This window comes from Ruegeria profundi (assembly GCF_020171505.1).
GTDB classification, from domain to species: Bacteria; Pseudomonadota; Alphaproteobacteria; order Rhodobacterales; family Rhodobacteraceae; genus Ruegeria; species Ruegeria profundi.
On the sequence record NZ_JAIUZS010000003.1, the window covers coordinates 632,066 to 687,671 of the forward strand.

The 55,606-nt window shown below is 56.9% G+C and carries 57 protein-coding genes and 3 tRNA genes (1 of these 60 only partly in view); 30 read left to right on the plus strand and 30 right to left on the minus strand.

Annotated elements, in window-relative coordinates; translation table 11 throughout:
• The 4 genes from LCM21_RS09030 to LCM21_RS09045 form a co-directional block, all read right to left on the minus strand.
• Positions 1-101: the 5' portion of a carbohydrate ABC transporter permease gene (locus LCM21_RS09030; protein ID WP_068334332.1), read on the minus strand. The gene continues 763 nt to the left of window position 1, outside the view; the window shows 101 of its 864 coding nt (coding positions 1-101); it begins with the start codon at positions 99-101; its stop codon lies beyond the left edge, outside the window.
• Positions 98-1,174 carry an ABC transporter ATP-binding protein gene (locus LCM21_RS09035; RefSeq protein ID WP_068334333.1) on the minus strand — a complete coding sequence of 359 codons (1,077 nt, stop codon included), beginning with the start codon at positions 1,172-1,174 and terminating at the stop codon, positions 98-100. Before LCM21_RS09035 ends, LCM21_RS09030 begins: the two co-directional genes overlap by 4 nt.
• 1 nt (position 1,175) lies before the next feature.
• Complete coding sequence (locus LCM21_RS09040) at positions 1,176-2,225, minus strand: ABC transporter ATP-binding protein (protein WP_224890306.1); 1,050 nt, start codon at positions 2,223-2,225, stop codon at positions 1,176-1,178.
• 81 nt (positions 2,226-2,306) lie between these two features.
• Positions 2,307-4,046, minus strand: coding sequence for an ABC transporter substrate-binding protein (locus LCM21_RS09045; protein ID WP_224890307.1), 1,740 nt, complete (start codon positions 4,044-4,046; stop codon positions 2,307-2,309).
• A gap of 242 nt (positions 4,047-4,288) precedes the next feature.
• Between LCM21_RS09045 and LCM21_RS09050 the strand changes: the two genes are divergently transcribed.
• From LCM21_RS09050 to LCM21_RS09080, 7 genes are read left to right on the plus strand one after another with little or no spacing between them, the layout of a single operon-like run.
• Positions 4,289-5,650 carry a V-type ATP synthase subunit B gene (locus LCM21_RS09050; protein WP_224890308.1) on the plus strand — a complete coding sequence of 454 codons (1,362 nt, stop codon included), beginning with the start codon at positions 4,289-4,291 and terminating at the stop codon, positions 5,648-5,650.
• Positions 5,628-6,233 carry a V-type ATP synthase subunit D gene (locus tag LCM21_RS09055; protein WP_068335272.1) on the plus strand — a complete coding sequence of 202 codons (606 nt, stop codon included), beginning with the start codon at positions 5,628-5,630 and terminating at the stop codon, positions 6,231-6,233. Before LCM21_RS09050 ends, LCM21_RS09055 begins: the two co-directional genes overlap by 23 nt.
• Positions 6,230-8,026, plus strand: a complete 1,797-nt coding sequence (locus LCM21_RS09060) for a V-type ATP synthase subunit I (protein WP_224890309.1) — start codon at positions 6,230-6,232, stop codon at positions 8,024-8,026. Before LCM21_RS09055 ends, LCM21_RS09060 begins: the two co-directional genes overlap by 4 nt.
• Positions 8,023-8,466: an ATP synthase subunit C gene (locus tag LCM21_RS09065; protein ID WP_068334345.1), complete on the plus strand. Its 444-nt coding sequence runs from the start codon at positions 8,023-8,025 to the stop codon at positions 8,464-8,466. Before LCM21_RS09060 ends, LCM21_RS09065 begins: the two co-directional genes overlap by 4 nt.
• Entirely contained in the window at positions 8,466-9,143 is a 678-nt protein-coding gene (locus LCM21_RS09070) for a hypothetical protein (RefSeq protein WP_224890310.1), read from the plus strand. The genes LCM21_RS09065 and LCM21_RS09070 overlap by 1 nt, the downstream gene beginning before the upstream one ends.
• A gap of 1 nt (position 9,144) precedes the next feature.
• Positions 9,145-9,837 carry a hypothetical protein gene (locus tag LCM21_RS09075; protein ID WP_224890311.1) on the plus strand — a complete coding sequence of 231 codons (693 nt, stop codon included), beginning with the start codon at positions 9,145-9,147 and terminating at the stop codon, positions 9,835-9,837.
• Positions 9,834-11,675 (plus strand): V-type ATP synthase subunit A, encoded by a 1,842-nt coding sequence (locus LCM21_RS09080; protein ID WP_224890312.1) that lies wholly within the window; start codon positions 9,834-9,836, stop codon positions 11,673-11,675. Before LCM21_RS09075 ends, LCM21_RS09080 begins: the two co-directional genes overlap by 4 nt.
• Before the next feature lie 12 nt (positions 11,676-11,687).
• Here LCM21_RS09080 and LCM21_RS09085 read toward each other — a convergent pair.
• From LCM21_RS09085 to LCM21_RS09110, 6 genes are all read right to left on the minus strand, one after another.
• Positions 11,688-11,762 (minus strand) — tRNA-Glu (locus LCM21_RS09085).
• A gap of 21 nt (positions 11,763-11,783) precedes the next feature.
• Positions 11,784-11,858: transfer RNA gene (locus tag LCM21_RS09090), tRNA-Glu, on the minus strand.
• 98 nt (positions 11,859-11,956) lie between these two features.
• A complete protein-coding gene (recJ, locus tag LCM21_RS09095; RefSeq protein ID WP_224890536.1) occupies positions 11,957-13,699 on the minus strand; it encodes a single-stranded-DNA-specific exonuclease RecJ in 1,743 nt (580 codons plus the stop codon).
• Between the two features lie 91 nt (positions 13,700-13,790).
• Positions 13,791-14,774: a class II fructose-bisphosphatase gene (gene glpX, locus LCM21_RS09100; RefSeq protein WP_224890313.1), complete on the minus strand. Its 984-nt coding sequence runs from the start codon at positions 14,772-14,774 to the stop codon at positions 13,791-13,793.
• Between the two features lie 70 nt (positions 14,775-14,844).
• Positions 14,845-16,131, minus strand: coding sequence for a homoserine dehydrogenase (locus LCM21_RS09105; RefSeq protein WP_224890314.1), 1,287 nt, complete (start codon positions 16,129-16,131; stop codon positions 14,845-14,847).
• 127 nt (positions 16,132-16,258) lie between these two features.
• Positions 16,259-16,522, minus strand: coding sequence for a hypothetical protein (locus LCM21_RS09110; protein WP_224890315.1), 264 nt, complete (start codon positions 16,520-16,522; stop codon positions 16,259-16,261).
• An 84-nt stretch (positions 16,523-16,606) separates the two neighbouring features.
• Between LCM21_RS09110 and LCM21_RS09115 the strand changes: the two genes are divergently transcribed.
• Positions 16,607-17,194 (plus strand): TetR/AcrR family transcriptional regulator, encoded by a 588-nt coding sequence (locus LCM21_RS09115; RefSeq protein ID WP_224890316.1) that lies wholly within the window; start codon positions 16,607-16,609, stop codon positions 17,192-17,194.
• 5 nt (positions 17,195-17,199) lie between these two features.
• On the opposite strand, the gene LCM21_RS09120 is transcribed toward LCM21_RS09115, so the two are convergent.
• The gene (locus LCM21_RS09120) at positions 17,200-18,111 is read right to left on the minus strand and encodes a pirin family protein (RefSeq protein WP_224890317.1); all 912 of its coding nucleotides are present in this window, start codon (positions 18,109-18,111) and stop codon (positions 17,200-17,202) included.
• A 147-nt stretch (positions 18,112-18,258) separates the two neighbouring features.
• Here LCM21_RS09120 and LCM21_RS09125 point away from each other — a divergent pair, with 147 nt between their 5' ends.
• On the plus strand, positions 18,259-18,753 hold the full coding sequence (locus LCM21_RS09125) for a hypothetical protein (protein WP_224890318.1): 495 nt from the start codon (positions 18,259-18,261) through the stop codon (positions 18,751-18,753).
• Here LCM21_RS09125 and LCM21_RS09130 read toward each other — a convergent pair.
• From LCM21_RS09130 to LCM21_RS09140, 3 genes are read right to left on the minus strand one after another with little or no spacing between them, the layout of a single operon-like run.
• On the minus strand, positions 18,713-19,300 hold the full coding sequence (locus tag LCM21_RS09130; protein WP_224890319.1) for a TadE/TadG family type IV pilus assembly protein: 588 nt from the start codon (positions 19,298-19,300) through the stop codon (positions 18,713-18,715). The genes LCM21_RS09125 and LCM21_RS09130 overlap by 41 nt on opposite strands.
• A 1-nt stretch (position 19,301) precedes the next feature.
• Positions 19,302-19,832: a TadE/TadG family type IV pilus assembly protein gene (locus tag LCM21_RS09135; RefSeq protein ID WP_224890320.1), complete on the minus strand. Its 531-nt coding sequence runs from the start codon at positions 19,830-19,832 to the stop codon at positions 19,302-19,304.
• Positions 19,829-21,529 carry a pilus assembly protein gene (locus LCM21_RS09140; RefSeq protein WP_224890321.1) on the minus strand — a complete coding sequence of 567 codons (1,701 nt, stop codon included), beginning with the start codon at positions 21,527-21,529 and terminating at the stop codon, positions 19,829-19,831. The genes LCM21_RS09135 and LCM21_RS09140 overlap by 4 nt, the downstream gene beginning before the upstream one ends.
• 327 nt (positions 21,530-21,856) lie before the next feature.
• Here LCM21_RS09140 and LCM21_RS09145 point away from each other — a divergent pair, with 327 nt between their 5' ends.
• The 4 genes from LCM21_RS09145 to rpoD all read left to right on the plus strand — a co-directional run bounded on the left by LCM21_RS09145 (position 21,857) and on the right by rpoD (position 27,865).
• Complete coding sequence (locus LCM21_RS09145) at positions 21,857-23,287, plus strand: Glu/Leu/Phe/Val family dehydrogenase (protein ID WP_224890322.1); 1,431 nt, start codon at positions 21,857-21,859, stop codon at positions 23,285-23,287.
• A gap of 146 nt (positions 23,288-23,433) precedes the next feature.
• Complete coding sequence (locus LCM21_RS09150) at positions 23,434-23,733, plus strand: hypothetical protein (RefSeq protein ID WP_224890323.1); 300 nt, start codon at positions 23,434-23,436, stop codon at positions 23,731-23,733.
• An 80-nt stretch (positions 23,734-23,813) separates the two neighbouring features.
• A complete protein-coding gene (gene dnaG / locus LCM21_RS09155; protein WP_224890324.1) occupies positions 23,814-25,763 on the plus strand; it encodes a DNA primase in 1,950 nt (649 codons plus the stop codon).
• Between the two features lie 113 nt (positions 25,764-25,876).
• Complete coding sequence (rpoD, locus tag LCM21_RS09160; protein WP_068334388.1) at positions 25,877-27,865, plus strand: RNA polymerase sigma factor RpoD; 1,989 nt, start codon at positions 25,877-25,879, stop codon at positions 27,863-27,865.
• A 182-nt stretch (positions 27,866-28,047) separates the two neighbouring features.
• On the opposite strand, the gene LCM21_RS09165 is transcribed toward rpoD, so the two are convergent.
• On the minus strand, positions 28,048-29,067 hold the full coding sequence (locus tag LCM21_RS09165) for a helix-turn-helix domain-containing protein (RefSeq protein WP_224890325.1): 1,020 nt from the start codon (positions 29,065-29,067) through the stop codon (positions 28,048-28,050).
• Positions 29,068-29,374: 307 nt separating this feature from the next.
• Here LCM21_RS09165 and LCM21_RS09170 point away from each other — a divergent pair, with 307 nt between their 5' ends.
• The 4 genes from LCM21_RS09170 to ribD all read left to right on the plus strand — a co-directional run bounded on the left by LCM21_RS09170 (position 29,375) and on the right by ribD (position 31,895).
• Entirely contained in the window at positions 29,375-29,776 is a 402-nt protein-coding gene (locus LCM21_RS09170) for a hypothetical protein (RefSeq protein WP_224890326.1), read from the plus strand.
• A gap of 17 nt (positions 29,777-29,793) precedes the next feature.
• Entirely contained in the window at positions 29,794-30,207 is a 414-nt protein-coding gene (locus tag LCM21_RS09175; RefSeq protein ID WP_224890327.1) for a secondary thiamine-phosphate synthase enzyme YjbQ, read from the plus strand.
• A 120-nt stretch (positions 30,208-30,327) separates the two neighbouring features.
• A complete protein-coding gene (gene nrdR / locus LCM21_RS09180; protein WP_068334393.1) occupies positions 30,328-30,798 on the plus strand; it encodes a transcriptional regulator NrdR in 471 nt (156 codons plus the stop codon).
• Positions 30,795-31,895: a bifunctional diaminohydroxyphosphoribosylaminopyrimidine deaminase/5-amino-6-(5-phosphoribosylamino)uracil reductase RibD gene (gene ribD, locus LCM21_RS09185; protein WP_224890328.1), complete on the plus strand. Its 1,101-nt coding sequence runs from the start codon at positions 30,795-30,797 to the stop codon at positions 31,893-31,895. Before nrdR ends, ribD begins: the two co-directional genes overlap by 4 nt.
• On the opposite strand, the gene LCM21_RS09190 is transcribed toward ribD, so the two are convergent.
• The 3 genes from LCM21_RS09190 to LCM21_RS09200 all read right to left on the minus strand — a co-directional run bounded on the left by LCM21_RS09190 (position 31,892) and on the right by LCM21_RS09200 (position 36,410).
• On the minus strand, positions 31,892-33,889 hold the full coding sequence (locus LCM21_RS09190) for a capsular polysaccharide biosynthesis protein (RefSeq protein WP_224890329.1): 1,998 nt from the start codon (positions 33,887-33,889) through the stop codon (positions 31,892-31,894). The two genes, ribD and LCM21_RS09190, sit on opposite strands and share 4 nt — an antisense overlap.
• Positions 33,889-35,019, minus strand: a complete 1,131-nt coding sequence (locus LCM21_RS09195) for a polysaccharide biosynthesis/export family protein (protein ID WP_224890330.1) — start codon at positions 35,017-35,019, stop codon at positions 33,889-33,891. Before LCM21_RS09195 ends, LCM21_RS09190 begins: the two co-directional genes overlap by 1 nt.
• Positions 35,020-35,111: 92 nt before the next feature.
• Positions 35,112-36,410 (minus strand): capsule biosynthesis protein, encoded by a 1,299-nt coding sequence (locus tag LCM21_RS09200; protein ID WP_224890331.1) that lies wholly within the window; start codon positions 36,408-36,410, stop codon positions 35,112-35,114.
• 138 nt (positions 36,411-36,548) lie between these two features.
• On the opposite strand from LCM21_RS09200, the gene LCM21_RS09205 reads away from it, so the two are divergent.
• The 6 genes from LCM21_RS09205 to LCM21_RS09230 all read left to right on the plus strand — a co-directional run bounded on the left by LCM21_RS09205 (position 36,549) and on the right by LCM21_RS09230 (position 40,853).
• Complete coding sequence (locus LCM21_RS09205) at positions 36,549-37,136, plus strand: riboflavin synthase (RefSeq protein ID WP_224890332.1); 588 nt, start codon at positions 36,549-36,551, stop codon at positions 37,134-37,136.
• 102 nt (positions 37,137-37,238) lie between these two features.
• Positions 37,239-38,360, plus strand: a complete 1,122-nt coding sequence (ribB, locus tag LCM21_RS09210) for a 3,4-dihydroxy-2-butanone-4-phosphate synthase (protein WP_224890333.1) — start codon at positions 37,239-37,241, stop codon at positions 38,358-38,360.
• A gap of 2 nt (positions 38,361-38,362) precedes the next feature.
• Positions 38,363-38,914, plus strand: coding sequence for a 6,7-dimethyl-8-ribityllumazine synthase (locus LCM21_RS09215; RefSeq protein WP_224890334.1), 552 nt, complete (start codon positions 38,363-38,365; stop codon positions 38,912-38,914).
• Positions 38,911-39,393: a transcription antitermination factor NusB gene (gene nusB / locus LCM21_RS09220; RefSeq protein WP_068334406.1), complete on the plus strand. Its 483-nt coding sequence runs from the start codon at positions 38,911-38,913 to the stop codon at positions 39,391-39,393. The genes LCM21_RS09215 and nusB overlap by 4 nt, the downstream gene beginning before the upstream one ends.
• 59 nt (positions 39,394-39,452) lie before the next feature.
• Complete coding sequence (locus LCM21_RS09225) at positions 39,453-39,749, plus strand: hypothetical protein (RefSeq protein ID WP_224890335.1); 297 nt, start codon at positions 39,453-39,455, stop codon at positions 39,747-39,749.
• 672 nt (positions 39,750-40,421) lie between these two features.
• On the plus strand, positions 40,422-40,853 hold the full coding sequence (locus tag LCM21_RS09230) for an MmcB family DNA repair protein (RefSeq protein ID WP_224890336.1): 432 nt from the start codon (positions 40,422-40,424) through the stop codon (positions 40,851-40,853).
• Positions 40,854-40,856: 3 nt separating this feature from the next.
• Here LCM21_RS09230 and LCM21_RS09235 read toward each other — a convergent pair whose 3' ends face one another.
• Complete coding sequence (locus tag LCM21_RS09235) at positions 40,857-41,045, minus strand: DUF6324 family protein (protein WP_224890337.1); 189 nt, start codon at positions 41,043-41,045, stop codon at positions 40,857-40,859.
• Between the two features lie 77 nt (positions 41,046-41,122).
• Between LCM21_RS09235 and LCM21_RS09240 the strand changes: the two genes are divergently transcribed.
• Both LCM21_RS09240 and LCM21_RS09245 read left to right on the plus strand, forming a co-directional pair.
• Complete coding sequence (locus LCM21_RS09240; RefSeq protein ID WP_224890338.1) at positions 41,123-41,605, plus strand: GNAT family N-acetyltransferase; 483 nt, start codon at positions 41,123-41,125, stop codon at positions 41,603-41,605.
• A gap of 47 nt (positions 41,606-41,652) precedes the next feature.
• Positions 41,653-41,729: transfer RNA gene (locus LCM21_RS09245), tRNA-His, on the plus strand.
• Between the two features lie 104 nt (positions 41,730-41,833).
• Here LCM21_RS09245 and LCM21_RS09250 read toward each other — a convergent pair.
• The 10 genes from LCM21_RS09250 to secG all read right to left on the minus strand — a co-directional run bounded on the left by LCM21_RS09250 (position 41,834) and on the right by secG (position 50,073).
• Positions 41,834-42,640, minus strand: coding sequence for an ABC transporter permease (locus LCM21_RS09250; protein WP_224890339.1), 807 nt, complete (start codon positions 42,638-42,640; stop codon positions 41,834-41,836).
• On the minus strand, positions 42,637-43,524 hold the full coding sequence (locus LCM21_RS09255) for an ABC transporter permease (protein WP_224890537.1): 888 nt from the start codon (positions 43,522-43,524) through the stop codon (positions 42,637-42,639). Before LCM21_RS09255 ends, LCM21_RS09250 begins: the two co-directional genes overlap by 4 nt.
• A gap of 73 nt (positions 43,525-43,597) precedes the next feature.
• On the minus strand, positions 43,598-44,311 hold the full coding sequence (locus LCM21_RS09260; RefSeq protein WP_068334420.1) for a transporter substrate-binding domain-containing protein: 714 nt from the start codon (positions 44,309-44,311) through the stop codon (positions 43,598-43,600).
• 33 nt (positions 44,312-44,344) lie between these two features.
• A complete protein-coding gene (locus LCM21_RS09265; protein WP_068334421.1) occupies positions 44,345-45,121 on the minus strand; it encodes an ABC transporter ATP-binding protein in 777 nt (258 codons plus the stop codon).
• A gap of 147 nt (positions 45,122-45,268) precedes the next feature.
• Positions 45,269-46,000 (minus strand): phosphate/phosphite/phosphonate ABC transporter substrate-binding protein, encoded by a 732-nt coding sequence (locus LCM21_RS09270; protein WP_224890340.1) that lies wholly within the window; start codon positions 45,998-46,000, stop codon positions 45,269-45,271.
• Positions 45,997-46,434, minus strand: a complete 438-nt coding sequence (locus tag LCM21_RS09275) for a tellurite resistance TerB family protein (RefSeq protein WP_224890341.1) — start codon at positions 46,432-46,434, stop codon at positions 45,997-45,999. Before LCM21_RS09275 ends, LCM21_RS09270 begins: the two co-directional genes overlap by 4 nt.
• Positions 46,435-46,454: 20 nt before the next feature.
• Complete coding sequence (locus tag LCM21_RS09280) at positions 46,455-46,904, minus strand: tellurite resistance TerB family protein (RefSeq protein ID WP_068334428.1); 450 nt, start codon at positions 46,902-46,904, stop codon at positions 46,455-46,457.
• A gap of 122 nt (positions 46,905-47,026) precedes the next feature.
• Positions 47,027-47,800 (minus strand): isocitrate lyase/PEP mutase family protein, encoded by a 774-nt coding sequence (locus LCM21_RS09285; protein ID WP_224890342.1) that lies wholly within the window; start codon positions 47,798-47,800, stop codon positions 47,027-47,029.
• A 104-nt stretch (positions 47,801-47,904) separates the two neighbouring features.
• On the minus strand, positions 47,905-49,548 hold the full coding sequence (locus tag LCM21_RS09290) for a CTP synthase (protein ID WP_224890343.1): 1,644 nt from the start codon (positions 49,546-49,548) through the stop codon (positions 47,905-47,907).
• Positions 49,549-49,707: 159 nt separating this feature from the next.
• Positions 49,708-50,073, minus strand: a complete 366-nt coding sequence (gene secG / locus LCM21_RS09295; RefSeq protein WP_224890344.1) for a preprotein translocase subunit SecG — start codon at positions 50,071-50,073, stop codon at positions 49,708-49,710.
• 151 nt (positions 50,074-50,224) lie between these two features.
• Between secG and nthA the strand changes: the two genes are divergently transcribed.
• The 5 genes from nthA to LCM21_RS09320 all read left to right on the plus strand — a co-directional run bounded on the left by nthA (position 50,225) and on the right by LCM21_RS09320 (position 53,542).
• The gene (nthA, locus tag LCM21_RS09300) at positions 50,225-50,839 is read left to right on the plus strand and encodes a nitrile hydratase subunit alpha (protein WP_224890345.1); all 615 of its coding nucleotides are present in this window, start codon (positions 50,225-50,227) and stop codon (positions 50,837-50,839) included.
• Entirely contained in the window at positions 50,836-51,513 is a 678-nt protein-coding gene (gene nthB, locus LCM21_RS09305; protein WP_224890346.1) for a nitrile hydratase subunit beta, read from the plus strand. Before nthA ends, nthB begins: the two co-directional genes overlap by 4 nt.
• Positions 51,510-51,848, plus strand: a complete 339-nt coding sequence (locus tag LCM21_RS09310) for a nitrile hydratase accessory protein (RefSeq protein WP_224890347.1) — start codon at positions 51,510-51,512, stop codon at positions 51,846-51,848. The genes nthB and LCM21_RS09310 overlap by 4 nt, the downstream gene beginning before the upstream one ends.
• A 159-nt stretch (positions 51,849-52,007) precedes the next feature.
• Positions 52,008-53,300 (plus strand): adenylosuccinate synthase, encoded by a 1,293-nt coding sequence (locus LCM21_RS09315; protein ID WP_068334446.1) that lies wholly within the window; start codon positions 52,008-52,010, stop codon positions 53,298-53,300.
• Positions 53,300-53,542 carry a DUF2842 domain-containing protein gene (locus tag LCM21_RS09320; protein WP_224890348.1) on the plus strand — a complete coding sequence of 81 codons (243 nt, stop codon included), beginning with the start codon at positions 53,300-53,302 and terminating at the stop codon, positions 53,540-53,542. Before LCM21_RS09315 ends, LCM21_RS09320 begins: the two co-directional genes overlap by 1 nt.
• Before the next feature lie 273 nt (positions 53,543-53,815).
• Here the strand turns inward: LCM21_RS09320 and LCM21_RS09325 are convergent, their stop codons facing one another.
• The gene (locus tag LCM21_RS09325; RefSeq protein WP_224890349.1) at positions 53,816-55,594 is read right to left on the minus strand and encodes an adenylate/guanylate cyclase domain-containing protein; all 1,779 of its coding nucleotides are present in this window, start codon (positions 55,592-55,594) and stop codon (positions 53,816-53,818) included.
• Positions 55,595-55,606 lie beyond the last annotated feature (12 nt).

Below are 55,606 nucleotides of genomic sequence, written 5' to 3' on the forward strand. Positions count from 1 at the left end.
GAGTAGTTGACCACGGTCATCATCGGCACAAGTGCGTTGAACGCAACCAGTGCAAGGACCGGCAGGACAAAGAACCATGCTTTTTGGTTTTCCGTTCTCATTGCGCCCGCTCCTCGGTTGCGATCCAGCCATCACGATAGACGCGGGATTGTTCAGGTTTGAATTGCAGAAAGACCTGCGAGCCGGGCTCAGGGACTGTGTGTTCTGTCACCGCCTTCAGAGCCGTGTTGCCAACCATCGCACTGACGACGTAGTGGCGGCCGATATCCGAGACTTTGGTCACATGCGCAGGGATGCCAGTATCGCCGAAGCCCACATATTCTGGGCGAATACCCAGATCGGTGCGCCCACCATCGCCATGGGTCGGGCCTTCCAGCACGACTTCATGCCCTTCGAACACCGCCCGGTCGCCTTTGGTTTCACAGGGCAGAACATTCATACCGGGCGAGCCGATGAAGTGGCCGACAAATGTGTGTTGAGGACGCTCAAACAGCTCAACCGGGGTGCCGATCTGCACCACTTCGCCTTCCTGCATGACCACGACCTCATCCGCGAAGGTCAGCGCCTCGGTCTGGTCATGGGTTACGTAGATCATCGTGGCTTTGACGCGCTGGTGCAGTTCTTTCAGCTTCGACCGCAGCTTCCATTTCAGATGCGGGTCGATCACCGTCAGCGGTTCATCAAACATCACCGCATTCACATCGTCGCGGACCAGACCACGGCCCATCGAAATCTTTTGCTTATTGTCGGGACTCAGACCCGAGGCGCGGGTGTTCAGCATATCCGTGACGTCCAGCATCTCGGCGATCTCATCGACGCGGCGCTTTATTGTTGCCGGGTCAACGCCTCGGTTTTTTAGCGGGAAGGCAAGGTTTTCGCCCACGGTCATCGTGTCGTAGATCACCGGAAACTGGAACACCTGCGCGATGTTGCGCTGGTCGGGGGGCAGGGTGGTGACGTCGCGGTCATCGAACAGTATCTGACCCTCGGACGGTGTCAGCAAGCCTGAGATGATGTTCAAAAGCGTGGACTTGCCGCAACCGGACGGCCCAAGCAGCGCATAAGCCCCGCCATCGCGCCAGGTCACGTCGATTTCCTTTAGCGCATAGTCCTCGGGGCCTTGCGGCGCGGGCATATAGCTGTGTCGTAGGTTTGAAAGCTTGATCTGTGCCATGTCAGGCTACCCTTTGGCCGTCTTGGCCGAAATACCGGCAATGGGCCGGGTTCATGTAGAAACTGTGATCCTCGCCAACCTCATAGGGATGGACACCGGCTGCCAGGGACACCCAATCATCCGCCCCGTGACGGAAATGCGCGCTGGAGTCAGAGCCTGAAAGCTCGGTCACAAGCACCCGGCCTGTCAGTTCCACATCCGCGTCTGATGTCCGGTAAGGCGTTACGCGGTGCGGGCGGACAGCAACCATGTATTCGCCATCCTTCATGTCTGTAACAGTCCAGCCGCCACCACCGGCCAGTTGCGCCTGCGCACCAGACACGGTGATACGCGCAACGTTGATCGGCGGGTCAGAGAATACCCGTGCGGCGGCGATGTTTTCGGGGTTGCGATAGATATCTGCAGTGGGTCCGAATTGCGTGACGCGTCCGTCCTCCATCAATGCGGTGTAGCCGCCCAGCAATAGGGCCTCTTCGGGTTCCGAAGTAGCATAGACCACAACGGCACCGCGCCCTGCGAACAGGTCGGGCAGTTGCTCACGCAGTTCCTCGCGCAGTTTATAGTCAAGGTTCGCCAGCGGTTCATCCAGGAACACCGCGCGGCTTTCTTTGGCGATGGCGCGGGCCAGCGCGGTACGTTGCTGCTGCCCGCCAGACAGCTCGTGGGGGCGGCGGTGCAGCATCGGGCGAAGCTGCAGCAGATCGGCAGCTTCTTCGACGCGGCCTTCGATCTCGGATTTCGCCATACCTGCCACGCGCAGGGGTGAGGCGATATTGTCAAAGACGGTCATGTGCGGATAGTTCACGAAAAACTGGTGCACGAGGCTGATCTGCCGCTTTTGCGTATTCAGGCGCGTCACATCCTGCCCGTCCATAAAAACTTTGCCTTGGGCAATCGGGTCCAGCCCGGCCATCATCTTGATCAGAGAGGTCTTGCCCGACCCGGTGGCCCCAAGCAGCACATTAAAGTGACCAGTCTGCAAGGTCAGCGAAGTAGGTTTGATATGGATGACGTTACCGACCCGTTTGGTCGCGTCTTGAAGTTCGATCATGTCCGTGGGTTCCGGTCCTTCAGTGCGCCGCACTGGTATTGGGATGGGGATGCCTGAACGGCACCCCCGGTTCTCGTGGGTTTACTGGGCCTGCCAGCGCGCTACCAGTTCGTCATAGTTGACGGTCTGGCCCTGCGGCTTTTCGTTTTCCAGCTTGGCTTTTGGCGAACCCGGTTGTTCCAGCCAGAAGGTTGGATCCTGCGGTTCGTTCAGACGGGGACCACAGCCACCGTAGATGCCGGCGCTTTCGTCAGCGGCCTGCATCCGGGACATGGTGATGTCCATCTCTTCAGCCAGACGATCCATCGCCTCTTGCGGGGTGAAGGCGCCCGAGTTCACGTCACCGATCTGCTGCCACCAAATTTGGGCCAGCTTCGGATAGTCCGGCACGTTGATGCCGGTCGGCGACCATGCCACACGGTCAGGCGAGCGGTAGAACTCGACCAGACCACCCAGCTTAGGTGCGCGTTCGGTGAACGACTCGTGATTGACCGAGCTGTCGCGAATGAATGTCAGACCCACATGGGACTTCTTCACATCCACGGTCTTGGACGTCACGAACTGGGCATAGAGCCAAGCTGCCTGAGCACGATCCGCAGGGGTCGATTTCAGGAAGGTCCATGACCCCACGTCCTGATAGCCAACCTTCTGGCCTTCTTCCCAATAGGGGCCGTGCGGGCTGGGTGCCATACGCCACAGCGGCGTGCCTTCGTCATCCACAGTGTTGTTGCCTTCGGACTTCGGCTTCACCATGTCGGCGGTAAACGCGGTGTACCAGAAGATCTGTTGGGCCACGTTGCCTTGGCTGAGCGCCGGCAGCGACTGGTAGAAGTCGTAGGACGCCGCACCCGGAGGCGCATAGTTCCGCAGCCATTCATCCCACTTGCGGATCGCGTAGACCGCTGCCGGACCGTTTGCAGCACCACCGCGCGAGACGGACGCACCAACAGGGTTACAGGTGCCCGCTTCCATGCGGATGCCCCATTCGTCAACCGGAACGCCGTTCGGCTCACCAACGTCACCGGCACCAGCCATCGACAGCCAGGCATCGGTCATACGCCAGCCAAGGTCAGGCGCGCGCTTGCCGTAATCCATGTGACCGTAGATCGCGACACCGTCGATTTCCTTCACGTCGTTGGTGAAGAATTCGGCAATGTCTTCGTAAGCGGACCAGTTGACTGGTACGCCGAGATCATAGCCGTATTTCTCTTTGAACGCGGCTTTGTACTCTTCGTTGTCGAACCAGTCCTTGCGGAACCAATAGAGGTTCGCAAACTGCTGGTCAGGCAGCTGATACAGGTTGCCGTCAGGGCCAGTGGTGAACTGAATGCCCATGAAGTCATCCAGATCCAGCGTCGGCGAGGTTGTCGCCGCCCAGTCACCGCCCATCTGCTCGGTCAGGTTATAAGCCAGTTGCAAGCGCGAGTGGGTGCCGATCAGGTCACTATCGTTGACGTAGCCGTCATACAGGTTCCGGCCGGTCTGCATCTGGGTTTGCACGGCCTGAACCACTTCGCCTTCGCCAAGAATCTGGTGGTTGACCTTGATGCCCGTGATTTCCTCGAACGCCTTGGTCAGGACCTCGGATTCATACGAGTGGGTCGGGATGCCTTCGGACAGGACGTTGATTTCCATGCCGGCGTAGGGTTGTGCAGCTTCGATGAACCACTGCATCTCGGCCATCTGTTCGTCTTTCGACAAGGTCGATGGCTGGAATTCGTCGTCAATCCAACGTTGTGCTGCGGCTTCGTCGGCCCAAGCAGGACCGTGACCCGCAATGACGGCTGCTGCCGCCACAGCGGAAAGTAGATGTCTCCGCATCTGTCTCCTCCCAAAGGTTATAGCTTCCGGTCGAAACCGGATGCCGGACAGCATCAGCGATTTTCTGCGCAAGTGTCAAACTAAATTTTTAGTAAGTGCGACATTCGCTGGTTTTGGCCTGCGGTTCCGTCCTCAGTTGCTAATTCGTGAATTCGTTGTAAGGTGCAAATAAGATTGCAAAAAAGACCGCTGCCGCCCGCAGCGCGGAATAGTAAAAACATTTAGACGCATGAGGATAGACCATGTCCCGGAGTCTGTTGAAGTACACGCGCGTACTGGAAATCGTGGGAGACACGATAAAAGTTAGGGTGCCTCTGGATGGCTCTGCGGACGCAGCGGTTCGATTCAATGATCTGGCGGTGATTGAGACGATTGATGGGCGTAAAACCCTTGCGCAGGCGATTTTCATCGACCGGGATGTGGTGACGCTGCAGGTGTTCTCGGGTACCAAGGGGATTTCGACCGAGGCAACGGCGACCTTTCTTGGCCACCCGATGCAAACACCTTATTCAGCGAACATTCTAGGGCGCGTTTTTGACGGTGCCGGGGTGGCGATTGACGGCGGGCCTGACTTGTCTGCCGAGCCCAGAATCGACATTGGCGGTCCTACCGTAAACCCAGCAGAACGCGCGGTTCCCAACAGGATGATTCGCACTGACGTTCCCATGATCGACGTCTTCAATACGCTGGTCGAAAGTCAGAAAATCCCGATCTTTTCGGTCTCGGGCGAGCCGTTCAACGCATTCCTCAGCCGAATTGGAATCCAAGCAGATGCCGATATCGTTGTTTTCGGGGGCTTGGGCCTGATCTTTGACGACTATCACACCTTCCGCACGTCTTTCGAAGATGCGGGCGTGTTCTCGCGGACAGTGATGTTTGTCAATCAGGCGATGGACCCATTGGTGGAACGCCTTCTGGTGCCAGATATGGCGCTGGCCGTGGCGGAAAAGTTCGCTGTGGAAGAAGGCAAGCGCGTGCTGGTCCTGCTGACGGACATGACCGCTTTTGCTGACGCGATGAAAGAGGTTGGAATCAGTCAGGAACGTGTCCCATCGCAGCGCGGGTATATGGGCGATCTCTATTCGCAGTTGGCCCGCCGGTACGAGAAGGCGTGCGATTACGCCAAGGGTGGGTCGGTTACCGTCCTGACTGTGACAACGATGCCGGGCAATGACGTGACCCACCCGGTGCCGGACAACACGGGCTATATCACCGAAGGGCAGTTCTATCTGCATTCCGGTGTGATTGATCCATTCGGAAGCTTGTCGCGCCTAAAACAGAACGTGATTGGCAAAACCACGCGTGAAGATCACGGGCAGATCATGAACACCATGATCCGGTTCTATTCGGAAAGCCGCGATGCCGCGCAAAAGCAGGCGATGGCGTTTGATCTGTCGGATTACGATCACCAGTTGCTGAAATTTGGCGCTCTGTTTCGGGCGCGATTTATGGACATCAACGTCTCGATCCCCTTGGAAGAGGCGCTGGATTTGGGTTGGAAAACCTTGGCCGAGTGTTTTGCGCCAGAACAGTTGCTGATGAAACAAGCCTTGGTCGACAAGTATTTTCCAAAGGATGCAGATGGCGCGGTTGCAGCTGAATAAATCGTCGCTGGCGCGCCAGCAGACGCAGCTGAAAAGCTATGAACGCTTCCTGCCGTCGCTGGATTTGAAGCGTCAGCAGTTGATGGCGGAACGCGCCAAGGCGCGCGATGAGGTGGCGCGCCTTGAAGAAGAAGTAAGTGCGTTGGCCCAACAGGTTGGGGCGAAACTGCCCATGCTGGCGCAACAGGGCGTCGATCTGGACGGGCTGGTCGAGTTGAAGGACTACCGGGTCAAAGAGGTGAACGTCGTCGGTGTCAAAATGCCCGCTTTGGACCGGATTGAAGTTGCCGTGCGGCCCTATTCCCTGCTGGCCAAACCGCATTGGGTCGATGCGGCTGCGCAGTTGCTGCATGACATGATCGAGGCCCGCCTGCGGGTAAAAGTGGCCGAAGAACGCGTAAAAATCTTTGACAAGGCGGTCGCTACGATCACGCAACGTGTGAACCTTTTTGAAAAGGTCCTGATCCCGCGTGCAAAGGCCAACATCAAGAAAATCCGTATCTACCTGAGCGATGAGCAGATGCAGGCGGTTGTACGCTCGAAAATCTCGAAGCGTAAACATGCGCGCGAGGCTCTGTCATGAGTGTCGCACGCCTGAAGAAACTGTCGCTGGTAGGTCGGGCGACCCAGAAAACTGAGACGCTTGAGGCATTGCAAGAGTTGGGATGCATGCATGTCTTGCCCTTGGTCCCTCTGCCCGCTGAGCCGGAAAAGGTTAGTGAGCGCGGTGCAAGAAACGCGTATAAGGCCCTGAGATTTTTAACAGATGTGCCTGAACCCCGTCGTCAAATTCAGCGCGACCGGGACTTTGATATGAACAAGTTCGTCAAGGATGTCCTTGATCTGATGCAGCGGTCGCGGGAGGTGACTGACCGGCGCGACTTTCTGGCCCATCGGATTTCGCAGGTGCGGCCCTGGGGGGATTTGGACTTTCCACCCGATGATGTGCTGGCAGGCAACCGGCTGTGGTTTTATCAACTGCCGCTGAAGCACCGCGGCGCTCTAGAGGCATTGACGCTGCCATGGGCTATTTTGGAACAGGATCACCGGTTTATCTACGCGGTATTGATAGCCCCTGATGAGCCCGACGACGATATTCTGCCCGTACCGCGCACTCATACCGGCTCGTTGCCGATCCATGAGTTGGAGGCGCAACTGGAAGAAGCCGAGATCGCCATTGAAGCCCTTGAGGCTGAGCGTGTTGCGCAAACCCGGTACCTGACACTGATGCGGCGCAATCTTTCCGTCGCAGAAAGTGCAGCAGAACTGGCCCATGCGACCCAGAAAGTGCGCGACGAAGAGGCTATGTTTGCGCTGCAAGGCTGGGTGCCCGAGGATCGTATTGATGCGCTTCTGGACATGGCTGAATCAAAAAACGCGGCCGTGCTGATCGAAGATCCTGGTCCTGATGACACCCCTCCCACGTTGCTTGAGCAGCCGGAAAAACGAAGCGCTGCCGTAGACTTGGCGCTGTTTTATCAAGTTCCGGGCTACAGGGATTGGGACCCAAGCATCATTGTAGCTGCCTCGTTTGCCTTTTTCTTTGCCATGATCGTGGCTGATGCAGGATACGGGGCCGTTATTCTGCTGGGCTTGCTTTTGTTCTGGAAGCGCATGGACGGAACTCCTGCGCTGCAATCGTGGCGCCGGTACGGGTTGATCATCGCGGGAGCGACCATTCTGTACGGCGTTCTGGTCGGAAGCTATTTCGGGGTTGCACCGCGTGAAGGGTCGATACTAGCCGGGCTCAAACTGCTCGATCTGAACAACTTTGCGGCCATGATGATGGTGTCGATCGTCGTGGGTGTTCTGCACTTGGTGTTGGCAAATGCTTTGGCTGCCCGCGCGGCATGGGGGCAGCGCAGGGCCATTGCCAATCTGGGCTGGATCGCGGCGCTGATCGGCGGCTTTGTGTTGTGGCTGAGCTATATGACAGGGGGCGCTGCAACACCGGGCGCGATACTTCTGGGTGCGGGCATTCTGGCTATTCTGTTGTTCTCCAGCGAACGGGAAATGAAACAGCCTATCGACTGGCTATGGCGTCTGATTGATGGTCTGAAAGGGCTGGCCGGGGCGATGGGCGCGTTTGGTGATGTGCTCAGCTATATGCGCCTGTTTGCGCTTGGTTTGGCTTCGGCGTCTCTGGCGATTACGTTCAATGATTTGGCTGTCTCGGTGATGCAGGCACTGAAAGGGCCAGGTATCCTGTTTGCGCTACTGATCCTGATCATCGGTCACATCCTGAACTTCGCCCTCGCGATGATGAGCGGCGTCGTCCACGGGTTACGTCTTAATTACATCGAATTCTTTAAATGGGGTCTGCCGGACGAAGGTATCGTCTTTCGGCCGTTTGCCCGCAAGGAGGTTCAGGAATGAATGAGCTTGTTCTGACATTGGGTTGGCTGGGGATTTATGCGCCGATGGCACTGGGTGCGGCAGCAAGTGCCGTTGGCTGTGCTATTGCGGGCCAAGCCAGTATCGGCGCCATGACCGAGACCGAGGGCGGCTATGGTCGGTTTGTTGGCGTTTCGGCCTTTCCGTCGACGATGGTGATCTATGGCATCGTTATCATGTTCACGCTGAATCGCGATGTGACGCCGGAAAACGCGGGCGGGCTGTTCGGGATCGGTATCCTATCCGGCATCGCGCTTATGTACTGTGGTATCTGGCAGGGAAGGGCATGTGCGGCAGCGATCAATGCGACCAAGGAAAAGCCCGAGATATTTGGCCTATCGCTGGCGCCTGCCGCGATTATCGAAGGGTTCGGCGTTTTTGCCTTTGTCTTCGCCCTTGTCATTAGCGCGGGGATCAGCTGATGGCACAGGATGGAATGATCTCTCACGGTGTCGATGCGCTGATCGACAAACTGCGCAACGATGGCGTGGTTGCGGGGCAGGCAGATGCCGAAAAGCTGCGCGCCGATGCCCGGGCCGAAGCTGCGAAGATATTGGCCGATGCCAAACGCGAGGCGGACGCCTATCAGAAAAAAGCGCGCAGCGAGTCCGACAATTACCGCTCGGCTGGCGAAGAGGCGTTGAACACTGCGATGCGCGACGCTGTACTAACGATGAAGGCGGGTCTGACGGACCGGTTTCGTGAAGATGTTGAGCGTCTGGTCACCAAGGAAATGGCGGACCCGGACCTGCTGAAACAGATGATCCTAGAAGTCGTGGGTCGCGCCGCAGAGGGGGCTAATCTGGACGGAGAGCTTCACGTCATATTGCCAGCCAAAGTCGCCACGCAGCAGGACATCAAGCAGAATGCCGATGACATTCAGTCCGGCAAGCTGACGAAGTTTGTCTTGGGATTGACCGCGGATATGCTGCGCGAACAGGTCGAGTTGCATGCGTCGGACGATGTGCAGGATGGAATAAGAGTACGCGCTGATGATCAAGGCGTTGTTCTCGATCTGACCGACAAGGCAGTTGCGGCGCTGTTGATGGAGCATCTGCAACCCCGCTTTCGCGCCGTGTTAGAAGGCGTAATCCGCTGAGATGTCCGACCGCGACGCCTATATCGCGCTGATCAGCAGTTTGCCGGGCTCGGAGCGGTTGTTCATTGCCAAGCAGCCGCCCCTGTCGCGGCTGCGGTTAGAGCGGCGCCTGACGGCGCTGACGCCAGAGGATGCGCGCGTTTTAAAGGTGCTGGAACACGCTCTGAACTGGAGCGACTATGACATGGACGTCACGGATTCGCAGGCAATTCAACGCTGCAAAGATGCGATGCGTGATATCCCGCAACCGACATTGCGCGACGTATTCACTGAGCGAATGGATCTGCGCACAGCGGTTGCCGCTTTGCGCCTGCGTCATCAGGGTGGAAGTCCACCGTCAGGGTCGTTTGGCCTCGGGCGTTGGAGCCGCCACATTACCGCCAATTGGAGCGATCCGACTTTCAAGCTGGACGGACCGATGCCGTGGATGAAAGAGGCCAAGCAGTTGCTTGATGCCAAAGATCCTTTAGGGCTTGAGCGGTTGCTTTTGTCCGTGAGCCACAGGCAGCTAAAGCGGCATGCCGCCCGCCATTATTTCGATTTCGAAGCAGTGGCGATTTACGTGCTGATCTGGAACATTTTTGACCGCTGGGCGCAAAGCAACGCACAGGACGCGGCCAAGAGATTTGAACATCTGGCGCAGCAGGCGATGGCCGGCGCAGCCGAGATCGACTTTGATGGAGCAACCGCATGACAGCCCCAACGAAATCCACGCAGACCGCCACCGCCCGCGTCGTCTCGGTTCAGGAGGGGTTGGTAGAGATTCAGGCCAATCAAGACGCGTCAGGGCAGCCGGGGCAGCTGGTCAAAAACGAAGTCGTCTACATCCTGCCCACGCGCCCTGGCCCCGGCAACCGGCAAGAGAGGTTGAAAGCCGAGGTCCTGCGCGTGCGCGGTGATACGGCGGATGTGCAGGTATATGAGAGCACAGATGGCGTGGCCGTGGGCGACCCCGTAGAACAGTCAGGGCAATTGCTTTCAGTGGAACTGGGTCCGGGCCTTCTTGGGCAGGTGTTCGACGGGCTGCAATCGCCACTGCCCAAAGTGGCCGCAGAGTTTGGTACGTTCCTGCCGCGCGGGGCGGATGTGGCACCGCTGGACGATCAGGCAAAGTGGTCGTTTACGCCAGCAGTGAAAGTGGGTGACATGGTGACCGCCGGCGACAGTATCGGCACGGTTCCCGAAGGACATTTCAACCACAAGATCATGCTGCCCTTCAACTGGGTCGGCGATTACAAAGTGGTTTGGGTTCAAAAGGGTGCCGCCACGATTCACGATATCGTCGCCCGGCTTGAAGATGAGCAGCGCGGAGAGCACACGTTGACCCTTTCGCAGAAATGGCCGGTGCGGCGGCCTCTGCCGGAAAGCATCCTGAAACGCTCGCTGTCAGAACGGTTGTATCCAACCGAACCGGTCCTGACCTCTCAGCGTTTGATTGACACGTTCTTTCCGATCGCACGCGGGGGAACGGCCTGTATTCCGGGACCGTTCGGGGCGGGAAAGACGGTTCTGCAAAACCTGATCGCGCGGAATGCCAAGGTGGATATCGTGATTGTCGTGGCCTGCGGCGAAAGGGCAGGGGAAGTTGTTGAAACGATATCGGAATTTCCCAAGATGACCGATCCCACCACAGGCGGTAGCCTCATGGACCGGACGATCATCATCTGCAACACGTCATCGATGCCCGTCGCTGCCCGCGAGGCGTCGATCTTCACCGGCATCACGCTGGGCGAATACTACCGTCAGATGGGCTATGACGTGCTGTTGATTGCCGACAGCACAAGCCGATGGGCGCAAGCGATGCGCGAAACCTCGGGCAAGTTAGAAGAGATACCGGGTGAAGAGGGGTTCCCGGCCTATCTGGAAAGCTCGATCAAAGGTCTTTATGAACGCGCCGGCGCGGTGAAAACCAATGACGGTGATTTGGGGAGCCTGACGTTGATTGGCACAGTTTCGCCCGCTGGCGGCAACTTTGACGAACCGGTGACTCAATCGACATTGTCCACGGTCAAATGTTTCCTCGGCCTGTCCTCGGAACGGGCGTACAAACGGTTCTATCCGGCGGTCGATCCGATGCTCAGCTGGTCGCGCTACACGGATCAGTTGTCCGATTGGTACGATAAAAACGCCGAGCCGGGCTGGACCGGAAAGGTCCGCGATCTGCTTGAGCTGATCGAAAAGGGCGAGCAGGTTGACCAGATGATGCAGGTCACTGGCGAAGAAGGCGTCACCACCGAAGATTTTGTAACGCAGCAAAAAGCGCTGTTCGTGGATATGGTTTATCTACAGCAGGATGCCTTCGACAAGGTGGATGCAACCGTCCCGCTTGAGCGCCAGAAAATGACATTCAAGCTGGTGTATGACGTGACGCAATCCACAGCCGCCTTTGCCGACAAGACCGAGGTGCGGCAGGTATTCACGCAGCTCACCGGGTTGATGAAAAACTTCCACTATGCTGCAGAAAACACGCCCGAGTTCAAATCGGTTTGGCAACAGATCCAGGGTCTGTGTGGCGACAAATTCGGCATTTGAGAGGAAATCAAATGGCAGCCCGTAGGGGAATCGAACCCCTCTTTCCAGGTTGAAAACCTGGCGTCCTAACCGATAGACGAACGGGCCACTTGAGTCATTTTAGCCAAATGGCAGCCCGTAGGGGAATCGAACCCCTCTTTCCAGGTTGAAAACCTGGCGTCCTAACCGATAGACGAACGGGCCACGCTGGCTTGTGGAGCGCCTTTTACGGTTTCACCGTGACCCCCGCAAGCCGAAAAACGCAAGGTTGTGAAAGTTTTTTGCCGCGCCGAACAACTTGATCAATGCGCCTGTGCCGCGTCTTCAAGCCGGAGTTGAACCGTCTGCCGCCCGCCCCAGGTATTCACCTCCAGCCGTCCGGCGAAATGGAACCGCGCGCCGCCATGATTTGACAACTTCTCACCCATCGGGCCATCAAATGCACCAAAGGCAATAGCGTCCATTCCGCCGCCGACACCGTCTGATAACGACAGTTTCAGATGAGATTCGCCGACGCGCTTGGCAAACCGAACTTGCAGGTCAGGCAGCGCGTATCGTGGGGCAGGGGCGCTGGCCCCAAACGGCCCGGCCTTTTCAATCTGTTCGATCAGGTCGATTGTGGCTGCGCCCGGCATCAGCGTGCCGTCCAGTTTCAGGTCGGCGGGGCCGCCTTCGCCCGCGCCCTGTTTGGCCAGCAGTTCGCTCAACCGTGCCATAGCGGGTTCCAATTGATCGCGCATCACGGTCAGACCCGCTGCCATCTTGTGACCGCCGCCTTTGACCAGTAACCCCTCGGCCGCCAGACGCTGTATCGAAGCACCTAGATCAACGCCGGAGACGGATCGGCCCGAGCCTTTGCCCTCTTCCCCGTCAAAACCGATGACAATCGCAGGGCGGTTCGCATTCTCCTTGAGGCGCGATGCCACGATGCCAACCACTCCGGGATGCCAGCCATCGCCTGCCGCCCATACCAGCGGCGCATCCAGACCCCGTTCTTCGGCTTGCTCCAAAGCTGCCGCACGCACGGCGGTTTCGATGTCGCGGCGTTCGGTGTTCAATTGATCCAAGCGCTGCGAGAGAGCCTCGGCCTCGTGTATCGAGTCGGTGCTGAGCAACCGCGCGCCCAGATCAGCCTGCCCAATCCGCCCGCCTGCGTTGACACGAGGGCCAAGCAGGAACCCAAGGTGATAGCTGTTGGGCGCTGAATCCATGCGGGCCACATCCGACAGCGCCACCAAACCCGGCCTCTGCCTTTGCGCCATGACTTTCAGCCCCTGCCGTACCAGTGCACGGTTTGCCCCGATCAGAGGGGCCACATCTGCCACGGTTGCAAGTGCTACAAGATCTAACAACCCAAGCAGGTCCGGCCCTTTTGCACCTGCCTCACGCAGCTGGCGCCCCGCCTCAACCAGCATCAGAAAGACGACACTCGCGGCGCAGAGATAGCTCAAATCGCCGCTTTCATCCTGCCGGTTCGGGTTTACCACGGCGACACAGTCCGGCAAGGTCTCACCGCCCAGATGGTGGTCCAGAACGATCACGTCCGCGCCTTTGGCAGCTGCTATCGGTTCGTGGCTCAAGGTGCCGCAATCGACGCAGAGAATGAGATCATGCGCCGTGGCCAATTCCTGCATCGCAGGAACGTTGGGGCCATAACCCTCATCAATCCTGTCTGGCACGTACAGGGTCGCTTGTAGCCCCATCTGACGCAGCCAGACCAGAAGCAAAGCCGCAGAGCTACCGCCATCCACGTCATAATCTGCAAACACCGCGATCCGCTGTTTGGTCCTGACTGCCGCGAGGAAGCGGGTCGCTGCTTTTTCCATGTCCTTCATGGATCGCGGATCGGGCAGCAGCTCCTTCAACTTGGGTTCAAGAAACCCCGGTGCTTCCATGGCGGGAACGCCGCGTCGCGCCAGCACCTGACAGACTGCGCGGGGCAAGCCCGCCTGTTGGATCAGCATTTCAGTGGCCCGCTCGGTTTCTGCCGACGGTCCAACCCAACGCCGTCCGGTCAATGACTGCTCAACCCCTAAAAAGCTCATGCCCTGCCTTTCATGTGCCAAGGCCGGACCCTCTCGGACCCGGCCTCGTTGTGTGTATGGATACCCTCGCGCGCGGTTCAGGCGCAAGCGGTTAGGCGTTGTCGTGCGACCACATCGGTGTGCGGTACGACATGCGACGGACCGAGCCGGTTTTCGACCGCATCAGCAGAGTGGTGGTTTCAACCCAGCCGGGCTCGCGCTTGATGCGCGGCAGCAGCGAACCACCGGTCACGCCGGTTGCGGCAAAGATCACGTCAGCGGTAACCATCTCATCGCGGGCATACACGCGGTCCAGATCGGTGATGCCAGCCTTGGCGGCGCGGCTGCGTTCGTCATCGTTGCGGAACAACAGGCGTCCAAAAATTTGACCGCCCATGCATTTCAGCGCGGCTGCGGCCAACACACCCTCGGGCGCGCCGCCTTGGCCCATGTACATGTCGATACCGGTCACTTCGCTTTCAGCACAGTGCATCACTCCGGCGACGTCTCCGTCGGTGATCAGACGTATTGACGCCCCGGTTTCGCGCACCTCGGCGATCATCGCATCGTGACGTGGGCGTTCCAGGATACAGACGGTAATGTCAGACGGTTTACACCCTTTGGCCTTGGCCAGAGCCTCAACACGTTCACGCGGGGTCATGTCGAGGGTCACGACCCCCTCGGGAAAGCCCGGGCCAATCGCCAGCTTATCCATGTAAACGTCAGGGGCGTGCAGCATCGATCCGCGCGGGCCCATGGCAATGACGGTCAGCGCGTTAGGCATATCCTTGGCGGTCAGGGTTGTGCCTTCAAGCGGGTCCAGCGCGATGTCCACACCGGGGCCATTGCCTGTGCCAACCTCTTCACCGATATAGAGCATCGGTGCCTCGTCACGCTCGCCTTCGCCGATGACCACGACACCCGCGATGTCCAACAGGTTCAACTGTTCGCGCATGGCGTTCACGGCGGCCTGATCCGCCGCTTTTTCATCGCCTCGTCCAACCAGCGAGGCCGAGGCAAGCGCGGCCTGCTCTGCGACACGCGCCAGGCCCAAAGACAGCAGGCGGTCGTTGAAATCAATCTTGGCAGCACTCATTTTTCACTATCCTCAGGTCACTTTCGGTTTTTATCTCGGCATAGCCCGCGTTTTAGGTTTACCGCAAGTGTCAAACCTCTTCGATGCGCAAGGCGACGGGTTCGTCTGCCACCACATCGGCATTGCGGAAGCCTTCCAGCGCGATATCCAACGTCGCCCGTGTGGTTTTGTGGGTGACGATCAGGACCGGGGCTGTGCTCTCGGAATGACCGTACTGGCGCATCCGATCGATTGAGACACCTGCATCCCCCAGAATGGCCGCCACTTTGGCCAGCGCGCCGGGTTTGTCGAACAATGCAAGGCGTACATAATAGGGGGCGGGCAGTCCGGTCACTGCGGCCTGCGCATCCTGCAACGAGGTTGCGGGGCGGCCAAAGGTCGGAATTTGCAATCCGCGCGCCAGATCGCACACATCGCCCATGACGGCGCTGGCGGTGGGTCCTTCACCGGCGCCGGGGCCGCGCAGAACGACCTGTTCGACGGAATCGCCTTCGATCACGACCATATTTGTGCCGCCTTCCAGTTGCCCCAGGGCCGATGTGCTGGGCACCAGACAGGGTTGCATCCGCTGTTCCAGACCGCGGGCCGATCGCTGGGCGACACCCAGCAGCTTGATGCGATATCCCATATCGTCTGCCTGATGGATGTCTTCCAGGCTGATCTGCTGAATGCCTTCGATCTGAATGCCGTCAAAGTTCGGTTTGGTCCCAAACGCGATCGAAGACAGAAGCGCCAGCTTATGCGCCGCATCAATGCCGCCGACGTCAAGGTTTGGGTCAGCCTCAAGGTATCCCAACTCGGCGCATTCTTCGAACAGAGCGTTATAGCCCAGTTCCTGTGACTGCATCCGGGTCAGGATGTAATTGCAGGTTCCGTTCATCACGCCCATGACGCGCTTGATCTCGTTTCCGGCCAGCCCTTCGGTCAGGGATTTGATGACCGGAATGCCCCCTGCAACGGCTGCTTCGAACCGGATCACGCGGCCTGCGGCCTCGGCCTTTTCGGCCAATTCCTGACCGTGGATCGCCAGCAACGCCTTGTTGGCGGTGACTACATCCTTGCCGCTGGCCAGTGCTGCCTCGACCGAGGCTTTGGCCGGGCCATTCTCGCCACCAATCAATTCCACGAAAACGTCGATATCATCGCGTTTGGCAAGCGCTACGGGGTCTGACTCCCACGCATAGTCTGACAGGTTTACACCGCGGTCCTTTTTCGCATCACGTGCGGAAACGGCAGTGATTTCGATAGGCCGACCAGTACGCGCCTGCAGTAGGTCCGCATGGCGGCGGATGATCTTCACGACACCCACGCCAACTGTTCCCAAGCCCGCAATTCCCAGCCGCAGCGCCTGTGTCATCCCGTGGGTTCCTTTCCGCTCGAAAATTTCCGTTGCACCGGGCCTATCGCCCGTTCAGCGCTGCCTTATCGGGTTCGACGCTAGGGTGCAATGCGTCGCGGTCCGAACTGGGGTGAATCCCAAGGGGTCAGTTGATTTCAGTGTTTTGGAGGTCCTGCGACTTTTTCTCAAGCGCTTCGCGCCGCGCCTTCAAATCTTCTTCTACCTCTGCCGCTTCGTTCGCTGGTTCAACCGGGGGTCCAAGTGCCTCTTGCAGGGGAATAAGCTTGGGATAGCGGGCCGATCTGAGCTCGGGTGGTTCGCTTCCTTCCAGCTCGGGGAAATCTGCGCAGCCAGCGCAAATCAACACCAAGATCAGCAACGGCAGACGCTTCATACGGAACCCTTTCAAGGTCGATCCTAACCGTGATGCACCTTTTGTCGCGCTGGTTCAAGCGGGCTTCTATTTGAACATGCGTTCAGATACTGTGAGGTGATGGCACGCACTCAAGGTTCACATTCCGATATTACCGGCCCGCGTATCCGAAAAGCGGCGTTGGGATTGTTCGCCCGCCACGGTTATGCGGCGGTATCCATGCGCCAGATCGCGGCCGAGGTCGGGGTGCAGGCCGGGGCGCTGTACAACTACACGCCGGATAAGCAAAGCCTTCTGTTCCACCTGATGCATGAGCACATGCAAGAGCTTTTGTCAGCTTACGGCGAACTTGCGCAGCCTGAAAATGCCTTTGAGGCGTTACACCAGTTCGTAAGGTTCCACATCCGGTTCCATCTTGAGCGCCCGGATGAAGTATTCATCGCCTATATGGAACTGCGCAATCTCACGCCCGAGAACTTTTCGAAAATCGAAGCCTTGCGCCGTAAATACGAAGACGCGTTGGAGGCCATCCTGCGCCAAGGGCAGGGGGCCGGTCTGTTCGATATTGCGGATACCAAGGTCGCCACCCTTGCCGTTATTGCCATGCTGAACGGGGTGATGACCTGGTATCGCGCCGGTGGTCGTTTGTCTCTGGACGAGGTTGAGCAGAATTATTGGGATATGGTCCGCCGCTCGGTCTCGGCCTGAAAGACCTAGTGTGCCGGCTGGATGAAGGTTCCGTTCCGCAACTCGCGGAAGGCTTTTTCAAGCTCTGCCCGCGTGTTCATGACGATCGGACCGTGCCAGGCGACAGGTTCGGCAATTGGCGCGCCTGAGATCAGCAGGAACCGCACGCCTTCAGGCCCGGCCTGCACGGTTATCTCATCCCCGGTGCCAAACCGGACAAGCGTTCTGTCGCCGGACATGTCACGGATGTTCACCTCTTGCCCCGCAACTTCTTTTTCCAGAAGGACCCCGGTGGGTTGCGAGGCGTCTGCAAAAGCGGCCTGACCTTCAAAGATATAGGCAAAAGCGCGACGATAGGTGTCTATTTGAAAGGTCTTCTTGACGCCCGCCGGAACGCGAACGTCCAGATATTGCGGATCGGCGGCAATCCCGTCGACAGGGCCGGTCTTGCCCCAGAATTCGCCCACAATTACGCGAACAGTTGTTCCGTCATCATCGGTAATTTCGGGGATTTCTTTGCTTTGCACATCCTGATAGCGCGGTGCCGTCATTTTCTGCGCCGAAGGCAAGTTGCCCCACAGCTGGAACCCGTGCATCTGACCGGTGGCGTTACCTGTTGGCATCTCTTGGTGCAGGATTCCGGATCCGGCAGTCATCCATTGAACGTCACCTGCGCCGAGTGTCCCGCTGTTGCCCAGCGAATCCGAATGCTCGACCTCGCCTGCAAGCACATATGTGATCGTCTCAATCCCGCGATGCGGGTGCCAGGGGAAACCGGCCTGATAATCACGCGGCCGCTCGTTCCGAAAGTCGTCAAACAGCAAAAACGGGTCAAGCTCTGACGGGTCATGAAACCCGAAAGCACGGTGCAGCTTGACGCCTGCGCCCTCAAGTGCGGGGGTGGCTTTGCGGGTTTCCAAAACTGGTCGTAGGGACATTGTGGCCTCCAATAGCTTTCGCATGCATGTAAGATAAGCATGATGAGGGTCAATCAGCAGAAATAAACGGTCACTGTGCGGGAATCTGCCCCTCTGTCATTTCCGGATCAAAGCGGCTAAACCCTCGGAAAAATCGCAGGGGTTCACATGCAACAAGACGTACTGGCCACTATTAAACCTTCACCTGCAAGACGCTGGCTGGGTGTTGGCATGCTTAGTATTGTCGGCGGATTGGTCCTGTTCGTGGCCGTTACACGACCGCCTGAGCCGATGTGGCTGATTTTCCTCATTGCAGTAGGGACGGGAACGTTCTGGCTGGCATACCGCATGTGGCAAGCGACCTCTGATTCGATTGAATTGACAGAGACCGAGCTTCGAACCGGGACAGGGCGCCTCATTGCGAAAGTAGAGGATATCGAAGCCGTCGACAGGGGCGTTTTCGCGTTCAAACCGTCAAACGGGTTTCTGCTAAAAACACGAAATAGCGCAGAAAACAGTTGGGATCCTGGCCTGTGGTGGCGTTTGGGGCGCCGTGTTGGCGTCGGCGGAATGACAACGGCCGCCGAAACCAAGTTTGTATCCGAAGTACTGACAGCCCTGATTACGCAGTACAGCCCTGTTCAGAAAGATTATCCGCGGTAATCTGGTCGGCGATGCGCGGTCGGGTGAAGATGAAATTCTCAAATCTATAGTCCGTATTCATCCACGGCGGTTTGATCGTCCACTCATAGTTGTTTACTGTCTCGACAATGATCAAAGGCTCCAGATCTGACAGCGGCGGAAGGCGGTCTCGCAAGGCTTCTATATTAACGTTGGTCCAGGTTTCTGCGAATCCACAGCTTGTCGACCAGTCAACGACCAAACGGTCTTCATCCTCTTTGTACCTAATGAAAGACAGGCGCATTCTCATTTCGGATTCGTTATTCACCATTCGTTGCATCAATAGGTGCATGGAGGATACGTACGTGTCGTTTATTCCATCTTTTTCGCGCGAAATCAGATCACTGACCGTGTAAGCCGCCTTCAGATTTGCTGTGCTTTGGCGAAACCCGTCGTAGAAAGTATAAGTAAGCGAGACGGTGTATACAAACAAAGGGAATATCAACAGAGCTTCCACAGTGAGGGCACCATTTTCACGCCGTAGCCATCTGCCTAGGAATTGACGGGTATTCAAGAAAACACGCAACATATCAAGGCTCCTGAACGAAAGCAGTGGTTGCTGTAAGTGCGATCAGACCGTCATCATTTTGCAAGGCACGGCCCATTGATGACGTCGGAAAAACCGGATCGACGATTGCGCAAGCACGCAGGATCATAAGTTCATTCGGCGGGCCATTCGTGAATTCACGGACGGGTTTAGCCTCTTCCGACCGGTCTGTGCAGTCCGGTTCCGCTGGAAGCGTGACGCCGGTAAATGCGCTCTGACGGATCATCTCTAACTGCAAGTTGTTACTGCAATCATCGATGACCAAAGTCTGTTCACAGATCGCCTCTTTGATTTGGTCATGGGTCGGCCCTGACCCGGTTCCAAGCCGGATATCCCGAACGACCAGGTCAACAGACCGTTCAAGCATCGACTGTTTGACCGTTACCAACGCGTACTCCACCGCACATAAAATGAAGGCTAGATACAATGGGAACAGAATGACGAATTCAACCACCAGACTGCCCTCTTCCGAGCGGCGGAAGCGGAGTATGTTATCCCAAGCTCGGCGTGTCATTGGGTCAACTTCAAACGTTTGATCGATGCCGCGATCGATTCGAACACTTCTTCAAGGGTCAAGTTGTTGGAGCCGAGCGTTCCATCGCTGTTGACCTTGTATACCGTGCTGGGTTTGCTGGCGCAGTCTTCGATCGTGGTCACCCCGACCGGAGGTGCCTCGAACGCGATTCCGTATACGATCACGCCTTTATTCTTGGCAGCGGCGCAAATATCGGATGTCCGTGTGTTTTTGGTCGACGAACCGATAGAGTTATACGCTCGGTTGTAATGATTTCTGATGTTATTGTCTTGCCAAGCATAGTTGTATTCAGCGTTCCAGCGCAGCGAAACGCGGTTGAACAATTGCGGGTAGGTCAGGCGAATGGGATCACCAGCTTGCGAATCCTTGTCGCCGTAGCGGTGGTCTTCGTATTTTCTCTGACGCGTCCAGTAGTAACGCGGCGGGTCGCCCGGATCAGATATCCGTACGCTGTATTCGCCCTTCTTGCCGTCCCAGTGAACGTAGTCAGCGTTGAACCACACATCCGAATTCCCTTCGCGCAAAGAGCTTTTGAGCCTGTACTGTGACGTGTTTTCGCCATCGGTAAAGACGATCAGGATCTTCTGAACATCATCCTCATAGTTCTTGGGGCGATCTTTGAAGGTCGCTGGAACAATTGTTTTTGTCGAAGACGGGCTTACCGTTTCTTTCGACAACTGGTTGATGATGCCCTGGAATTCAGGGTCCAGCAGCGCCATACCCCATTTCACGCCGATATCGATCGAGGTATTGCCGAAAGCAGTCAGGTCGTCGATACGCGCATGCAGATCGGCGACGACGTTTGTATGTGCGGTGATTTCGCTGCCGGGACGTGTCGGGCAAGTGGGATAGCGGTTTTCTTCCCATGGATTTCCACTTGACGGTCTGTAACGATCGAAATGGGCCGTCCGCTGATACGACAACGTCGGATCCAAAGTTGCCTGTCGAAAATCTGACCCGCTGAAATTCACGCAGTGCGAGTAACTATGTTCCGACGTGACGTTGGTAAACTTGCCCAGTATATCCTCACCAGCGTTCACCTGCGTGGCGTAGGGGATGATTGAGATCGAGATTTTGTCAGGGTTTTCCTTCGAATACATCTCGGTCACGAAGGTCTTGGCCGCCTTGCGCAGAACTTCGATCTTGGTTTTCCCTTCGGTGGCTGAGGCCCTGTTCATCGAGCCGGACATGTCCAGAACCAAAGAAATCTCAACAGAACCGACGGATTCCTCGGCCGTACTGGCAACGTTTGCCGTCAGGGTATCAATGCCGGAAAACCGCATGAAGTGCGTTTGGACTACCGTAGAGGCCGTAGCACTTACCTTCCTGGAGCCGATGCCTTCGACGACCACCGGCTCTCCCGTAAGTTTGTCCGTCAGACCTGACTTTTCCATGTAGGCTTTAACCACTGACGCTGGCGGTTGTTGTTGCTTTAGGTTGGCAGACGCAAGAACCGCACGGTCAAGCGTGCCCTGAAGGTTTGCTCTGTCGCGCTCAAAATGCATGATGTCGACACCGATGCCCGTTGTCGCAAACATGACGATCAGCCCGATAATCACGAACAGTGTAAAGACGGCGCCATCTTCCTGCTTGGCGAAGATGCTGGCGAAACGACGCGCTTTTGAGAGGTTATTCTCAACTTTATGTGCGCCACTTTGAAATATGCGCTTTTTCATATTCACGACCTCGCTGAGCAGACATCCGCACTGCTCGGGAAAAAATAACTTTCAGAAAATTATCGCCGAAACGTGGCGGGATTTTGGCGAAAAACCCGCTGACGTGGTCGATTTGCCTGAAAAAGCTGGATAATTTGTGGGCATCCTGCGGATCTGTTTTCGAATGGGCGACAATTATGGCTGCATAGTGCGGGACCGGCGACTCAGGGCCAAGTGGGCTTTTCTTTCCTGATTTTCGGGTTTTATTTCTGCTTAATTATTGATCGTTAACGCATTGGGTGCGACAAGACGTCAGAACGCATGTCGTTCGCTGGCACGGAGGACTCAATGACGGCCGTTAAAGAACCCAGTTTTCGCGAGAGTGTGGACCTTATGTTCAACAGGGCAGCGTCCCTGATGGATTTGCCTCCGGGGTTGGAAGAAAAAATCCGGGTCTGCAACGCCACTTATACCGTTCGGTTCGGTGTGCGCCTGCGTGGACAGATTCACACGTTCACCGGTTATCGCTCGGTTCATTCCGAACATATGGAGCCGGTCAAGGGTGGTATCCGATACGCGATGGCCGTGAACCAGGACGAGGTTGAGGCGCTGGCGGCCCTGATGACCTATAAATGTGCTTTGGTTGAAGCGCCTTTTGGTGGCTCAAAAGGGGGGTTGCGCATTGACCCCAGGCAATACGAAGAGCACGAGTTGGAGCAGATCACGCGGCGGTTTGCCTACGAGCTGGCCAAGCGGGACTTGATCAATCCGTCTCAGAACGTTCCTGCGCCTGATATGGGCACAAGCGAGCGTGAGATGGCCTGGATGGCAGATCAGTATACACGCATGAACACCACTGACATCAACGCGCGGGCCTGTGTGACGGGCAAGCCGTTGAATGCGGGTGGTATCTCGGGCCGGGTTGAGGCGACAGGGCGGGGTATTCAATACGCGCTGCGCGAGTTCTTTCGCCATCCCGAAGATGTGCAGAAGGCAGGTCTGTCGGGAAAACTGGACGGCAAGCGCGTGATCGTTCAAGGCTTGGGGAACGTGGGCTACCACGCCGCCAAATTCCTGAGCGAAGAGGATGGATCAAGAGTTGTCGGCATCATCGAATGGGATGGGGCGCTTTATAACCCCGAAGGGATCGATGTCGAAGCTGTCCGCCAGTGGATTGTGAAACACGGCGGTGTAAAGGACTATCCCGATGCGACACATTCGGTCGATGGAGCCACGGTTCTTGAGGCGGAATGCGATATTCTCATTCCGGCTGCGCTTGAGGGTGTCATCAACCTAACCAACGCTGAGCGGATTAGGGCACCTTTGATCATTGAGGCGGCCAACGGTCCAGTGACGGCAGGCGCAGATGAGATTCTGCGTGACAAGGGCACGGTTATTATCCCCGACATGTATGCGAATGCCGGTGGTGTGACGGTGTCTTATTTCGAGTGGGTCAAGAACCTCAGTCATATCCGGTTTGGCCGCATGCAGCGCCGTCAGGAAGAGGCGCGGCACGAGTTGATTGTCAGCGAATTGGAACGGTTGGACCGTTACCTTGGCGATGCATGGTCGATGTCTCCGGATTTCAAGGCAAAGTATCTCAAGGGCGCGGATGAGCTGGAATTGGTGCGGTCGGGTCTCGACGACACAATGCGCATTGCCTACCAGTCCATGCGCGAGGTTTGGCACGACCGCGACGATGTGGCGGATTTGCGCACGGCGGCGTATATCGTGGCCATTGACCGAGTCTCGAAAAGCTATCGCGCCAAGGGGCTGTGATCCTTTGGACTGTGGCGGTTGGGTGAAAGCCCAACCGACTGCAGTGCTGGTCTGCCACGACCGCGGGTGCGTGACGAAAAGGGTGATAGCAGACGGTCACTCGGGCAGGTAAGCTGCCGGGAAAGAAACGATTCCGGGAGACTCTTATGTTGCGCACCGCCCTAGCTGCCTTTGTGCTGCTGGCCACACCTTTGGCGGCCGAAGAAACGAAAGAACAAAGCTGCCAGTATCAGGCCGATGTCGTTGCGGCGATTCAAAAGGCCCGGCTGGACAGGGTCAAAGAACGCGACGTGCCACAAGCGGTGGCTGAGACGTCGCCTGCGTGGCCAGAAAACTACAATGCTGCGATCCCACTGATTACCCCTTGGGTGTATGAGCAAAAGATGCGTGATGTGCGCAAAAAAGATTTGGGCGCGGCTTGGTTGGAGCTTTGCCTGCAACAATAGTCCACAGGGCGGCGATTTCTCTGTGGACAAGTGCGCGTCGTACTCTTGGCGCGCGTTTACATTTCTGCGAAGCTTGAACCATGTCACTGCCCCCCGGATTTCTTGATGAACTGCGTACCCGGCTCAGCCTGTCTCAGGTCGTTGGGCGCAAGGTTATGTGGGATCAGCGCAAGTCCAACCAGGGCAAGGGCGATATGTGGGCGCCGTGCCCGTTCCACCATGAAAAGACCGCGTCTTTCCATGTCGATGACCAAAAGGGGTTTTACTACTGCTTCGGGTGCCACGCCAAAGGCGACGCGATCAATTTTGTGAAAGAGACCGAGAATGTCTCGTTCATCGAAGCGGTTGAGATTCTGGCGCGCGAGGCAGGAATGCCGATGCCCGCCCGCGACCCGAAGGCGCAGGAAAAGCAGGATCGCCGCTCGCAACTTGCTGACGTGATGGAGCAGGCGGCTCAGTTTTTTCGCTTGCAACTGAAAACTGGGGCAGGGGGTGCCGCGCGCGATTACCTGACCCGCCGCGGGTTGGACGCGCAGGCTTTGGAGCGATGGGAGATTGGGTTTGCGCCGGATGGGTGGCAAGCCCTTTGGGATCATCTTCGCGGCAAGAGCATCGAGGAAGATCTGATCCTTGCCGCAGGGCTGGCGAAAACGTCAAGCAAGGGCAAGAAACCCTACGATACTTTCCGCAACAGGATCATGTTCCCGATCCGCGATCCGCGTGGGCGTTGCATCGCTTTTGGCGGTCGGGCGATGGACCCCAGTGATAACGCCAAGTACCTGAATTCGCCTGAGACCGAGTTGTTCGACAAAGGTCGCAGTCTTTACAATCATGGGCCCGCACGGCAATCGGCTGGCAAAGGGCAGCCCTTGATCGTCGCCGAAGGTTACATGGACGTGATTGCGCTGGCCGAGGCCGGGTTCGGCGCGTCGGTGGCTCCTTTGGGCACCGCGATCACCGAGCATCAGCTGCAATTGCTGTGGCGCATTGCGGATGAGCCGATCATCGCCCTTGACGGTGATACCGCAGGTCTGCGCGCCGCGATGCGCGCTGTTGATCTGGCGCTACCGCTTTTGGAGGCCGGCAAATCTCTGCGCTTTGCCCTCATGCCAGAAGGAAAGGACCCTGATGACCTGCTGCGTGCCGAAGGGGCAGGGGCGGTGCAGGCCGTGTTGGATGGGGCCATTCCGATGGTCAAATTGCTGTGGCAGCGCGAAACCGAAGGCAAGGTGTTTGATAGCCCCGAGCGTAAGGCGGCACTGGATAAGGTACTGCGCGACAAGATAAAGCTGATCCGCGACCCGTCGATAAGGTCTCACTATGGCCAAGAGATCAAGGACCTTCGCTGGAAGCTTTTCCGCCCGCAGCGCCAAACTCAGGGCCGGCAATGGCAGCCGCGTGGTAAATGGCAACCACAGAAACAACCCGCAACACCCGGCGCGCGGGCCTCATTCCTTGCATCGTCCGAAAATGCGGAAATCCAACTACGGGAAGCTGCCATTCTGGCCATTTCCATTTTGAATCCGCAGGTTGTGGTGCAATTCGAGCATCAGTTGGAAGATATGGAATGCCGTGATCCTGATCATGCGGCGCTGCGAAACGCGATCCTGCGCCACGCGATAGATGATCCAGACAACCTTAAAGACCACATCGCTGCATCTTTGGGGCCCGAAGCCCTTGAAAACCTGCTGGCCCTTCGCCATGTCGCAGTGATCCCCTGTGTGTATAAACCGGGCGACGTTGAAAAGGCCGAGATGACGCTGGCCGAAGAACTCGCAAAGATCAAAGCGCTCCGGGGGTTGGATGCAGAGATTGCCGAAGCCGAAGAGGAGCTGTCTGATCTGGCAGATGAGGCGTTGACATATCGTCTGGCGCAAGCCGCCGAAGAGCGCAACCGCGCAAGCCGGAGCCAGAATGAGGACAGGGCCGTTTTTGACGTCGCGGACAATGGTGCGCGCATTAATCGCGACGAAAAAGACGCGTTTGAGGCGATTATGTCGGGAATCAATTTCGAACGAAAACGCCGTTAAGGTGGTGTTTTCGTAAGGCACTGGAAAAGAAAAACAGGTAAACGGGTAGCCGAATCATTTCTACGCGCTAATGATTCGGTCAAACGAATCACCCATCCCTGCAGGAGCATTGAATGGCCGCCAAGGATACGAACGAAGACCGCAAATCCGACGAGCAGGAACAGGAAATCTCGCTGGATATGAGCCAGGCCCAGGTCAAGAAGATGATCGCTGAGGCCCGCGAAAAAGGGTATATCACCTACGACCAGCTCAATCAGGTTCTACCACCGGATCAGGTCAGCTCGGAACAGATCGAAGACGTCATGTCGATGCTGTCCGAAATGGGCATCAACATCATCGAAGATGAAGAAGCCGAAGAAGAAGAAAACAAAGGCTCGACCGAACTTACCACGACCGAAAGCAACCGTGAGGTTGCGTTGGCTGGTGCTGCCACCGAAAAGCTGGACCGCACCGATGACCCCGTCCGCATGTACCTGCGTGAGATGGGTAGCGTCGAACTGCTGAGCCGTGAGGGCGAGATTGCCATCGCCAAACGGATTGAGGCTGGGCGCAACACCATGATCGCAGGGCTGTGCGAAAGCCCGCTGACCTTCCAGGCGATCACCATCTGGCACGACGAACTTCTTTCCGAAGACATTCTGCTGCGCGACGTCATCGATCTTGAGGCCACGTTTGGCAACCAGATGGACGAAGATGGAGATGTCGAAGAGCCTGTCGTTGACACATCTGTCGTTCAGGCCGCAAAGCCTGCAAAGGAAGAAGGCCCAGAACTGGACGCAGACGGCAATCCGATCGCCAGCGATGATGACGATGATGAGGACGATCAGGCCAATATGTCGCTGGCTGCGATGGAAGCCGCGCTGAAAGATCAGGTTCTGACCACGCTTGAGCGTATTTCAACAGACTTCTCGATGCTGTCGGAAATGCAGGATAGCCGGATTTCCGCCACGTTGAACGAAGATGGTTCGTTCAGTGCGAAGGATGAAGCAACCTATCAAAAGTTGCGGGCCGAAATTGTCGAACTGGTGAATGGTCTGCATCTGCATAACAACCGGATTGAGGCGCTGATCGACCAGCTTTATGGCATTAACCGCCGCGTCATGTCGCTGGACAGTGCGATGGTGAAGCTGGCGGATCAGGCGCGCATTAACCGTCGCGAATTCATTGACGCCTATCGCGGCCGCGAACTGGACCCGAACTGGATGGCCGAGATGGCTGAAAAACCGGGCCGGGGCTGGCAGATGTTCATCGAACGCTCGACCGACAAGGTCGAGGAACTGCGTAACGATATGGCCCAGGTCGGTCAGTATGTCGGTCTGGATATCAGCGAATTCCGCCGTATCGTACAGCAGGTTCAGAAGGGTGAGAAGGAGGCTCGGCAGGCCAAGAAAGAAATGGTCGAAGCCAACCTGCGCCTTGTGATCTCGATTGCTAAAAAATACACGAACCGCGGCCTGCAATTCCTGGATCTTATTCAGGAAGGCAACATAGGCTTGATGAAAGCGGTGGATAAGTTCGAATATCGCCGCGGCTACAAATTCTCGACCTACGCGACGTGGTGGATCCGTCAGGCGATTACACGGTCGATTGCGGATCAGGCTCGTACGATCCGTATCCCGGTTCACATGATCGAGACGATCAACAAACTGGTTCGGACTGGTCGCCAGATGCTGCACGAGATCGGTCGCGAGCCTACGCCCGAGGAGCTGGCCGAAAAGCTGCAGATGCCGCTTGAGAAGGTTCGGAAGGTGATGAAGATCGCCAAAGAGCCGATTAGCCTTGAAACACCGATTGGCGACGAGGAAGACAGCCAACTTGGCGATTTCATCGAGGACAAAAATGCGGTTCTGCCTCTGGACAGCGCCATTCAGGAAAACCTCAAGGAAACGACCACACGGGTTCTGGCGTCACTTACTCCGCGTGAGGAACGTGTCCTGCGGATGCGATTTGGCATTGGTATGAATACCGACCATACGCTTGAGGAGGTCGGCCAACAATTTAGCGTGACCCGCGAACGTATTCGCCAGATTGAAGCGAAAGCGCTGCGTAAGTTGAAACACCCCAGCCGGTCGCGTAAGCTGCGGTCCTTCCTGGATCAATAATACCAAAGGCGCCTCATTCGAGGCGCCTTTTTTCGTTCACAGAAGGTCACGTTGACCGCTTTTCCGGTAAAATTGGCGGCAACTCACAAGGCGAAGTCAATACGTCCCTTTATATGTCTGATGTCCACTCACGGGACAGGCCGGGGCGAGGCTGAGTTGCTCATGACCCCCGGTCGCCCGATTCAAGACCCCCCCGTAAAGTTCAGTCGACTGCGGAACGCACTGGGGACTTGACCAGTCCAGCGTTTGAAGGCCGTTGAAAAGGCCGGCTGGTCGGCATAGCCAAGCGCATAGGCGATTTCGGACAAAGGCATGCCATTGGTGATAAATGTTTGCGCCAGATCGCATTTCAGGTCATCGACGATTCCGCGATAACTGGTACCCTCGTGCTTGAGCCGCCGCGCAAAGGTGCGGGGACTCATCCCCAGATCGGCGGCAGCCTCGTCCGCGTTGATGATCTTGCCAGGCATCGACCGTGTGATCAGCCCTTCGACCTGAGCACGAAGCGGCTGCTTGGGAGATTTTCGCTCGGCCAGAACGTGCTCGGCATATTGCAGAAGATGCGCGCGCAGGTTTGAATCGTAGGTGGGAATGGGCAAGTCTAGCGTGGACACGGCCACCACGATTTCCAGCTTTTCTGCGCCAAAGACGATTGGAAATCCTGCAAGTTTTTGAAACCTTTCGCTGTTTCTGCCTACTTCGTGCTGAAACCTGATCTCGATCGGATAGAAATTTGACTGCGTGAGGGTCCGCATACGGGCCAACCCAGCGAAGATCAGGAATTCGGTCCTTCGGTGGTAGCGGGCATAACTGGCATCCTTCCAATCAGCTTCGATGGTGGCGAAGTTCCCGGCCAATCGCAGGGTGAAGGCGATAGCGGGGTCAATGATTTGGTGAAATCGCGACGTGTTCTCGATGACTTGCCGTAAGTCACGTGAATACTTGCTTATATATGCCGTCAGGCTGGACGAGGCTGAAAACTGCAACCCGGCTTGCGCCGCGAACGTGATATCGCCCACTACATCGCACGCATATCGTGCAAACAGGGCCTCTTGGTGGGCGCTGCACATGGACGTAGAGTCAGAGAGTGCGCTGCGGCTCAGCTTGCATTTTTCGAGAATGCGATCCGACGCTTCAGTGCCGTTAGTTTGTTGATCAAGCACGCGGGTCAAGAGTTGAAGGCGGGCGATATCAACTTCCATGACCTTCTCCACTGTGCTTTCAATCTGCTTCCCGCCAATTCGACGGAAAACACGGTGTGATAATAAGTCTAGATCAATTGACTGAAATTCGAATGGTTCTGGCAGTTAAAAACAAGAAAAAATTACATATTCAGGTTGTCATTGCCTTTGGCAAAAAATCTGTTCCGTGTTTGGGTGGGTTTTGGGGCATGCCGATGCAGATTTCGCCCCCTCGTCAGTCCCGGCTGAATTCCTTGTGATTGGGCTTTGTTGGGTTTCAAAGCAAGCTACGTCGTTACGTACCTCGAAACAGCAAAAGAGTATGATTATGAAAAAGCTTATGACTTATGTGGTTTTTGCGGCTGTCGTGCTCGGCACTCCGGCTACAGCATTTAACGGCCGTTTGGGCTTTCAGACGGTTGCGGTGAATGACTCGGTTTTCGAAGTGATCCCGCGCGGCCGAACGGATACGGATGGGTATTGGTGCGCGGCAGCAGACTTTGCCCGCAGAACGTTGGGGGCAGGCTGGCAGCAGCGCATCTATGTAAAGCGCGGCTATGGTCCTAGCGAGGCGACAGGCCGCAGAACGGCGGTACAATTTACGCTGGTCGCACCAGAGGGCGCCCCGCAGCAGTCAAGCGGCGTTTTCTCTTCCGGATTTCAGCCGGGATACAGTATGTCTGTTCAGGCTGCCAATGCCCGATGCAGAGGCCGCCCGTTCATCAATTAACAAAGATCAAACAAAGAATGCAGACCGAGTTCGAGTTATCGACGCAGGGTCCGGGGTTGTACGAATTTACCTCGGACGTGCGTGACTGGCTAAAGCCCATCGCGCGCGATGGGCTTCTGACGCTGTTTGTCCGACATACGTCCTGTTCACTGCTTGTCCAGGAAAACGCCGACCCCGACGTGCAAACAGATTTGCGGGTATTTTTCGAGAGGCTGGTGCCACCGTCCAACCATCCTTCCATGGCTTACCTGCGGCACACGTATGAAGGCCCGGACGATATGCCAGCCCATATCAAGGCCGCGCTGTTGCCTGTTTCGCTTGCGATACCCGTGACGTCTGGGCGGCCTGTTCTTGGCACATGGCAGGGGATTTATTTGTTTGAACACCGTAGCGCACCGCATAATCGAAACGTCGCTGCGCATTTTTCGTGACCCCTTTATTTAGCGGTGAAAAATTCCGACTACCCAAATCCTAGCGGGTGTCCTATAGTTGTGGATAAGTAAGCCGCAGCGCTTACAAAAGAGGCGGAACAAGGGACGAGGAGACGGCGGATGCGCTGCCCGTTTTGCGGAAATATCGACACTCAAGTCAAAGATTCACGCCCGGCAGAGGATCACGTCGCGATCCGCAGGCGTCGGTTTTGTCCCGCTTGCGGGGGGCGCTTTACCACGTATGAACGGGTGCAACTGCGTGACCTTGTGGTTATCAAGACCAACGGTAAGCGCGAGGATTTTGACAGGGACAAGCTGGAACGCTCAATCCGGATTTCTATGCAAAAACGTCCTATCGACCCGGAGCGCATCGACCAGATGATTTCCGGGATCGTGCGTCGTCTGGAAAGCATGGGAGATACGGATATCCCGTCCAGAAAGATCGGTGAGATTGTGATGGAAGCTCTGGCGCGGATCGACACCGTGGCCTATGTTCGCTTTGCGAGTGTATACAAGAATTTCCAGGCGGCCGATGACTTCGAGGAGTTCGTCCACGAACTGCGACCGCCGCAGCCTTCGACGGACGAGTGAGCGAAACAGATAAGCGATATATGGCGCTGGCCTTGTCATTGGGTCAGCGCGGTCAAGGGACGTGCTGGCCGAACCCGGCCGTAGGTTGCGTTATTGTGCGCGATGGCCGGATCGTTGGGCGTGGCTGGACGCAACCCGGTGGTCGGCCACATGGCGAAACACAAGCTTTGGCCCAGGCCGGAGAGGCCGCGCGCGGGGCAACGGCCTATGTCTCGCTTGAACCTTGTGCACATCACGGCAAAACACCCCCGTGTGCCGAGGCGTTGATCAAGGCGGGTGTGGCGCGGGTTGTTTCCGCGATCGAGGACAGCGATCCACGCGTGGCCGGGCAGGGCTTTGCTATGCTGCGCGAAGCGGGGATCGAGGTCACTACCGGTGTTCTGGCCGAACAAGCCGCACGCGATCACGCGGGGTTCTTTCTTAAAACAGAACAAGGTCGGCCATTTGTAACGCTCAAGCTGGCCAGCAGTTTCGATGGCCGGATCGCCACTTCAACCGGGCACAGCCAGTGGATTACCGGGCCCAAGGCGCGGCGGGCTGTGCATGCCATGCGGGCCAGTCATGATGCGGTGATGGTCGGAGCGGGCACCGCCAGGGCCGACGATCCCTCGCTGACGGTTCGCGATCTGGGGATTTCGACACAGCCAGTGAGGGTTATCGTCTCGCGCCATCTGGATATTCCCTTGATGAGCCAACTGGCACGAACAGCGTCTGATGTGCCCGTCTGGCTGTGTCATGGCCCGTCCCCCGACCCAGAACGTGCCCGAGCGTGGGAGGGGTTGGGCGCCCGTCTGATCCCCTGTGCGCTTGAAGAACATCACATAGATGCAGCCGATCTGTTGCAGCAATTGGGGCAGGCTGGCCTGACGCGGGTATTTTGCGAAGGTGGCTCGGCGCTCGCAGCTTCTTTGTTGGCCGATGACCTTGTGGATGAGCTGGTCGGCTTCACTGCGGGCCTGACCATCGGGGCAGAGGGCTTGCCCGCCATTGGGTCGCTTGGTTTGGAGCGATTAGAGTCGGCCCCTCGTTTTGAGCTGATCGAGGCCCGCGCCATCGGGCCGGACATTTTGCATCGTTGGGCGCGCGCGCTGCGCTAGCGCCGCCACAAACCTGCATGCGTGGCAAACAAACCTTGCAGCTTGGACAACAGGCGAAGTGACAGGCCGCCTTTGCGCTCATATCCCTCGGACAGGCGTTGCAAGGCGACCTCGGCAGGGCAGGGTAGCCCCGTGGCCGGGTCCAGATATCGTGGATAGTCAATCAGTGCGGCATGCGCCAACCCAAGAACAGAGGGCCGTGCGCCCCGTCGTGCAGGCACTGTTCCCAAATCATTCGTTAGCCCCCAGCCGGCATAGAAAGGCGCGCCAAGTGTCGTCACACTGACCCCACGTAGTAGCGCCTCGAACCCAAGCAAGGATGTGATTGTCCAGACCTCTTGCACGTGAGACAACAAGTCAGCCGGATCGGTATTCGATGCAATCACATCGGCAAGACTTGGGTCATCAGGCCTGCCTTCGCGCAGTCCGGCCTCAACATCCGGGTGAGGTTTGTAGATCAGGACGGCGTTTGGATTTGCTTCGCGCGCGGTGCGCAGCAGGTCGGTATTGGTGCGCACTGATGAACTGCCAAGCAGGATTGAGGCATCGTCTTCGACCTGCCCCGGAACTAGAATACGGTGTCCTTGGGGCAGATTTGGGACAGCGCCCCCAGTATTGTACTTGCTAATCCCGCCCGCGATGATCCGCGCCACCAACCGTTCAGCCCGCAATTCCTGATCTGGGCGCAAGGTTTCGCGCGCGGCTATCCACTCTTCCAACTGGCTTGGCTGCGTCGGGTCGTAATAAATACCCAAATCATCTGTCGCCAACGACACAGGCGGCACCAGTCTGGCACCCAAACCTTTTGACCGCAGAAACCCGTCCTCGATCCGAACTGCGCCTTCCGCTTCGCGGGCGTGGCTGGCCCACACCATGTGGGGGCGGTCAGACCGATCGGGAGGGGCGTTGGTAAATTGAACTTTTCTCTCGCGGCCGAACATCTGTTGCAGGTGTTTGCGCTTCCACAACCGCATGCCGGACGCGGTCCAGCCCTTGTAATCCTGACGCCATGCGCGTGTCTGCGCTTCGAGCGTATCCAGCACGGTTTCCAACTCGCATAGCCTGTCCCGATAGGGGTCGTACCATGTGGGGTATAGGATCATCGCCGCTGCAAACAATTGCGCTCGGGTCAGGTTGCGCTGTCGGCGTGGAGGGAATGCCTCATCCTGCGTCAGCCCCCAGCCAGCATAGAAGGGTTGGCCAAATATGCGGGGCTTGTGTCCGGCCATGATGGCCTCAAACCCGAGTTGAGAGGAAAGGGTGTAGACGCCGACTGCGCCCTCTAGCAAAGCCCATGGGCTTATGGGCGTCGTGACAAATGAAACGCGATCAGACAGGTCTTGATCCGAGAAATATCCGCTGCGATGCCCTGCAACGGTTTCGGGGTGTGTCTTGATCAAAACGCGGGCGCCGGGGTTTTCCTCTTGCGCCATGACCAGCATTTCACGAAATCGCGCGTCATCTCCTGCGCTGGCAATGACCGAGGCATCATCCCGTGCCTGATCGACCACCAGAACATATCCAGGCTTGGGGGACGGTAATTCCGGATCAACGGCAGAGTATTTGCTAAGATGCAGATCGCGCATCCTTTCAGCCCCGTACCGAGCCTGGTTCAACAATGCGGTGTCGTCCAGCGGATGAGTTGCCAGCAGGGTTTCAAGATCCGATGGCTGCGAAGGGTCAAAATGCACGCCGGTTCGATCAATCAGCAAGCCCAGAGGGGGCTCTCCACCCCGCCCCGGATGCAATGAGCGCAAAAAGGCGTCTTCGACCTTTAGAACGGGCACCTTCCGTCGGGCCGCTATTTCCAGGCCACGGTGCGCTGTTGGACTATTCCCCCAGATGCCAACAACATCGTTTTCCCGGGGCAATCCCAAGCGAATGTCATAGCCTTTGAGGTTGAGTATCCGACGAATGCGGCGGTTCGTCAGAAAGCCGCCGTTGTAGACAAACAGCCGGGTTCGCTGTGTCCCGGCTGTTGGCTCACTCTGCATCAGCCGCCCGTCAGCGTGGCAACGTTTGCAACCGGCGTCAAACCACCTGCAATCAGTGAAATCGACTTGCTCCACTGTGCGTACGGAGCTTCGGTGACGTAAATCGTGTCGTCGTCGCGGATAACGAAATCCCTTGCGACAAACAGCCCATTGGGTGCGTTGAGGTTCAGAAGGTAGATCATGCGCTGATCGCCCTGCAATTCCTGACGGCCCATAACGGCGCGGGCAATGTCTTGCCTTTCCTTGCGCAGTACAAAAATCCCCGTGGGGTCCGAGGACAAAGATTGCAGACCGCCGACTTGCGCCAGCGCCTCAAGCGCGGACAGGTCCTGCGTGTCAAACGCCACGCGTGATTGACCGGTTGCCCCAAGTGCGATGTATGTTCGGCTGTCTGCCTCGACCAGAATGCGATCCCCGCCACGCAATGCGACATCAAGTTTGGGGTCGCGGACCAGATCGTCGTACCAGACTGTTCCGCGTTCATTGCCGCGGATCAGGGTGACAAGGGCGATATCCGCACCCAGCGATACACCTCCGGCCCTTGACAGCATCCCGGACAAGGTGCGGCTGGGTCGCTCAATCGGATAGAGTCCCGGCGCTCCGATTTCCCCGCTCAGTGAAACCGTTGCTCCATCACCTGCAAAACGGCGCACCTCGACTTGTGGGTCCGGTGTTTGATCTTGCAGTTTGTCGGTGATCAGCTGGCGAAGCTGTTCTGGGGTATTGCCAGCGGCCCGAATGCGTCCGGCATAGGGCACGAAGATAAAGCCTTCGCTGTCGACCTGCACCTGCTCTAGCACGGTGGCTGAGCTCAACTCACTTGACAGCAAGCCATCATCTACGTTTTCCCAGACCGTCAGGCTTACTACATCGCCTGCGCGTACGGTGTCGGCGGCCAGACTTTGCGCGCTGCGGAAAGTATTCGGGAACCCGAACTGGGGAACAGCCGCAGCCGCTCTTGCGACGCGATCGTCGACCTCAACCACGAAAGCATTACCGCCATTTTCGGTTGAGCCTGCCAGAATCTCGTTTTTGTTGGGGCCTGCTTTTGGAAGCTGGCACGCGGACAGCAGACCAATAGCCACCACAAGGGATACCCCCCGTATCCATCGGATTGGAAAACGCTTCACTGCCGGTTATCCTCAGTATTTTTTGTTGTATTCTTTTGTTTGCCAAAGTCTAACCGGATCGTGCACTAACTTCTAGCGCCAACCGTCCAGTTTTACTTAACTATCTGTAACTGTGTCGTCAGCGCCTCTTTCTCGGCCAGTAGGGATTGATAAGGATCGTTTGCATTCAACATCATATCAGCCACGCTACGTGTGAGTTGCCGCCGTCCGCGGCGCGAATAAAAACCGCCCGGAACTTGGCTCGTCTTAAGAAGAAACTGTCGATAGGTTTTATAGGCGTCCTGATCCGGGGGCATCGGGTTAGCAAAAAACGCTGCAAGCGGTTGGCGCGATACGAATTCGGGTTTGTCGTAGACCGATCTGCCAAAAATACGCAGTGGGATACCCCGCCACAAGGCCTGCTGTCCGGCGGTGGAATTTATTGTCACCGCAGAACTTGCGCCGTCCAATAGCTTGGCAAGTTTGCCCCCGGGGACATAATGCACGCGATCTGCAACCCCATGGGCACGCGCCAACTCACGCATACGGCGCCTTAAGGGTTCGCGGTGGTTTTCCAGTGGGTGTTCTTTCACCACAAGCCGGTGGTGTGGCGGGGCACCCTTGGCAAATCCCCCAATCACATCCTCAAGAAAATCGGCCATACTGGTATAGTGGGAATGGGACCGAACGGAACTGTCATGCGCCAATTGCAGCAACGCCAGATGATAGGGGTTCCCGTTCCCAAGCGCGCGCGTCGTGGCCCAGTGACGTTGAAGCCGGTGAAATGGCATCAGCGCCAAACGCTTGAAATATAGTTTGAATTCCTTGGAAACCGGCAGTTCACGATGCCGTCGAAAATTGCGGTAACGCTTGTTCAGGAACATTACAAACCAATGATAGAGCGCGCCGTAAAAGATGTGTTGTCGCATGTCGCCCCAATGCGACGGCGGTGGGGGTGATAGCGCCATGGATTGATCCAGCGCGTGTCGCATCTGGTCCACGTTCAGTGACATAAGACGCGAGTTGCCGTTCGAGCCGAAGCGTTCATATGTCACCCACCAAGGGCGCAGGTAACCTTCCTCGAAGACGTGAACCGTGACCTGTTTACTGCGTGCGACCTGCACGGCTTCGGCGTGAACGGGGCGCGTGTCGCCGTACAGGACGATATCCGTGATGGCGTGTATATCAATCAGGTCGGATAGTGTGGCCCGCCATTGATTGGGCGTGTCGACGTAGGGGATATAGGATGACCTATCAAACCAGAACGCCTGATCCCCTGCGTTGAACCCAACACGCCAAACCTTGGCTCCTGACGCCTGAAGCACACGCCCAAGCCCGTTGAAAAACGGACCATGCGGCCCCTGCAGAAACAGGAAAACACGGCGTTTGTCGCCTGTGGCGTTGGGTGACATGGGTACTGCTCTTGCCTGTTGTTCAGAAAATAATGCCTGTTTCGGCCTTTCACGGCAAGGTTGGGCTTGCCCGCCGCGCTGCATGAGCTTACCTCGGCTGAGGACACTGGACCAGATCAGGAACTAAGGGTTAGCGGAATGTTTACAGGGATCGTCACCGATATCGGCACTGTTACCGAGCTGGATCAGAAGGGCGATCTGCGGGCCCGGATCAGAACGGACTATGACACTGCCGGCATAGATATTGGCGCCTCAATCGCCAGCGATGGGGTGTGTCTGACCGTGATCGCGCTGGGTGATGATTGGTACGACGTTCAAATCAGTGCCGAGACGGTTTCGAAAACCAATCTGGATAGCTGGCAGGTAGGCAAGCGTGTCAATCTGGAGCGCGCTCTGAAGGTTGGTGACGAACTGGGCGGGCACATTGTGTCGGGCCATGTGGATGGCGTGGCCGAGGTGGTGGCGGTGCAGGACGAAGGCGACAGCACCCGCGTCACATTGCGTGCACCCAAGGATCTGGCGCGCTTCATTGCGCCGAAAGGGTCGGTCGCGTTGAACGGAACCTCGCTGACCGTGAACGATGTCGATGATTGTGATTTCGGAATTAACTTTATCCCACACACCAAAGAGGTCACGACCTGGGGAGACGTTTCGGTGGGTGACAGGGTGAACCTTGAGATCGACACACTGGCCCGCTACGTCGCGCGCCTGGCCGAGATGTCCTGAAACAACGTTGCGTCGGGATCACCTGGTGCCGGATGTGCTCTGGCATTTGGCACTCTGGTAGTCTATCCACCCGATCAAACGTGCCCTGTGAAAGACTGCCTCATGAGCTTTGCAACCCCCGGACCCGTCGAGACCCACCTGCGCGACGCGATCAGCCCGATTGAAGACATCATCGATGAGGCGCGCGCGGGTAGGATGTATATTCTGGTCGACCACGAAGATCGCGAAAACGAAGGCGATCTGGTAATCCCGGCCGAATTTGCCGACGCCGAGGCGATTAACTTTATGGCCACGCACGGGCGCGGTCTGATCTGCCTGCCGATGACGGCAGAGCGGATTGAGGCGCTGGGCCTGCCGATGATGGCCGTCAATAACTCGTCCCGCCACGAAACTGCGTTTACCGTGTCTATCGAAGCGCGTGAGGGTGTCAGTACCGGTATTTCGGCCGCTGATCGCGCGCTGACTGTGGCGACGGCAATCAACGAACAGAACACGATGGCGCATATCGCCACCCCCGGTCATGTCTTTCCTTTAAGGGCCAAGCGGGGTGGGGTTCTCGTGCGGGCGGGCCATACTGAGGCCGCAGTAGACATCTCGCGCCTGGCCGGGTTGAACCCTTCGGGCGTGATTTGCGAGATCATGAAACCTGACGGCACTATGGCACGCCTGCCTGATCTGGTGGACTTCGCCAAGAAACACGACATGAAGATCGGTACGATCAGCGATTTGATCTCTTACCGGGCGCGCAACGACAATCTGGTGGTCGAAACCTCGCGCAGCACCGTTACGTCCGAATACGGTGGCGAGTGGGAAATGCGGATTTTTACTGATCAAACCCACGGCATCGAACACGTTGTCATGATCAAGGGTGACATAACATCGCCCGAACCGGTCCTGACTCGCACCCATGCCCTGCACGAAGCACCTGACATTCTGGGTCTTGGGCCAAAATCGTCGCGCGAATTACCGCGCGCGATGGAAAAGATCGCTGAAGAGGGTCGCGGCGTGGTCTGCCTGTTCCGCCAGCCGCGCAATTCGCTCTACGCAGTCGAGGATGAAGGCCCCCGCACCATCAAACAAACCGGTCTGGGTGCGCAGATCCTGTCTAAGATGGGCATTCAGGAGCTGATATTGCTGACCGACTCGCCGAAAACCGTATATCTGGGGCTTGACGCATTTGGCTTGTCCATTGTCGGCACCCGTTCCATCCTCAAGGAAGACTGATCGTGGCTGAACAAGACAAACACGGCGTATTGCCGACCCCGAGCTTTGATAAACCAGTGAAGCTGTTGCTGGTGGTGGCACCGTTCTACCGCGCAATCGCAGATGATCTGATCGCCGGTGCAAAAGCCGAGATCGAAGCCGCTGGCGGCTCATACGAAGTGGTCGAAGTACCCGGCGCGCTGGAAGTTCCAACCGCCATCGCCATGGCGGATCGCCAGTGCAATTTCGATGGCTATGTCGCGCTGGGCTGTGTCATTCGTGGCGAAACCACACATTATGAAACGGTGTGCAACGACTCGAGCCGCGCTATTCAACTGTTGGGTTTGCAAGGTTTGTGCATCGGCAACGGCATACTGACAGTTGAGAATGACAGTCAGGCCGAAGTGCGCGCGAACCCCAAAAAGATGAATAAAGGCGCCGGGGCAGCCGCTGCGGCCTTGCATCTGATCGCACTCAGCCGTAAGTGGGGCGCTTCGAAAAAGGGCGTTGGTTTCAAACCGCCGTCCGAGTCCATCCTTGTGGCGGGCGACAGCAACGGATCCACGACAGCATGACCCAGACAGACGCGCCGAAACCGGCCAATCAGAAACGCCTGATGAAATCTGCCGCCCGGCTTTATGCCGTGCAGGCATTATTCCAAATGGAGCAATCCGGGCAGACAACTGAACAGGTTGTGAATGAGTTTCTGGATTACCGTTTCGGCGCTGTCTACGAAGGCGAGGAAATGTTGGACGGTGATATCAGCGTCTTCCGCAAACTGGTTGAAGACGCGGTGAACTATCAGGCGTCAATCGACCAGATGACCGACCGGGCGCTTGTTGCAAAATGGCCGATCGCACGCATTGACCCGACCTTGCGCGCAACGTTCCGCGCGGCAGGGGCGGAACTGACCCAAAGCGATACACCACCCAAAGTCGTCATCACCGAATTCGTTGATGTCGCGCGCGCTTTTTTCCCGGAAGGCAAAGAACCCAAATTTGTCAACGCGGTAGTGGATCATATGGCGCGCGAAGCCAAGCCCGAGGCGTTCTGACACCTTTACCGCAGCAATAGATGCGCTAACCTTGGACTGTGATGTCAAGGAGGCCCGTCATGCCTAAACTTATTCGTCTATACATTACGCAAACCGCCTGGGGCTTTGTTATCTCAGCGATCTTTGTTGGGGTTCTTCTTGCGCTTAACGTTGCGAACCTGCGCAGCCTGATCTCTGGGTCGGATATTGGGCTGATCGCGCTGGTCATGATCTGGATCATGAACGGGATCGTGTTTGCCGGCGTTCAATTTGCCTATGCGATCATGAATATGGCCGAAAAACCGCAGGGTCCGCGCCGCGGAACGCCTGTGGCTGTCGACTTCAAACCCGCTCCGGTGAAGGTCGAGCAGAGCTGAAGTTTTAGCGAACCACCAAAGACTTTGATTGGCTCTTAATCGATGGGCCTAAGTGGCAGCCGTATTTCTCTATGCGCTGCCACGTACTAAGTGTCATGCAGCTCTGCCATTGCATCACACCGGTATTGGTGGTGCGATAAAATTTGGAATGTGGCGGGACCACCAGTCAACCGTGCGGTGTGATTCCCGAGGACCTGTATGTACAGGTGGGCGCCAGGTAATCAGGCCAGGACCTGAACAGAGCCAGCCCCCTCGGAATTGCTTAAGGCCACCAGAATGCTACCAGTCACAAGAAGGGCAGAACCCGCCAAGCGACTAGTTAGGGCGTGTGCCGGTCGAGTGCAAGTGGCAGAGGTCCGATCGTGACCTGAAATCGTCCCAGAGAACTCTGCCTAAGCTGGGGGTATATCTTGGCCTATGGCACAAACTGCGAACAGCAATTGGTCCAATGCTTCAAAAAGGTAAATTTCGCTCCTGACCATCGTCCACATTTTGAGCGCTTGAAGGCAATTGTGACCGATCATTCATTCTAGCTATGCACTGCTGCATCGCTTGACAGCGGCATGTTATCTATGGACCGGATTGGCAACACTCTGTGTGCCCGCGTTGCAACTGCTCCATTGCGAAAATTAGGGGCTTGAGATTTGTTCTCTAATTGTTCACAATTTCTGGATGATGCTTGACATGCAACCCGGACAGAAACTGGCACGCGGTGTTGCGCGCCACCTTTGGGCGCACGGTTTTGTTTCGGTTGAGGAATTCGTTCCCGCACGTGGGTTGCGCGTGGACGTGATGGGCTTAGGCCCAAAGGGCGAACTTTGGGTGATTGAGTGTAAGTCCAGTCGGGCGGACTATCAGGCGGATTCCAAGTGGCAGGGGTATCTTGAATGGTGTGATCGGTTTTTCTGGGCTGTCGATACAGACTTTCCGACGGATCTTCTGCCTGCAGAAACCGGGCTGATCATTGCTGATGCGTATGACGCGGAAATTGTGCGTATGGCGCCCGAGGACAAGCTTGCTCCAGCCAGGCGCAAAAAGATGATGCAGAAATTTGCAACCGATGCTGCACGCAGATTGCAGGCCCTGCGCGATCCCCGGGTTTAAAGGTCAGCCCTTCAAAGCCCGGGCGGCTTGCGCGGCTGCGCGGATTTCGTCTGCGATTTCTTCAGCTTCCTCAGGGTCGAAATCCATAGGAATTTCAATGCCGTCCGCCTCGATGAAAAGACGTATCATGCCTTGATCCGTTGGGCCGATCTGCAGGTTGGCCTGAATGTCGCGTTCGGTGTTGATACCCATTTTCGCCTCCGGGACTGAGCGTTTTTGCTAACCTTGAAAGGGTTGAGAATCAAGCTGCGTTTGAGGTTTGGTGCAGTATGAAAGACGTTCAGATCAGACCTTTTTACGCGTCCGATGCACCTTGGTTGGTTGAGCGACACGGCACGCTTTACGCGCAGGCCGAAGGGTTCAATGCTTCGTTCGGTACCTTGGTCGGGCAAATCCTCGATGACTTTGTTTCCGGCCATGATCCGTCGTGCGAACGGGGTTGGATTGCGGAACACGAAGGGCAAAGGCTTGGCAGCATCTTTAGTGTGAAGCTTGACGAACAAACCGCAAAGCTGCGGCTTTTCCTGTTGGTGCCAGAGGCACGAGGGCAGGGACTGGGAAAGCGGCTGTTGGACGCCTGTACAGGGTTCGCGCGTGGTGTGGGATACGCGGAAATGCAGTTGTGGACCCACGAAAGCCACCGGGAGGCCTGTGCGCTGTACCGCGCGAATGGGTGGCACTTGCTAGGCAGCAAACCGGTACATTCCTTTGGGGTCAATCTTGTTGAACAAAGCTGGAAAATTCGGCTTTAATCCCCTTGCATTCCCCGGGCGCGTTCGGTACATCGCCCCTCACAAGTGCCGCCTTAGCTCAGTTGGTTAGAGCGCTGGATTGTGGATCCAGAGGTCCCCTGTTCAAGCCAGGGAGGCGGTACCAAATCCCTCGAAAAACGCTAAGTAGCGCGTGGTTTTCCCGCTTGGAACTTAGCCATTTTGCGATTAATTTGGTATCAGGCAAAGTGACGGCTGGCGCGCCTATAATTAGCGCGCCAGATTCAGCCTGAGTCTCATTTTGCTGCGTTTTGCAGCGGGTAGGTGCCGATTCAATCGCTTGTTGACCATTCCGAACCCCCAGATGATCACCAAGGTTAGCAGGATGAAGTAGAAGGCAAGAATCGGATATGGAATGAACGGGTTGAACGTCTTGTCAGCGAAGTAACCCGCGTAGTACAGCGCATCGCCCCGTTGTTGCCAGACAGGGAAGGCCGAGAAGAACACCAGCGTGGTGGCGTGGAACAGAAAGATCGCCTCGTTCGTATAAGCGGGCCACGCCAGGCGCAGCATTGTTGGCCAGATTATGCGGCGGAACCGTGACCAGCCCGTCATACCATAGGCATCTGCGGCCTCGATATCGCCCTTTGGGATCGAGCGCAGCGCACCATAGAAAATCTCACCCGAGTAGGCTGCTGTGTTAAAGAACAACACGATCAAAGCACCTAGCCATGCAGACGTAAGTGCGTCGAGGAAGGGGAAGCTCTGCTTGAGTGACAGGAAGAAAAAGTAGGCAAAGAAGAACTGAATGAACAGCGGAGAGCCCCGAAACAGAAAAATAAACCACTCCGACGGTTTGCGCAGCCATATGTTCGTAGATGCCTTGCCAAGAGCAAGGGCAGTGGCCAGAAAAAACCCGGTCGCAAGCGCCATTATCCCGAAATAGATGTTCCAGATCATACCCGAGCCAATAAGGGTGAACTGCTGGCAAAGGGTAAAGTCATTCGCTGGCAAAAGACGTTCGCCAATACCGACTGAGCGCAGAGCGTAGTCCTGGATTGTTTGCAAGCAGCTCATGCGGTTGTCTCCTTGCGCAGCAACTCACCGCCCGAGGTTGCTTGTCCGTGGGATAAGCGCCGCATCAGCTTTTCCAAGGTAATTTCTGAGACGCGGGTCATGCCTAGGTAGAACACAAGCAGGCCTAGGAAGTACCACATGCGCCAGTCGCCATGCGGGTATTGGGTGAAGCGCGGGTTTTTGAAGGCACCCAGTTCGCGTGCCCAATAGACGATATCTTCGATTCCAAGCAGGAACAGCAATGGCGTCGCTTTGATCAACACCATCCACAGGTTCGACAGGCCGGGTAGGGCATAGACCCACATTTGCGGCACGAGAATGCGCCAGAATGTCTGGCGGCGGGTCATGCCGTAAGCCTCGGCCGTTTCCAGCTGTGCATGGGGCACGGCGCGCATACCGCCGAACAGAACATTGGCTGCAAAAGCACCAAAAACGATTGAAAAAGTAATAACAGCCAGAAAGAAACCGTAAGTTTCGTGAACCCATTCCGGTGCGCTGCCTAATGGCAGTTTCGCGGCTTGGCACACAATGAAGTCATTGCCTTGCCGGATTGGGTCGGTCCATTCGGGGCAGAGAATTTGGTGCCGTGTCCATTCGAACGCTTGATCCAGCGCAATCACGAAGAACATGAAAAAGGCAATATCCGGTACGCCGCGCACGATGGCGATATAGCCCTTACCCAGCAGGCTGAGCGGAAGGACATGCGACCGCGCTGCCATTGCGCCCAGGAAACCAAACCCCAGTGCAACCGGAGCTGTGATCGCCAGAAGCAGCAAAACCTTGAAAAAAGACAGGTAGAATACCCAGTGTACACCATTGGTCAGATAGCATGAAAACCAACGGAACGTGCCGAGAGTATCGGGATCAGTGCAGAACGAAAAAATGGTCGGCCTCCTTGACGGGCAAGGGCTCAGAGGCGGCGCGCCTTGAAAGACAGGCGCGCCGCGACGTGCAAAATTAGAAGGTCGAGGACACTTCCCACTTGGTGATCAGCTCATTCAAGGTGCCGTCGTCCTTCATGGACTGAATGGCTGCGTTGAACTTTTCTTTCAGCTCACCGTCGGATTCACGGATACCCATGCCGACGCCACCGCCCAGCGGTACTTCGTCGCCAACGAAGAGAAGGCCCGAGCCATCTTCGGTGAATGGCACAAGGAAGGATTTGTCGGCCAGAACTGCGTCTGCTTCGCCGTTACGCACGGCTGCGATGGTTTCTTCGGGGCTTGCAAACTCAACCAGAGTTGCACCGGATTCGGCGACATAGCCAGCCTGAATGGTGCCCGTCTGTGCCGCGATCACGCCACCTGACAGGTCAACACCATCGGACATGGCGACATAGGCAGACGGATCTGGCGGCGTGTAGTTCTGAGTGAAGTCGATGACCTCATCACGCTCGTCAGTGATGGACATACCCGCGATGATCGCGTCGTAGTTGCCCGAAACGAGGTTAGGAATGATCGAATCCCAGTCGTTCTTGACCCATTCGCATTCCAGGTTGGCGCGCTTGCACAGCTCATCGCCCAGTTCACGCTCGAACCCGTCGATCTCGCCCGCGTCGTTGACAAAGTTCCAAGGTGCGTATGCGCCCTCGGTGCCCAGACGGATGGTCTCCGCCATAGCCATACCTGCGCTAAGCGCCAGGGCTGCAGTGGTCAGAATCAGTTTTTTCATTGGATACTCCCCAGTTAGTTTTCTGTCCTGAATTTAAGCCGCCTTTGTGGCGGAGAGAAAGCCCCGAAGTCGCTCGGATTCGGGGGACGTAAAGATATCTTTCGGTGACCCTTCTTCTTCGATCAGGCCATGGTGCAGGAATACGACGTGGCTTGAAATATCAGCCGCCATTTTCATGTCGTGGGTCACAATGATCATCGTACGACCCTCGGCAGCCAAGTCCTTGATCACCTTGATCACTTCCTGTTCCAGCTCAGGGTCCAGCGCCGAGGTTGGCTCGTCGAAAAGCAGGGCTTCGGGCTCCATGCACAGACCACGTGCAATGGCTGCGCGCTGTTGCTGACCGCCGGACAATTGCGCCGGGTAGACGTCGCACTTGTCGCCGATACCGACCTTGTCGAGATATTTACGGGCGCTGTCTTCGACCTCTTTCGGGTCGCGGCCCAGTACGGTCACCGGAGCTTCCATCACGTTTTGCAGAATGGTCATATGGGACCAAAGGTTGAACTGCTGAAACACCATCGACAGGTTGGTGCGGATGCGCATGACCTGCTTTGGGTCGGCTGGACGGCGGTTGTGCCGTTCACCTGACCAGCGCACGGGCTCGCCTTTGAACAGTATCTCGCCTTCTTGGCTGTCTTCCAGCAGATTGCAGCACCGTAAGAGGGTTGATTTTCCGGATCCAGAGGATCCGATCAGCGAAACGACATCCCCGCGTCTGGCCGTAATATCGACCCCTTTCAGCACCTCCAGATTGCCGAAGCTTTTGTGTAGATTTTTGATTTCGATAACTGGAGAGGAATCTGTCACAGGTGACCCATGTGTTGTCGGTGTTGGTGCGGTACTAGGGCTTAAAAATTGAGGTAATGCAATGCGCAATTGTCATGAATACGTACCGAAAAAGTCAAATCGGCCAATGTTGCTCGCCAAATTGATCAGTATTCGCGTTTGGATCGGCTAATCCGGTGTCGGATTGGCGACAGACAGATAGTCGCCCGCTGGAATTTTGATCAGACCGCGAAGATGCAGCATCTTGCGGTCCGCAGCAGACAGATTGTCAATTGCAGAGCGGACAGCGTGGGTGATACCCGGTGCGTCCTGGCCGTTGGCAGTAATGTAGGGCAGGGCGGGTGTCGGTTTTGTCACGTCTACCTCGCGTAAAAAGGTCGAAAGGTCGGAATGCGTTTTGAGCAGTTCCCAGGTTAGCGCATCCAGTGCCGCAAAATCGGCCCGGCCATTCGCCACTGCGTCGGCAGACCGCGCGTGGCCACCGGTTTCAACGGTCGCATTTGGACGGAGTCCGCGCGCAGCCAAATGAACCAACGGCGCTGCCCACCCTGATTGCGAAAGGTGGTCATTGTAGGCAAAAGTTCCAGCCGAAAGCGCGTCCAAATCGCGCGGATCATCCTTTCGCGCCAGGAATATGGATCGGTAGTAGCCGGGCGGGCATCCCTCTAGCCCGTAGTCCGGTGTGCCAACCAGTTGCACCTTGCCATGCAGGCGGGTGCGATAGGGCATGCCGCAAGTCTGGGCAAAGGTCAGGTCCGAGCTCAGCCAAACGTCCCACATGTCGACATCACGTGTCAGGTGATCGGGACCGAAGCCCAAGTGAGTCCGAATCAACGCCCAAAAGCGATCGTTGGCGTCTTGCAAAGGGGGCATGTCATACATGCCCAACATCGCGATCAAGATTTTGCTGCCTTCTGTCGCGCCAAGGCTGAATCAACATCACTGACGCCCAGCAAGCTGACGACCAACCGCAACAGCGAGTCCTCTTCGCCGGTACGGTGCCCATCTGCCAGTGCGACCGACCACATTGCCTGCACGACGGCGAGCCGGTCGTCGTAAGCTACGGCTTCTTTGATTGCGCGCGTGAAGCGGACAGTATCGGGGGCTTCGGCTTCAAGATCTTCGGCGCGGGCACGTAATGAGGCGGCTTCGAATGGTGAAAGGCCATAGCGTTCGGCGCAAACGCGGTCGATTCGTGCCATTTCGCTGTCGGCATAATCGTTGTCGGATCGGGCGATGCGGACCAGCAGAGCCGTCAGCGCGAGGCGAGCGTCAACTTCGGGAAGAGGGTCGGGGTCGGGCCGTGTGAGCCGGGACAGAAAATCGCTAAACATCGGTTAGATATAAATGGGGCTCAAAGCTCTTCCAAGCGTCTTTGCACCCTTTGGCGTGCAGACTGGCTGTCCATAAAGCTCAAACCCATGGCAATGCGCGCCTCTTCCACGATTTTGATTTCACCTTCGTCCGAGTTTCCATCGGCCAAAACAATCTCCCACAGGGCGTCCAGTGCCGCGAGGCGTTCGTGCAGGTCGGTGGTTTCGCGGATCAATTTGCCGAACGTGTCGGTGTCAGGCGCGGCGGCGTGCAGCTTTTCACATGTGGCGCGGACCTTGGCGGCTTCGATCGCGTTATGCTGATAGAGCCGGGCAAGAATCCGGTCGATCAGGCTGATTTCTTCCAACTTATAATCCCGGTCCGCCTGCGCAACGCGAACCATGAGCGCACCCAGAGCAAGCTCTGCATCCGGGTCCGGTAAATTGTCGTGTTGCGGTGGGCGCAGGGCCTGAAAGAACTTCTTTAACATGCCCTGAGGTTATTCCATATTTTGTGGCCCGCCAAGCATCGACTACTCGTCATAGCCTTGAATGATTCCGCCGTTCCTTAAGGTGGCAGAAACACGCTCAGCGCGAACCGCTTGCAGCGGAATCACCCCTGTTGAAGCGCTTCTTTCGCTTGTTCCTGCAGCCAGGCCAACATGTGCCGGTATGGAACGGGACCATAGCTGATCCGGGCTACGCCCAGCGATGCCAGTGTGGTCGTATCAGGGGTTCCGGGCAGGGCGATGATGTTCACGGGCAAGTCCGTTGATTCGCACAAATTGGCAATCATGTCCTTGTCCCTCAGCCCCGGAGCAAAGAAACCGTTGGCACCGGCGTCAGCATAAGCTCGGGCCCTGGCGATTGCGTCGTTTAGCATGGCATCGTTATGGGTATCGGGCTTTGCCTTCAGAAAGATGTCGGTACGTGCGTTGATGAACGCCGGTATGCCAGCGGCATCGCATCCTTCGCGCATCGCCCGCACCCGTGCGGCCTGAGTTTCGGTGTCATAAAGATCAACTGTTCCAATGATTTGGTCTTCGAAGTTAAAGCCGATGACTCCGGACTCCAACGCACGCTGGGTGTTTTCCGCAACGCCCATCACATCTTCGGCATACGCGCCTTCGAAATCCAGTGTGACCGGCAGGTCAACCGCAGCAACGATCCGGCGGGCATTCTCAAGGGCGGCCTCAATTGGGATGTTCTGACCGTCACCATACCCTCGCGCCATCGCAACCGGGGCACTGCCGGTTGCAATCGCCCTGGCGCCCGCGTCGCGCACGGCACCTGCACTGCCTGCGTCCCAGATGTTGTACAAAATAACCGGGTCACCCTTTTTGTGCAGGGCTGCGAAAGTCTCTGCTTGGTCGATCTGCTTTGTCATGCCCGGCCTCCTGTCGCTGCGTTGGCGACAGTTATCCGTGGAAACGGCTGGCACGTATAGTTTCTTTTTGCGCTCACCGTCACAATGCAGTGACCTACCCGCCGTTATACCAGGCGAGAGCTGTCCTTGGCTGCACGTACGAAATCGCGAAACAGGGGGTGCGGGTCGAACGGTTTTGATTTGAGTTCGGGGTGGTACTGCACGCCGATGAACCACGGGTGATCCGACCATTCGACGATCTCTGGCAGACGTCCGTCAGGCGACATGCCTGAGAATTTCAAGCCCGCTTTCTCCAGCTTTTCGCGGTACTTGATATCCACCTCATAGCGGTGCCGGTGGCGTTCTTCGATATTGGTGCCGCCGTAAACTTCGGCCACTTTCGAGCCCTCGGCCAGTACGGCATTATACGCGCCCAGACGCATGGTGCCGCCCTTGTCGTCACCAACTTTGCGTTCGACAGTATGGTTTCCCTGTACCCATTCTTTCAAATGGTAAACTACTGGTTCAAAACGCTTCTTTCCGGCCTCGTGATCGAATTCTTCTGACCCGGCTTCGGTGATCCCGGCGGCATTTCTTGCCGCTTCGATTACTGCCATTTGCATACCGAGACAAATACCCATGTAAGGGACCTTGTGTTCGCGCGCATACTGGGCGGCCTTTATCTTGCCCTCAGTGCCGCGCTCACCAAAGCCGCCGGGGACGAGGATCGCGTGGAAACCTTCCAGATGCGTTGCGACGTCTTCGGTATCAAACACTTCGGCATCGACCCACTCGACCTTGACCTTGACGCGGTTGGCCATACCGCCATGGGTCAAAGCCTCAGCAATCGACTTGTAGGCGTCTTCCAACTGGGTGTATTTGCCGACGATGGCCACACTCACTTCGCCTTCGGCATTGTGGATGCGGTCGCTGACGTCTTCCCACTTGGCCAGATCGGGCTTGGGGGCCGGGCTTATCTGGAAGGCATCCAATACCGCCTGATCCAGTCCTTCACGGTGATAGGCCAGCGGGGCGTCGTAGATCGTGCTGAGGTCCTGCGCAGCAATCACGCTATCAGGGCGCACATTGCAGAACAGCGCCAGCTTTTCACGCTCTTTCGGTGGGATCGGGCCTTCAGACCGGCAGACCAGAATGTCGGGTGCCAAGCCAATTGAGCGGAGTTCTTTTACCGAATGTTGAGTCGGCTTGGTTTTCAACTCGCCAGACGCCTTTATATAGGGCAGCAGGGTGAGATGCATAAAGATGCACTGACCACGCGGCTTGTCCTGGCTGAACTGACGGATGGCTTCGAAAAAGGGCAGGCCTTCGATATCGCCAACGGTACCGCCGATTTCACACAACATGAAATCAACCTCATCTTCGCCGATGGCGATGAAATCCTTGATCTCGTTGGTGACGTGGGGGATCACCTGAATGGTTTTACCCAAATAGTCGCCGCGGCGTTCCTTCTCCAGTACATTGGAATAAATCCGCCCTGAACTGACCGAGTCGGTCTTGCGCGCCGCCACACCGGTGAACCGTTCGTAGTGGCCCAGGTCCAGATCAGTTTCGGCCCCATCATCGGTCACGAAAACTTCGCCATGCTCAAACGGCGACATGGTGCCGGGATCCACGTTCAAATAGGGGTCCAGCTTACGCAGACGTACCGAGTATCCCCGGGCCTGCAACAACGCGCCCAGAGCTGCCGAGGCCAGCCCTTTGCCCAAGGACGAAACCACACCACCGGTGATGAAAATAAAACGCGCCATGTTTTTCGGCTGCTCCCGTGAGACGTCAAAATCAGCTGCCCGACGGTTCCGAAAAACCGCTGCATCACGGGACTTCACACATAAAGGATTCGCGCCAAAAGCGCAAGAGAACCGCAAGATGCTGTTGCAGTCCTCTGTAAGGTTTCTAGGTTTTGTGGATCAGTTTGCTTGCGGAATCAAAGGCGCGTTGTCGCCTGCTGCTGGCGGCAGAAGATCATTTGCCGGCGGTACTACAGGGGCGCTTTCTTCCGTCGGGGCCGGGGCGGGGACGCCCAAGCGGTCGATCACCGAGCTGCCCGAAGATTTTTGAGCCGCCAGAATCGTCAGAGTGATTGAGGTTACGATAAAGCAGGCCGCCAAAATCCAAGTCACTTTGCCCAGTGCAGTCGCTGCCGCGCGGCCAGTCATGGCACCACCGCCGCCACCGCCCATACCAAGGCCACCGCCTTCGGATCGCTGCATCAGAACGACAGCGATCAGGCCCAGAGCCAAAAGAAGATGGATGATGAGAACAACGTTTTCCATGGTGGTCCTGTACAGCGTGGCGTGTATCGCGTGGTACTTATGCAAGTTTGCCAGCGGGGGCAAGGGACGAGTTGACATCATAGCACGGGATACCGGGCATCGCATCAAATTGACTGGACAGAGTGGCGGCTGTTAACGCAGGGTGCGGTTCATGCCGCATGACGACCACGATCACCCGCACGCTTTGCTGCCGCCCGAACCCGCCCTGCGCGTAAAAGCGCTTGAGACGATTCTGACCCGAAAGGGGCTTGTTGACCCCGCGGCGCTGGACGAACTCATTGATGCCTATCAGAACAAGATCGGACCGCAAAACGGTGCGCGCGTCGTCGCCAAGGCCTGGTCCGACGAGCAGTTCAAAAAAGACCTGCTGGAAGATGCAACCTCGGTTGTCACTGACCTAGGATTCTATGGTCGACAGGGCGAACATATGGTGGTTGTCGAGAATACGCCCGAGCAGCACAATATGGTCGTTTGCACGCTGTGCAGTTGCTACCCTTGGCCTCTGCTTGGGATTCCGCCGGGCTGGTACAAGTCCGACGCCTACCGCGCCCGTGCCGTGCGTGAGCCGCGCAAAGTGCTGGCAGAGTTTGGTGTCACCTTACCACCGGAGACGGCCGTGCGCGTGTGGGATTCGACAGCGGAAATTCGTTACCTCGTGCTTCCGATGCGGCCAGAAGGCTCAGAGGGGCTCAGCGAAGATGACCTGGTGGCGCTTGTCACCCGCGACAGCATGATAGGCACTGGGCTGCCCAAAGTGCCGTCATGACGCGCGTGCACGATATGGGTGGACGGTTTGGGGACGGTCCGGTTCGGCCCGAGGCCGAAGATGCACCGGTTTTCGCCGAAAATTGGCAAGGGCGGGCCTTGGCAGTGACGCTTGCCGCCGGATCATTGGGGCAGTGGAACCTTGATGTCACGCGGCACGCACGTGAAAGGCTATCGCCCAAGGATAGTGTTCGGTTCTCCTATTACGAAAGGTGGATTTCCGCACTTGCTGACCTGCTGGTGGAAAAGGGTGTGCTGAACACGCAAGATTATTCTGACGGAGGCACTGCTGAGTCACATCCACTTTCGTCACGCGCCTTGAAAGCCGAAGCTGTTGCCGCGGTCCTTGCCAAGGGTGGGCCGACGGAACGGCCTTCGACTGTGCCGGCACGATTTGAGGCCGGGCAGAGGGTCCGCACGGTGCGCCCAACGGCCAATCGCCTTGTTGATGGCGGACATACTCGCCTGCCGTCCTATGCATCCGGTGCAGTGGGTAGAATTGTTCGGCTACATGGTGCGCATGTGTTTCCTGATTCAAATGCACACGGTTTGGGTGAGGCGCCGGAACCGCTCTATGCTGTGGCGTTCGCGGCGTCTGAACTGTGGGCGCAACCAGAGCATCCCAAAGACGAAGTGGTGCTTGATTTGTGGCAAAGCTATCTGGAGCCGATATGAGCACCTGCGTTACCCATACCGCCCCTGAACCCGCGTTCTCTGAGCCGTGGCACGCGCAGGTGTTTGCTATAACCGTGGCCCTGAACGAGGACGGTCGATTCGATTGGTCCGACTGGGTTGCCCGTTTTTCAGCGACACTCAAACGTCGAGGCCTGGACCGTGAACTGGATGGCGGGGACGACTATTTCAACGCCTGGCTTGAAACGCTGGAACATCTCTTGGCTGAGCAGGGCGCGACCGCTCAAGGGGAAATTTCTGATTTCAGGAATGCGTGGGAAGAGGCGTACCTAACCACACCTCATGGTGAACCGGTGAGGTTGGCGCCGCGCGACTAAGGGTGTTGGGTGCATTCTTTTGGAAAACACACCCTGAGCTTTTCAGCCAGGTAGTGACATCTGACTAAGGGCGCGAACTGCGGCGAATTATCGGTTTCCCTGCCGCTTTGTCCCCGCTATACGAGCCGGGTTTGATAATTCAGCGCAAAAGGACCGGATATGGCCAATGTGGTTGTTGTCGGCGCCCAGTGGGGTGACGAAGGAAAAGGCAAGATCGTCGACTGGCTAAGTGAGCGGGCAGACGTCATCGCGCGTTTCCAAGGTGGACATAACGCCGGTCATACTCTGGTCATTGATGGTGAGGTTTACAAGCTGCACGCATTGCCATCGGGCGTCGTGCGCGGCGGCAAGCTGAGCGTCATCGGAAATGGCGTTGTGCTGGACCCCTGGCACCTGATCAAAGAGATCGAAACGATCCGTTCGCAGGGCGTAGATATCACGCCCGAGACACTGATGATCGCCGAAAACACACCTTTAATCCTGCCATTTCACGGAGAACTGGACAGGGCGCGTGAAAACCAGAACTCGGTTGCGAAGATCGGCACCACCGGGCGCGGTATTGGCCCATGCTACGAAGATAAAGTCGGCCGCCGCGTTATCCGTGTCGCTGATCTTGCCGATGAAGCGACGCTTGCCCTTCGCGTTGATCGCGCGCTGGTCCACCATAACGCGCTCCGCAATGGTTTGGGGCTTGAACCCATCAATCGTGATGAACTGATTGCATCGCTAACCGAGATTGCGCCGCAAATCCTGCAGTACGCCGGACCCGTCTGGAAGGTCATGAACGAAAAGCGCAAAGCCGGAAAGCGTATCCTCTTTGAAGGCGCACAAGGCGCACTTTTGGACATCGACTTTGGCACCTATCCGTTCGTGACATCATCCAACGTGATTGCCGGACAGGCTTCGACCGGTGTTGGCATCGGCCCGGGATCGATTGATTTTGTTCTGGGTATCGTGAAAGCCTACACAACCCGCGTGGGTGAGGGTCCGTTCCCAACCGAGCTGGACGATGACGATGGCCAACGCCTGGGTGAGCGTGGGCATGAGTTCGGCACTACGACCGGCCGCAAGCGCCGATGCGGTTGGTTTGATGCCTGCCTTGTGCGCCAGACCTGCGCAACTAGCGGTGTGAACGGCATTTCGCTGACCAAGCTGGACGTGCTGGATGGTTTCGAAACGCTGAAGATCTGCGTGGGATATGAACTGGACGGTGAGCGATTGGACTATCTGCCCACTGCGGCGGATCAACAAGCCCGCTGTACGCCTGTCTATGAGGAAATGCCGGGGTGGAGCGAATCCACTGAAGGCGCGCGCAGCTGGGCAGATTTGCCAGCCAACGCCATCAAATACGTGCGCCGTGTTGAAGAACTGATCGAATGCCCTGTGGCCCTTTTGTCCACCAGCCCGGAGCGGGACGACACCATCCTGGTGACCGACCCGTTTGCTGACTGATGAGCGATAAGGAAAAACCCGGCCTGAGCTACAAGGCCAGACGGCGATGGTCCCTGGTGCTGCTCGTGATTGGGTTGCCGATCTATATCGTGGCGGTTGTGACGATCGTGAACCGGCTGGACCGGCCACCGATCTGGCTCGAGCTGCTGGTCTATATCGGGCTGGGCATTCTTTGGGCGCTGCCGTTCAAGTTTGTTTTCAAAGGTGTTGGGAAAGAAGACCCGGATAAGAACGGGGATTGATTTTCAGGCTTGGGGATCCACAAGTCTCAATTCTAAAAATGCAGTCCTTGGCGGGAGCCTGAACAGGCGTAAAACAGTCCGGTACTGATGCAGCCAAGTTTGCGGCCGTGTAAAACCACCGGCCAGGTACCTTTGGACTTTTCGTATTCGGCCCATGCGAGGGACGGGGGCGAGTGGTTTGCAACTGTGCATTCGCGCGCAATCGTTTCTAACGATCCGTTTTTGCATCACACGCTGAAAAAGGCTGTCAGGGGAATCTAGAAGACGCCCCTGTCAGACAACGGCTCGCAAATCGTTGCCTTGTATCAATGCGCGCACCCTATAAATATCGTCTTTGAGTTTTTCGTTGCGCCAGGCCTCTTGAAATCGTTCAACCGACAGAAGGCCATCAGCATCAAATTCGGGATCAACGGTGGCCAAACGGCGCGTTGCGCGCTTCAATCGGACATCATCATCCAGATGTAATGCGGCAGCAGCCCTGTACGCGGCGGCACGGCGGGTGATACGTGGAAACGCTGTCGCTGCGCTATAGCAGGCCTCCCAGTTGCCCAGGACGTAATGTGCGATCACTCCTACCTCGCGGCAGTACTCAGGAAGAAACGGATCGAGCTCTTGCGCGCGCCGCTGAAATTCAAGCCCCGTTTCACCATCACCCATGTAGTTATGAACATTCCCAGCATGGGCAACAATGTAGGCATGGTTCGGCGTAATCTCGAGCGCGCGGGTGAAATGGTAAAGGGCGCTGTCAAAGTCTTCCTTGTAAAGAGCCAATGAACCCATGATCCTGTGGACTTCGGCATCGTCGCTGTCCAATTCCAAAGCACGGCGCCCCATCGACCAATAGTGATCCACATCGTTGACACCAAGCCATTCGTCGCGCGTTGCCACAGCGCAGGCCAACCATGCCTGTGCCCGACCGAAATTGGGGTCTTTCTCCAAAGCCTTTTCAAGCCACGCCATCGCTTCTTCGGCATTGTCGCGCGTGACGCCGCCCATTCGATGATGGTGCAGGCCGCGCTTTAGGCAGTCATAGGCAGCCATGTCTTCAGTTGGTTTTGCGCGGGCCGTTTCCTCGGCCTGTCTTTCAACACGACCGGCGACCGCCGCCGCAATTTTTGCGAGCATGTCATCCTGAACGTCGAAAAGGTCATTCACGTCGCAATCATACTTTTCTGACCAAACCTGTTCTTTGTTGATGCCGTCAATCAGGCTTGCTGAAATTCTCACGCGCGCGCCAAACACGCGCACACCGCCCTCGATACTGTAGCGCACGCCGGTTTCCTTACAGACTTGTTCTGATGGAGCATCCCGTTTTGCCAACGAAAAACTGGCGTTGCGCGATATTACAAAGAGCTCTTTAAAGCGCGACAACTCGGTGATTAAATCTTCTGTGAACCCGTCGGCGAAGTAGTCTTGTTCGGCGTCTGCACTGCGGTTTTGGAACGGCACGACGACAACGCCGTTATCACGTTGAGACTGCGCCGTGGGTTGGGTGAGGGTGGTTTCTTGCGCCAGCATGCAACTGTGTATGCCAAGGTCCCCTTCAACCGAATAAAGCTCAACGGGCTCATCGATGTTTTTCAAGTGACGAGGGCCAAGCTTTTTGAACCGGACCTGGGCGCCGCGTTTTGCTTGCTCGAAAACCGTTTGTGAAACCAAAACACCGCCGGGTTGAGCCTCGGCTTCGATACGCGACGCGATGTTCACACCGTCGCCAAGAAGATCTTCGCCATCCGCTATCACATCAGCAAGATGAATTCCGATCCGAAGTTGCAGCCCGATTTGCTGAGCGTTATGGGGGGCGGCCAGTTCGCGCTGTAACTCAAAGGCACCGCGCACGGCCGAAACGGGGCTGGTAAACTCAGCCAATGCGCCGTCGCCTGCCCAGCTGATTATTCTGGCACCATGACGTTCCGCCTGTTGGCGCACAATTTTGCGTAGCCGTTTCAGGCGCGCTATTGTGTCCTCCTCAGAACGCTGCATCAGCGCCGAGTAGCCAACGACATCTGTGGCAAGTACCGTAGAAAGACGACGTTCCATTTCGGCCTTCATCTTCGCTCCTCC

What these genes read in the sequence shown, in the direction of transcription:
- LCM21_RS09170 (WP_224890326.1), top strand. Translation starts at nt 29,375, where the DNA reads ATGAAAAAGCTTATGACTTATGTGGTTTTTGCGGCTGTCGTGCTCGGC.
- nusB (WP_068334406.1), top strand. Translation starts at nt 38,911, where the DNA reads ATGACCCAGACAGACGCGCCGAAACCGGCCAATCAGAAACGCCTGATG.
- LCM21_RS09310 (WP_224890347.1), top strand. Translation starts at nt 51,510, where the DNA reads ATGAGCACCTGCGTTACCCATACCGCCCCTGAACCCGCGTTCTCTGAG.
- LCM21_RS09200 (WP_224890331.1), bottom strand. Translation starts at nt 36,410, where the DNA reads ATGTCACCCAACGCCACAGGCGACAAACGCCGTGTTTTCCTGTTTCTG.
- LCM21_RS09230 (WP_224890336.1), top strand. Translation starts at nt 40,422, where the DNA reads ATGATGCTTGACATGCAACCCGGACAGAAACTGGCACGCGGTGTTGCG.
- nthA (WP_224890345.1), top strand. Translation starts at nt 50,225, where the DNA reads ATGCCGCATGACGACCACGATCACCCGCACGCTTTGCTGCCGCCCGAA.
- LCM21_RS09285 (WP_224890342.1), bottom strand. Translation starts at nt 47,800, where the DNA reads ATGACAAAGCAGATCGACCAAGCAGAGACTTTCGCAGCCCTGCACAAA.
- LCM21_RS09290 (WP_224890343.1), bottom strand. Translation starts at nt 49,548, where the DNA reads ATGGCGCGTTTTATTTTCATCACCGGTGGTGTGGTTTCGTCCTTGGGC.
- LCM21_RS09320 (WP_224890348.1), top strand. Translation starts at nt 53,300, where the DNA reads ATGAGCGATAAGGAAAAACCCGGCCTGAGCTACAAGGCCAGACGGCGA.
- LCM21_RS09325 (WP_224890349.1), bottom strand. Translation starts at nt 55,594, where the DNA reads ATGAAGGCCGAAATGGAACGTCGTCTTTCTACGGTACTTGCCACAGAT.
- LCM21_RS09075 (WP_224890311.1), top strand. Translation starts at nt 9,145, where the DNA reads ATGTCCGACCGCGACGCCTATATCGCGCTGATCAGCAGTTTGCCGGGC.
- ribB (WP_224890333.1), top strand. Translation starts at nt 37,239, where the DNA reads ATGAGCTTTGCAACCCCCGGACCCGTCGAGACCCACCTGCGCGACGCG.
- LCM21_RS09040 (WP_224890306.1), bottom strand. Translation starts at nt 2,225, where the DNA reads ATGATCGAACTTCAAGACGCGACCAAACGGGTCGGTAACGTCATCCAT.
- LCM21_RS09070 (WP_224890310.1), top strand. Translation starts at nt 8,466, where the DNA reads ATGGCACAGGATGGAATGATCTCTCACGGTGTCGATGCGCTGATCGAC.
- LCM21_RS09065 (WP_068334345.1), top strand. Translation starts at nt 8,023, where the DNA reads ATGAATGAGCTTGTTCTGACATTGGGTTGGCTGGGGATTTATGCGCCG.
- LCM21_RS09190 (WP_224890329.1), bottom strand. Translation starts at nt 33,889, where the DNA reads ATGCAGAGTGAGCCAACAGCCGGGACACAGCGAACCCGGCTGTTTGTC.
- secG (WP_224890344.1), bottom strand. Translation starts at nt 50,073, where the DNA reads ATGGAAAACGTTGTTCTCATCATCCATCTTCTTTTGGCTCTGGGCCTG.
- LCM21_RS09275 (WP_224890341.1), bottom strand. Translation starts at nt 46,434, where the DNA reads ATGTTTAGCGATTTTCTGTCCCGGCTCACACGGCCCGACCCCGACCCT.
- LCM21_RS09235 (WP_224890337.1), bottom strand. Translation starts at nt 41,045, where the DNA reads ATGGGTATCAACACCGAACGCGACATTCAGGCCAACCTGCAGATCGGC.
- LCM21_RS09260 (WP_068334420.1), bottom strand. Translation starts at nt 44,311, where the DNA reads ATGAAAAAACTGATTCTGACCACTGCAGCCCTGGCGCTTAGCGCAGGT.
- nthB (WP_224890346.1), top strand. Translation starts at nt 50,836, where the DNA reads ATGACGCGCGTGCACGATATGGGTGGACGGTTTGGGGACGGTCCGGTT.
- rpoD (WP_068334388.1), top strand. Translation starts at nt 25,877, where the DNA reads ATGGCCGCCAAGGATACGAACGAAGACCGCAAATCCGACGAGCAGGAA.
- LCM21_RS09055 (WP_068335272.1), top strand. Translation starts at nt 5,628, where the DNA reads ATGGCGCGGTTGCAGCTGAATAAATCGTCGCTGGCGCGCCAGCAGACG.
- dnaG (WP_224890324.1), top strand. Translation starts at nt 23,814, where the DNA reads ATGTCACTGCCCCCCGGATTTCTTGATGAACTGCGTACCCGGCTCAGC.
- LCM21_RS09135 (WP_224890320.1), bottom strand. Translation starts at nt 19,832, where the DNA reads ATGACACGCCGAGCTTGGGATAACATACTCCGCTTCCGCCGCTCGGAA.
- LCM21_RS09165 (WP_224890325.1), bottom strand. Translation starts at nt 29,067, where the DNA reads ATGGAAGTTGATATCGCCCGCCTTCAACTCTTGACCCGCGTGCTTGAT.
- LCM21_RS09250 (WP_224890339.1), bottom strand. Translation starts at nt 42,640, where the DNA reads ATGAGCTGCTTGCAAACAATCCAGGACTACGCTCTGCGCTCAGTCGGT.
- LCM21_RS09175 (WP_224890327.1), top strand. Translation starts at nt 29,794, where the DNA reads ATGCAGACCGAGTTCGAGTTATCGACGCAGGGTCCGGGGTTGTACGAA.
- LCM21_RS09315 (WP_068334446.1), top strand. Translation starts at nt 52,008, where the DNA reads ATGGCCAATGTGGTTGTTGTCGGCGCCCAGTGGGGTGACGAAGGAAAA.
- LCM21_RS09045 (WP_224890307.1), bottom strand. Translation starts at nt 4,046, where the DNA reads ATGCGGAGACATCTACTTTCCGCTGTGGCGGCAGCAGCCGTCATTGCG.
- LCM21_RS09105 (WP_224890314.1), bottom strand. Translation starts at nt 16,131, where the DNA reads ATGACACAGGCGCTGCGGCTGGGAATTGCGGGCTTGGGAACAGTTGGC.
- LCM21_RS09035 (WP_068334333.1), bottom strand. Translation starts at nt 1,174, where the DNA reads ATGGCACAGATCAAGCTTTCAAACCTACGACACAGCTATATGCCCGCG.
- LCM21_RS09225 (WP_224890335.1), top strand. Translation starts at nt 39,453, where the DNA reads ATGCCTAAACTTATTCGTCTATACATTACGCAAACCGCCTGGGGCTTT.
- LCM21_RS09140 (WP_224890321.1), bottom strand. Translation starts at nt 21,529, where the DNA reads ATGAAAAAGCGCATATTTCAAAGTGGCGCACATAAAGTTGAGAATAAC.
- glpX (WP_224890313.1), bottom strand. Translation starts at nt 14,774, where the DNA reads ATGAGTGCTGCCAAGATTGATTTCAACGACCGCCTGCTGTCTTTGGGC.
- LCM21_RS09150 (WP_224890323.1), top strand. Translation starts at nt 23,434, where the DNA reads ATGTTGCGCACCGCCCTAGCTGCCTTTGTGCTGCTGGCCACACCTTTG.
- LCM21_RS09060 (WP_224890309.1), top strand. Translation starts at nt 6,230, where the DNA reads ATGAGTGTCGCACGCCTGAAGAAACTGTCGCTGGTAGGTCGGGCGACC.
- LCM21_RS09120 (WP_224890317.1), bottom strand. Translation starts at nt 18,111, where the DNA reads ATGTCCCTACGACCAGTTTTGGAAACCCGCAAAGCCACCCCCGCACTT.
- LCM21_RS09205 (WP_224890332.1), top strand. Translation starts at nt 36,549, where the DNA reads ATGTTTACAGGGATCGTCACCGATATCGGCACTGTTACCGAGCTGGAT.
- LCM21_RS09145 (WP_224890322.1), top strand. Translation starts at nt 21,857, where the DNA reads ATGACGGCCGTTAAAGAACCCAGTTTTCGCGAGAGTGTGGACCTTATG.
- LCM21_RS09130 (WP_224890319.1), bottom strand. Translation starts at nt 19,300, where the DNA reads ATGTTGCGTGTTTTCTTGAATACCCGTCAATTCCTAGGCAGATGGCTA.
- LCM21_RS09080 (WP_224890312.1), top strand. Translation starts at nt 9,834, where the DNA reads ATGACAGCCCCAACGAAATCCACGCAGACCGCCACCGCCCGCGTCGTC.
- recJ (WP_224890536.1), bottom strand. Translation starts at nt 13,699, where the DNA reads ATGAGCTTTTTAGGGGTTGAGCAGTCATTGACCGGACGGCGTTGGGTT.
- LCM21_RS09240 (WP_224890338.1), top strand. Translation starts at nt 41,123, where the DNA reads ATGAAAGACGTTCAGATCAGACCTTTTTACGCGTCCGATGCACCTTGG.
- nrdR (WP_068334393.1), top strand. Translation starts at nt 30,328, where the DNA reads ATGCGCTGCCCGTTTTGCGGAAATATCGACACTCAAGTCAAAGATTCA.
- LCM21_RS09280 (WP_068334428.1), bottom strand. Translation starts at nt 46,904, where the DNA reads ATGTTAAAGAAGTTCTTTCAGGCCCTGCGCCCACCGCAACACGACAAT.
- LCM21_RS09125 (WP_224890318.1), top strand. Translation starts at nt 18,259, where the DNA reads ATGCAACAAGACGTACTGGCCACTATTAAACCTTCACCTGCAAGACGC.
- LCM21_RS09050 (WP_224890308.1), top strand. Translation starts at nt 4,289, where the DNA reads ATGTCCCGGAGTCTGTTGAAGTACACGCGCGTACTGGAAATCGTGGGA.
- LCM21_RS09115 (WP_224890316.1), top strand. Translation starts at nt 16,607, where the DNA reads ATGGCACGCACTCAAGGTTCACATTCCGATATTACCGGCCCGCGTATC.